Consider the following 57,023-nt stretch of genomic DNA (forward strand, 5'->3'; position numbering starts at 1 on the left):
GTCTATATGCCCTGCAGCATTTACTTCAGAGCGAATGCGCGTTAGGTTCGACACGTCACGACAGTGCTCGCAGCCGTCTGCGAGAAGCATGCGACGCAAGCTGTCGACATTGCGTTATTGCCGAAAAAGCCTTACGCCAGCGCCATCAGCCGGGCCGGCGCGACGCCTTCCATTGAGCGGAGGAATAGCGTTACTTATGCCCAGGTGTCCATCTCCGTCAAGGAAGACTGTCTAAACGCGCAAGAGACGACGCGGCCGAAGCGCGCGTGCGTCGCCGTCCACGCGCTCTACGAGCAATTGGAGGAAACGGCGGTGCTCTGATCAATCCGCCGCAGCGGCCGCAGCAACGAACTGCCTCATACAGGCCGACATACGCTGTCTAAACAGGTGGACATCTCAGGAGACAACCATGGCTGGCGTAGGAAGCGAAAAGGTATCGAGAACGACAAAGTCATCGTATGGAACATCGTGCTCCAACCGGGCGAAGAGACGCCGGTTCATACGCATGAGCACTCGTACATGTGGTACGCAATAGAAGGCGCGCCGCTCCATATCTATGACCAAGGACGGCGCGGACTTAGGCATCTTCGAAGTACCGACGGGCGCCGTGTATTCGCTCAAATGCGAGGGCGGCTATCTCGAAGTGCTGTCGGAACTCGGCAAGGGCGCCCGCGTGCCGGCCACGCACAAGGCGCGCAATGACGGCGCGCGGCCGTATCGCGAAGTGCTCGTCGAATATAAGGACGCCATGCCGGCTAGCTGAAGCAGGCTCAGGGTCTCGGCTGCCTGACTGAACGCGCCGAGATCTGATCCGCTGTTTCGTCAGCGCGTGCCAGGGTCATGAACCGCTTCCGGTACTCAGAAGGCGTCACGCCCACGTGCTTGACGAAGGTGCGCCGCAACACGTCCGCATTCGCGAACCCGCAGTTCGCAGCGAGCTGTTTCGGCGCATCGCCGCGCGTCTCGATGAGATTGCGCGCGGCCGCCACACGCGCAGTTTCCACCCAGACCGCCGGCGTCACGCCCACTTCTGCCTGAAAGAGCCGGGCAAAATGGCGCGGGCTCAAACGGGCATGCGCGGCCATGCTGGCCACGCTATGGTCGAGCTCGGGCCGCGCCGCGACGAGCCGCTGCACTTCCTGCAAGACCGAGCGGCCCGCTGGCTGCGCGCGGCCTTTTCGGCTGAACTGCAATTGTCCGCCGGGGCGCTTGAAGAACATGACGAGCTGACTGGCGACGCGCATCGCGATCTCGCGCCCGAGATCTTCCTCGACGAGCGCGAGCGCCAGATCAAGGCCGGCCGTCACGCCCGCAGCCGTGCGCAGCTTGCCATCCCGCACATAGAGCGCGTCCGGCTCCGCGGTCACTGTCGGATAGCGGCGCGACAACTCGTCGATGCAAGACCAGTGAGTCGTGACGCGCCGCTTCTCCAGCAAGCCTGCTTCGGCAAGAATGAACGCGCCGGTGCATACGGAGCCAAAGCGTTTCGATCGCTTCGCAACCGTCCTGAGCCACTCGCGCAATGTGTTCGAGATCGTCATGCTCGACGCGTGAGGCGCGCCCGCCACGAGCAGCGTATGCAGTGCAACGAAGTCGTCGCCGACTACCTCGTCCGGCAGCAGCCGCGCGCCCGACGAGCTTTTCAAATGCCCTCTCCGAGTGCCGACGATCTTCAGCTCGTACTCGTGGCGCCCCGTCTCGACGTTGGCTTGCGCGAACACGTCGAGCGGTCCGCATACGTCGAGCATCTGCACGCCGGGCACCGCAAGGATGGCAATTGTCTTGGCCATGACAGCATGACTCTCCAGGTCCGAATGTCGCGCGAAATGGCAGGATTCGGCGTTTCACGCGTAACGGTGCCAACGATACCACGCCTGACAATAGTGCTCATCAACCTCAGGAGAACATCATGAGCACTAGCGCGAATACCGTTGCGATTCCGGATAGCCAGCTTGCCCGAGCGATCACGGAGTTCGTCCGCGATACGGAGACGGAGCTTCTTTTCAATCATTCGAGCCGCGTGTATTGCTTCGGCGCGCTTGCCGGCCAGCGGCGCGGCGTGAAGTTCGACGCGGAACTGCTCTACGCCGGCGCCATGTTCCACGACATGGGCCTCATGCCTTCGCACAGCAGCCAGACCGAGCGTTTCGAAGTGGACGGCGCGAACGCCGCGCGCGACTTTCTGAGGCAGCACGGCATCGCACCCGCCGACATCGACCTCGTGTGGACCGCCATCGCGCTTCATACGACACCGGGCGTGCCGCAACATATGCATCCGGTGATCGCGCTCGTCACCGCGGGAGTCGAGATGGACGTGCTCGGTCTCGCTTACCCGGAGTACAGCGAGGCGGAAAGAACCGCTGTCGTCAGTGCGTATCCACGGACCGAGCACTTCAAGGAAGACATCATTCAGGCGTTCTACGACGGCATCAAACACAAGCCTCACACGACGTTCGGGAACGTCAAGGCCGACGTCATCGCGGACAAGGAACCGCGCTTCCGGCCGGGCAACTTCTGCTCGGTGATCCGCCATTCGGCGTGGCGCGGGTAGGCGTCGGGGTTGCGCGAGCGTCAGAGCACGGCGAGCCAGCCGCCGTCGACATAGATGATCTGTCCGTTCACATAGCTCGATGCGGGCGACGCGAGATAGACCGCCGTGCCGACGAGTTCTTCCGGCTTGCCCCAGCGCCCCGACGGGTTGCTGCTCTTGACCCACCGGTCGAAGTCGGCGTTGTCGACAAGCGCCTGATTCATGTCGGTGAGGATATAGCCGGGGCCGATCGCGTTGGCCTGGATATCGAACGGCGCCCACTCGGCGCTCATGGCGCGTGTGAGCATCTTGATGCCGCCCTTGGCAGCCGTATAGGGCGCCACCGTCGCGCGTGCCCCTTCGCTCGTCAATGAGCCGATATTGATGATCTTGCCGCCGCGCTTGCGCTCGATCATGCGCCGCGCCGCTTCTTTCGCGACGATGAACGCGCTCGTCAGATTGGTGTCGATGACGCGTTGCCAGTCGGCGAGCGCGAGTTCGATCATCGGCTTGCGGAATTGAATGCCCGCGTTGTTCACGACGATGTCGACTTCTATGCCTTGCGCGTCCCACGCTGCGAATGCCGCCGCAACGGATGCCTCGTCGGTGACGTCGAAGGCCTGGCCGCATGCGTCGAAGCCTTGCGCGAGCAGCCGGCTCACGGCGGCATCGACAGTCTCGGCCTTCGTCCCGTTGACGATGACGCGCGCGCCAGCCGCCGCGAAGCCCTCCGCGAGCGCATAGCCGATGCCGCGCGCCGAACCCGTGACGAGCGCCGTGCGGCCGCTCAGATCGAACAACTTGTTCATTGCTGTTTCCTTATGATGGACGCACATGCGCCGAGGCGGGTCCGAAAGGCCTGCCATCTTCGCGGCGCTGTAACGATAGCGCTTGCTCGGAGAAAGTATCGCCCCGGCGCGGCGCAGCGCCGCGCGCTCGTCGAACTCTTTCTGCGCACGTTCGATGAGCGGAGCGCGGTGGTCGGCCTCCTACTGCGGACAATAACGGAAGACCGCATGCTGCGTCTGATGAACGAACGGGCTGTCGCACGCCGTGAGTATGGCGCCGTTGAACCCGAGATCCGCGCACGCAGCTGCCCTGCCCCGCGACGGCCCGATGCATCGCATTGAATGCGAATCATCGTCGTGCACCACGCCCGCGCAAACCAGCAGCACGATAGTGCCGTGAGGCCGCCGCACTTGAAGCATGCCTTTGGCGTACAGCGCGTTCATGCTTTGCCGAATAGTAATACGGCTGACTCTATCGCCGGTTGATCGCGCACTTGCCGGTGCGAAGTCGGCATCGAATGCGACCCGTTCCACACATCCCTGCGAACGATCCGGAAGCTAAGGGAGAGCCATACAAGGGAGCAATCAGGCTCGACCCTGCGCCTAAGCGACTCAATCACAGCGGCCGCGAAGAGGAGGCACGTCCGCTGCTAGCAGACTCCGGTTGGCGCGTTGCGCCGCGCAACTACGTGGGCTCCGGAGGACGCTGACACATGAACATCGACCGCGACTTACCAGCCGACGCGTACCGGATCGTCTTCAGGCTGCTGCCGAGCCCTTGTCTGCTGCTCTCGGTCGACGAGGGCTACACGATCCTGGATGCGAACGAGGCGTACCTGCGCGAGACCGTCAGCGAACGCGAGCATCTGGTCGGCCGCCCGGTGTTCGACGCGTTTCCCGACAACCCCGAAGATCAGAAGACGCAGGCAACCAGAATTCTCGGCGAGTCGCTGGAACGCGTGATCCGGCTGCGCCGCACGGATGCAATGGCCTTGCAGCGTTACGACGTGCCGGACAGATCGAGCGATACCGGCGCGTTCATCGTGCGGTACTGGAGTCCGATCAATATTCCGCTCTTGAATCCGGATGGCTCGGTGGGATTCATCATTCATCGCGTCGAGAACGTCACCGACTTCGTGATGGACGTGCACAGCCGAACGACGGCGCTGCAAATTCCGGCAAGCGATCGCGGAAACAAACAGCTCGAGAGCGAATCGGAACTGATCCGTCGAAGCCGGCAGTTATCGAATTCAAATCAGGAACTACGCAGACTGAGCGAAGAGGCGTTCGCGCTCGCGGCCCGGCTGAAGGACGAGAGCATCAGAAAGGACGAGTTCCTCGCGATGCTCGGTCATGAGTTACGCAACCCGCTGGCGGGTCTCGCATCGGCGTTTCAGCTTATCGACAGGACCGATGCGGAGCAAGGCGTGCCGCAGGAAATCGGCTCGCTGATCAACCGCCAGATCGGCACGCTCACGCGTCTCGTGGACGATCTGCTCGATGCGTCGCGTGTTTCGCGTGGCACCATCCGGCTGCATCGTGAGCCGATCGATTTGCGCATGGTCATCGAAACGGCCGCCTACTCGGTGCGAAAAGAATTCGAGGCCAAAGGACATTCTCTCGTCATCGACCTCGCGCCGGGCGATTACGCGATGAACGGCGACGCGACGCGCTTGCAGCAAGTGGTCGCCAACCTGCTCTCGAACGCGGTCAAGTTCACGGACCCGGGCGGCAACATCGGCATGCGTTTGTCCGCGAGCAAGGCGAACGAAGAACGCCGGGCCGTGCTCATCGTCGAGGACAACGGGCGTGGCATTCCGGCGCGCCATCTCGAGTCCATCTTCGAGCTGTTCGCGCAAGTCAATACAACGCTCGACCGCGCCGAGGGAGGTCTCGGCATTGGTCTGAATCTCGCGCGCCGGCTGGTGGAACTGCACGACGGCACGCTCGTGGCGCGGTCCGAGGGCGAGGGCAAAGGCAGTCAGTTCATCGTCGATCTTCCGCTCTTGATGGAAGCGCAGCGGCTCGTTCCGGCGCCCGAGCAGCTGGTCTTTCACGGCGATCAGGACGTCTCCATTCTGCTCGTGGAAGACAACGACGACGTGCGGGCGGCGACTGCCGCAATGCTGGAGTCGCTCGGCTACACGGTCGCGACTGCGTCCGACGGCACGCGCGGCGTGGACGCGATGGTGGCCCAGACGCCGATGGTGGCCATCGTCGATATCGGCTTGCCCGGCATCGACGGATTCGAGGTGGCGCGGCGCGCGAAGGACATGCTCGGAATCAAGCGTCCGCATCTGATCGCGCTGAGCGGCTACAGCGGCCCCGAAGTGAGCGAGCGCGCCATCGAAAGCGGCTTCGACGATGTCTTCGTCAAGCCGATCGATCTCAAATTGCTGCAGCGATCCATTCACAGTGTCATGGCGAAGCACCATGCGGCGAAGTTAGGGTTAGGGGAAGCGAGCACGTGACTCGCTTGCCTTGATTCGAAGGATGCCTAACGACTGCTATCGAGGCAAGCCGATGACCCTGCCCGCATAGACCGCGTCCGTCGCGGCGATCGTCGCCTGTGCCGCAATGTTCGCCGCGATGTCTTCATCGAACGAAGCGGCCTTCGGCGCGCCGCTCGTGTCGATATGCATCAGCATCTGTTCGCAAGCGGACGCCGGCTCAACGCTCTCTCCCTCGAACATCTGCAAATACAGATGTATGCGCTTCCTGTCGTGCGCAATGACGCGCGCATCGACGCGCACGGCCGCGCCTTCTTTCAGTTCGCGCAGATAGCTGACATGCGCCTCCAGCGTGTAGAGCGTGCGATGCCGCGCGCGCCGCGCCGCGTCTCCAAGGCCGATGTCGTCCATGAAAGCATCCGTCGCGAGACTGTAGATCAGCATGTAGAACGCATCGCGCAGATGCCCGTTATAGTCGACCCACTCGGGCCTGACCGTGTCGCGGTAAATCATCTGTCAGTCCTCGATGCCGTGACGCGCCTTGGCCGCTGCGATCGCCTCGATCACGCTGGTGATGCAGTCGTCGCGATACCGTTCCAGATCCTTGGTGCTGCGTCCCTTCGTCTGCTTCGCGGTGCCGTCCACCACGCGGTCGATAAGTTCATCGGTCAGATCGGGCGCGACGAGCTTCGTCCACGGCAGTTGCAGTGCCGGCCCGAACTGCTGCATGAAATGCCGCATGCCCGCTTCGCCGCCCGCGAGCGTGTAGGTCAGAAACGTTCCCATGAACGACCAGCGAATTCCCGCGCCGTAGCGAATGGCGTCGTCGATCTCGCCTGTCGTCGCCACGCCTTCATTCACCAGATGAAGGGCCTCGCGCCACAACGCTTCGAGCAGTCTGTCGGCGATGAAACCGGGCACCTCGGCACGCACGCGTAACGGCCGCATGCCGATTGAAGCATAGAACGTCATGGCGGCGTCGATCGATTCTTCCGATGTGCTGCCGCCGCCCAGCACTTCCACGAGGGGCAGCAGATACACCGGGTTGAACGGATGGCCGACGACGCATCGCTCGGGGCGAACCGCGCTCGCATAGAAGTCGCTCGGCAAGAGTCCCGATGTCGACGACGCAATGATCGCCTCGGGTTTCGCCGCGCGGCTCACGCGTTCATGCAGCGCGAGCTTCAGGTCTTCGCGCTCGGGCGCGCTCTCCTGTATGAAGTCCGCGTTGGCGACGCACTCTTCCACGCTCGACACCACGCGCAGCCGTCCCTGCGAGGCGCCCGCCGCCAGCCCGACGCGCTCCAGCGCGGGCCATGCGTTCGCGACATTCGCGCGGACCACCGCTTCGGCGTTCGGCGCCGGGTCCCACACGGTGACATCGAGACCATGCGCGAGGGCGCGCGAAACCCATCCACTACCGATGACGCCCACGCCCAGCGCGGCGAATTGCTTGACTTGCATCTGCTCGCTCCTTCGGTGCTCACGCGAATTGTTCGACTGCGCGCTTTTCCAGCGGACGCTCGCCGCGCGCCGGCAGGCCCAGTTTTCTGCGCCCTTCGGCGGGCGTCAGCGCGCGGCCCCCCAAGCGTTCGATGATCTCGACGGCCCGCTGCACCAGCGTTCCGTTGCTCGCCGGCACGCCGCGATCCAGCCACAGATTGTCTTCGAGGCCGACGCGCACATGGCCGCCGAGCAGCATCGCCTGCGCGACCATCGGCATCTGCATCCGGCCGATGCCGAAGCCGGCCCAATGCGCGCCGGGCGGCAAGTTGTCGACCATCGCCTTCATCGTGCCCGTGTCGGGCGGCGCGCCCCACGGAATGCCCATGCACAGCTGGAAGAGCGGCGGCGCATCGAGCAGACCCTCTTTGAGCAGTTGATTGGCGAACCACAGGTGGCCCGTATCGAATATTTCGAGTTCGGGCTTCACGCCCAATTCCTGTATCCGCTTCGCGCCCGCTCGCAGTTGCGCGGGCGTCGAAACGTAGATGTAGTCGCCATCGCCGAAGTTGAGCGTGCCGCAATCGAGCGTGCATATCTCGGGCAGCAACTCCTCGACATGCGCAAGACGCGTGAGGCCACCGACCAGATCCGTGCCCTTGCCGAAGCGCATCGGCTCTTCGCCCGGACCGATCTCCAGATCACCGCCCATGCCCGCCGTCAGGTTGATGATGACATCCACGTCCGAAGAACGGATGCGGTCCACCACCTCGCGGTAGAGCGCGGGATCGCGGCTGCCTCGTCCGGTGTGAGGATCGCGCACATGGCAATGCGCGACGGTCGCGCCGGCGCGCGCGGCTTCGATGGCTGCGTCGGCAATCTGCTTGGGCGTCACCGGAATCGCGGGATGCCTGGTGGTCGTGTCGCCCGCTCCGGTGACTGCGCAAGTAACGATGACTTCGTAGTTCATGTCTGTATGGATACCTAAGTACTTCGAAAGACCGGTGAACGCGTCACCGGGGCGGAAATCAGAGGCCGAGATACTGTTTGACGGCGGGCAGACCGTCTTTTCCATCGACAGTCTTTACGCCCGCAAGCCACGAGTCGAGCAGTTGCGGGTTCTCCTTGAGATACGCCTTTGCTGCATCCGCGGGGCGTTCCTTGTTCATTACCCGCTGCATGAGGCGGTTCTCGAGGTCGGTCGTGAAGCGCAGGTTCTTCACGAGCTTGCCGGCGTTCGGGCAGCGCGCGAGAAAGTCCGGGTTGGTCAGCGTATAGACGCGCGCCTCGCCGTAGTTCGGGCCGAACACGTCGTCTCCACCCGCCAGATAATTGATCTTCATCTGAATGTTCATGGGATGCGGCTCCCACGCGAGAAACACCACCGGCTTCTTCTCGCGGATCGCGCGTTCCACTGTGACGAGCATCCCTGCTTCGCTCGATTGAACCAGCTTGAAGCCGCCGAGACCGAACTGGTTCGTGTCGATCATCTTCTGAATCTTGGCGTTCGCGCTGCTGCCCGGTTCTATGCCGTAGATCGTGCCATCGAGCTCGTCCTTGTGCTTCGCGATATCGGCAAAGCTCTTGATGCCCGCGTCGTACGCATAGCTCGGCACAGCGAGCGTCGCCTTGGCGCCCGAGAGATTGGGCGGCTCGATCTTGTCGATGCTCTTGGCATCCAGAAACGGCTGCACCGCCTTTTCCTGCACCGGCCACCAGTAGCCGAGCGACACGTCGATCTGTTTGTTCTTCAGGCCCGCGAGCGAGATGGGCACCGATGCGACCGTGGTGCGCGGCGTATAGCCGAGCCCTTCGAACAGCACGGACGCGAGCGCCGTCGTCGAGGTGATGTCGGTCCAGCCGATGTCGACGAAGCGCACGGTGCGGCAGGTCGCATCGTCATTCGCGTAGGCGACGTGCGCGGCACATGCGGATGCTACGAGAACCGAGAGCAGGCGAATTTTCATGGTGGCGTGACCGTCGAAAGAACGTGTGTAGAAAGTACCGCTGCATTAAACCACCGGAACGCCTCATTGCGACCACGAATTGACCGCGAGCGACGTGCGGGTTTACAGGGACACGCCCGATTGCGCGCGCTTTTTGCACTTGATAGCGTGACGGATCGCTGACTGGTGGCCCTTCATTCGATGCCCGTCCCTCAAGACTTCCACTTCCTGCTGCTGCCGCAGTTCTCGTCGATCGGCTTCATGTCGGCGATCGAGCCGCTGCGCGTGGCGAACCGCTTCAGGGGCGAGCTGTATCGCTGGCACATTGTTTCGGTCGATGGCGGGCCGGTCGTCGCGAGCAACGGCATTTCGCTCAATGCGGAGCGTTCCATCGACGAAGCCGCCGATGCGCGCACGCTCATCGTCGTATCGGGATTCGACCCGCTCGCCGCGTACACGCGCGGCATCGGCGAGTGGCTGCGCAAGCTGGATCGCGCAGGCGCGACGCTCGGCGGCATCGATACGGGGAGTTTCATTCTTGCCGAAGCGGGGCTGCTCGCGGGCAAGCGCGTGACCTTGCACTGGGAGGCGCTGGCGGCATTCGCGGAGCAGTATCCGTCCATCGAAACGAGCCAGGAGATCTTCGAGATCGACGCGCGACGCATCACTTGCGCGGGCGGCACGGCATCCATCGACCTGATGCTCGATCTGATCGCCCGCGATCACGGCGCGGAACTCGCCGCGCAAGTCTCCGAGCAGTTCGTGCTCGGGCGCATCCGTCAGCGCAGCGATCATCAGCGCATGAAGATCGCCGCGCGTTACGGCATTCATAACCGCAAGCTGATTCAGGTGATCGGCGTGATGGAGCAGCACATGGAAGAGCCGCTTGCGCCCGATGCGCTGGCCGAATCCATCGGCGTCACGCGGCGACAGCTGGAGCGCCTATTCTGCTCAGCGCTGAAGGACACGCCGACGCATTTCTATCTCGGCCTGCGTCTCGCGCGCGCCCGCGAACTGCTTCAGCAAACCGACATGTCGATACTCGCGGTCTGTGTCGCATGCGGCTTCGAATCGCCTTCGCATTTTTCGCGGACGTACCGGGCGCGTTTCAACGCGAGCCCGCGAGAGGACCGCAGCGCCGTGCGCGCCGCGATCACCGCCCGGGCTGCGTGACGTTAGAAGGAGTGCCGCATGCCGACGCGCACATCGGCCTGCGTGTTCGACGTCGACGGCGTGAAGCTGTAGCCGATGACCGCGTCGACCGGGCCGGAAGAACGCAGGTAATCGCCGGAGATATAGACGTCGGTGCGCTTCGACAAGAGATAGTGCAGCCCGAGCGATCCCTGGTTCCAGTGATTGCCCTCGAAGCGCGTGTGCTGGTAGCCGCCGTAGAGCGCGATATCCGGCCTGAAGTTATAGGAAGCGCCCGCCTCGTAGACTCGCATGTAGGACGTCACGCCCAGCCCCTTGATGCTCGTCCACGTGAAATTGCCCGACACCATGAGATCGCCGATCGTCCACGCGGCGCCCATTGCCAACGCGCCTTGCTTGTCGGTCGGAAACGCGTTCGTGCTGTAGAGGTCCGTGCGCGCGCCCGTCACGGGATCGATGCTGACGACAGGCTGCCCGAGGAACGTATGCGCGCCGATCATCGCGTACGGATCGAACGCATAGATCCCATTGGGGTTATTCAATTGCGTATAGGCGACGCCGAGGTTAAACGTATTCGCGGCATAGTGCCCGCCCACGCTCCATGCGCTATTGCGATGGAAATTGCCCGCGACGTTGCCGAACGAATACATGCCGCCGAACGTGAAGCCGCCATAGTTGCTCGACAGGAACTTGACCGAGTTCGGCAGCCGGTCGCCGTTCATGCGGTCGAAGTCTCCCTGGTGAATCGCATAGCCGCTCGCCCACGCGGAGATGTTGTACAGATAGACGAACTCTTCGGTCATGTCGAGTTGATTACCGAACGACACCTGGCCCCACTCCTTGCTTGCGAGACCCACGTACGCCTGACGGCCGAACTCCGCGCCGCCGAATGCGTAGCTCCCGTTGCCGAGATGGAAGCCCGACTCCAGCGCAAAGACCGCCTGCAGACCGCCGCCCAGATCTTCCGTTCCGCGAAAGCCGATACGGTTGCCGTAAGAGATGCCGTCGTCGAACTTCACGACATGCGATCCGCCGGTGTTGTTCACATAGGTAATGCCCGCGTCGAGAATGCCGTAGAGCGTCACGCTGCTTTGTGCTTGTGCTTGAAGAGGCGCGATGGACGCGCTTGCTGCGAGGACGAAACCGGTGATGCACGACGCGCGTCGTGCATGGCGTCGTGCGTGGCGTTTTACGGCATTCGGTGTGTTCATCAGCGTGTCCTTTTTATTGTGGATCGACACGTAAAGTAAATTGCCATATACGTGGTGGCTCGACTAATTGCGACGCAAATGTGTTCAGTTGCGACGAGATCGCGCTGCATGCGTCGGCGCAGTGAGTCTGTTACTTCACGCCCAGCGCGCTTTGCACCGCTTCCAGTCCGTTGCCGCCGTTAGCCGTGGTCACGCCTTCGAGCCATGTTTTCAGGAGCGCGGGATTGCGCCTGAGCGCATCGGTTGCAGCCGAATCGATCTTCCGCTTCTTGTCCAGCACATCGGAGATGACGCCGTTCTCCAGATCGACGTTGAACGCCATCTGCCGGAACAGGCGCCCGACGTTCGGGCATTGCTGTTCATAGCCGCTGCGCGAGACCGTGTTCACCGTCGCGCCGCCGAAGTTGGGACCGAGATACTTGTCGCCGCCATCCAGATAGACGAGCTTGAACTTCGTGTTCATCAGATGCGGCTCCCACGCGAGGAAAACGATGAACTTCTTGTCGCGTATCGCGCGCTCGACTTGCGTCAGCATGCCGGTTTCGCTCGATTCCACGACCTTCCAGTCGCCCAGACCGAAGGCTTTGTCGTCCACCATCTTCTTGAGGTTCTGATTGGCCGGCGCGCCCGGCTCGATGCCGTAGATGCGCTTGTCGAACTTGTCGGCGTTCTTCTCCAGGTCCGCGAATGAGTGCACGCCGGCCGCCGCCACATAATCCGGCACGGCGAGCGTGAACTTGGCGTTGGTCAGGTTCGGCCGCATCACGTCGATGGATTTCTCGTCGACGAACGGCTTCACGAGCGGCGCCTGCGCGGGCATCCAGTTGCCCAGAAACACGTCGATCTGCCCTTTCTTCAAGCCCTGATACGTGATCGGCACCGAGAGATTCGCGACGTCCTGCCGATAGCCGAGCGCCTTCAGCACGATGCCGCTCATCGCGTTGGTCGCGTCGATGTCGGTCCAGCCGGGATCGGCCATGCGCACCTGCGTGCAGGACGGCGGATCGGCAGCGAATGCGGCCGACGCCGCGCAGCCGAGCGCGGTATATAAAACTGCCTGAAATAGGACTGTTTTCATCTGCGTTCCTGTCGGTGAGTGCGGTTGATGGTCAAGCGGCTTCAGTGCTCGACGGCGGGAAAGCGCGCCATCGCTTCGAGATCGTCGAGGTCGAGATGATTGCGCATGTAACGCTGGCTCGCATCGACGCGAGGCTGCCAGTCCCACGATTGAATCGCCCCGCGCGTGGTCGACGCGAAATGGAAGTGACGGCGGCGCTGGCTCGCCAGCACGTCGCGATGCAACGCGTCGAGGTCCCAGCGGCGCGCCACTTCCTCGCGAAACGCGGCAACGAGCTCGCGGTGCCGTTCGTCCTCCGCGAGATTGCTGCGCTCGAACGGATCAGCGTCCAGGTCATAAAGCTGGTCGGGATCGACCTTCGTATGAATGAACTTGTACGCCCCGCGCCGGATCATGACGATCGGCGCGATGGCGCCTTCGGCCAGATACTCGCCGATCGCTTCGTCATGACCGCCCGTTCCCGTCAGATGCGGCATGAGGCTGCGTCCGTCGATGGCGTCGGGCCAGTCGTGCGGCTGCGCGTTGCTCGCGAGCTCGACGAGCGTCGGCAGCAGATCGAGATGCGAGACCGAGTCGGCGACGCGATGCGCGTCGAACCGCCCCGGCCGATGCACGATGAGCGGCACGCGGCAGCCGCCTTCGAAGAAGGTCATCTTGTACCAGAGGTTGCGCTGTCCGAGCATCTCGCCGTGGTCGGAGGTGACGATGATCGTGGTGTCGTCCGCGAGTCCGGCCTGTTCCAGCGCTTCCAGAATGGCGCCGAACTGGTCATCGACATACGACACCGCGCCGTAGTACGCGCGCCGCGCGTTGCGGATTTGCTGGTCGGTCGGCGGCGTGCGATCGGCTTCGTACACGTGACGCAGACGCCGCGAATGCGGATCGCTCGCTTCTAGCGAGTCGCGATGAAGCGGCATGTCCACATCCTCATCGCGGTACATGTCCCAGTATTTGCGCGGTATCGCGTACGGATCGTGTGGATGCGTCAGCGACGCCACCATCAGAAAGGGCCGCGCGTCCTTGCCCGCTTGCCGCTCGCGGGCGATGTCGAAGAGCTTCTGGCGAGTGGTGAACGTCACTTCGTCGTCGAAGTCGAGTTGATTGGTGCGCACGCACGGACCCGCATCGATGACGGAACTCATGTTGTGATACCACGATGGGCGCGTGTCGAAGTCGCGCCAGTCGGGCGTCCAGCCGAAATCGGCGGGATAGATATCGGTAGTGAGACGCTCTTCGAAGCCGTGCAACTGATCCGCGCCGCAGAAGTGCATCTTGCCCGACAGGATCGTGCGATAACCCTCGGCGCGCAGATAATGCGCGAAGGTCAGCGTCTCGGACGGAAACTCGGCGGCGTTGTCATAAGCGCCGATCTTCGAGGGCAGCTTTCCCGCCAGCAAGGAGAAACGCGACGGCGCGCACAGCGGACTCGCGCAGTACGCCGATTCGAACACCACGCCGCGGCGCGCGAGCGCGTCGATATGCGGCGTCTTCGTGACGCGATTGCCGTACGCGGCGAGCGCGAACGGCGTGAGTTGATCGGCCATCAAAACAAGGATATTTTGTTTCGCTTCAAGCATGGAGCACGCCTCGAATAGAATCGGATGCCGGAATCCGCGCGCCGGGGGTGTTCGCGCAACGCCACTATTGCCGTCCGATTTTCGTCTGTGAAGACGACATTTCGTTATGCGCTCATAAGGAGCCGTTATGCCGCGACAAGACCGCCTGCCGCCCATGCAGGCGCTGCTGATGTTCGAATCCGCCGCGCGGCTCGCGAGCTTCACGGCCGCTGCGCGCGAACTCGGCTCGACGCAGCCCGCGGTGAGCCAGCGCGTCGTGCAACTGGAAGAAGCGCTCGGGACGGCGCTTTTCGAGCGCGGCCATCGCGGCGTGACGCTCACCGAAGACGGCACGCGCCTCTTCGACGCGGTGCGTCAGGGCCTCGACGTCATCCGCCAGGCCACGGGCGATATCCGCTCGCGCCGTGCCCAGCGCGCGCTCACCTTGTCGACCGACTTCGGCTTCGCCACCTACTGGCTCATGCCGCGCCTGCCGCAATTCAAGGCGCTGATGCCCGATGTCGACGTGAAGATCATCACGTCGCAACAGATGCCGAGTGCGTCCGGCGACGGCGCGGACGTGGCCATCGTGTTCGGCGACATGCACGCCGACTGGGGCGCGCGCCGGGCCGTGAAGCTGTTCCCGGAACGTGTCACGCCCGTATGCAGCCCCACGTTCGCGGCGACGCACGACACGTCCGATCTCTCGCGGCTGCCGCTATTGCACGTCGAGCGCACGCAGCCGGAGCGGTGGCTCTCGTGGCACGCGTGGTTCGACGCGCACGGACAGGCCGCGCCGCCGATGCACGGCGGGCTGACCTTCAACAGCTACGCGCTGGTGGCGCATGCGGCAGTCATGGGTCAGGGCGTCGCGCTCGGCTGGTCGCCGCTCATCGACGAACTGGTCGCTACGGGCCAGCTCGTCGCGTTGAGTGAGACCTCGCTCGTCACCGATCGCGGCTACATGCTGCTTACCCGACGCGAAGAACCACCCGCCGTGCGCGCGTTTCAGGACTGGCTGCTGGACGAGTGCGACGCAATCGTCTGACGCAAACGGCTCGCCTTTCTTCTTGCCGTTTTTGTTGATTGACCGTTCAATATAAAAAAAGTAGCATCTGCCGACGCTCTGGTAAATGCCAAGGGCGGCCGTGCTCTCACAGGTCGATCAACCATGCCCAAGCTTGGAATGCGCGAGCTTCGTCGCGCGCAACTTATCGATGCCACGTTGCTGACCATCGACGAAGTCGGACTCACAGGCGCCACGCTCGCGACCGTGGCGCAGCGCGCGTCGATTTCGACGGGCATCGTGAGCCATTACTTCGGCGATAAGGACGGACTGCTGGAGGCCACCATGCGCCATGTGTTGCGATCCTTATGGCAAGGCACATCGCGCCGGCGCAAGGCCGCGAAGCCCGATGCGCGTTCGAAGCTGCGCGCGGTCGTCGCCGCGAACTTCGACGTCGAGCAAGTCAACGGACCGGTCATGAAGACGTGGCTCGCGTTCTGGTCCGAGAGCATGCACAAGGAACAACTGCGGCGCTTGCAATACGTGAATACGCGTCGTCTTTACTCGAACCTTTGCGCCGATTTCTCGCGCGTGCTGAGCCGCACCGCCGCGCGCCGCGCCGCGACGGGACTCGCGGCGCTGATCGACGGTCTGTGGTTGCGTGGCGCGCTCGCGGGCGAACCGTTCGATACGAAGAGCGCGCTGCGCGTCTCGTACGACTACATCGATCTCATGATCCAGCCACGCGACTGATCCCCACAACGCACTCAGGAGACGCAGGCGATGCCCCTTTTCGACGAGCAACGGCTTTACATCGGCGGCGAATATGTCGATGCGACGAGCGGCGAAACCTTCGAGACGTTCGATCCCGCCACGGGTGAAAGCCTCGCGCGCGTGCAGCAGGCATCGCAGGCCGACATCGACCGGGCGGTGCGGTCAGCGCAGGCCGCGCAGCAGGAATGGGCCGCGTTGACGGCGATGCAACGCTCGCGCATTCTGCGTCGCGCGGTGGACTTGCTACGCGCGCGCAACGACGAACTCGCCGCCCTCGAAACGCGTGATACGGGCAAGCCGATCGCCGAGACGCGCGCCGTGGATATCGTCACGGGCGCGGATGTGATCGAGTATTACGCGGGGCTCGCGACGGCCATAGAAGGCGAGCAGATACCGCTGCGCGAAGCGTCCTTCGTCTATACGCGGCGCGAGCCTATCGGCGTGTGCGCGGGCATCGGCGCGTGGAACTATCCGATACAGATCGCGTGCTGGAAGTCGGGGCCCGCGCTCGCGGCCGGCAACGCGATGATCTTCAAGCCGAGCGAAGTCACGCCCTTGAGTGCGTTGAAGCTCGCGGAAATCTACACGGAAGCGGGCGCGCCGCCGGGCTTGTTCAACGTGGTGCAAGGCGATGCCCGCGTCGGCGCGATGCTAGCGGAGCACGCGGGCATCGACAAGATATCGTTCACCGGCGGCATCGAGACCGGCAAGAAGGTGATGGCGCGCGCGGGCGGTTCCACGCTCAAGGACGTGACGATGGAGCTCGGCGGCAAGTCGCCGCTGATCGTCTTCGCCGACTCGAACCTCGAACGCGCCGCCGATATCGCGATGAGCGCGAACTTCTTCAGCTCGGGCCAGGTATGCACCAACGGCACGCGCGTGTTCGTCGAGCGCGGTGTCGTCGAGCAGTTCGAACGCCTGGTGCAAGAACGCGTGAAGCGCATTCGTATCGGCGCGCCGGAAAGTCCGGATACCAACTTCGGACCGCTTGTGAGCGCCGCGCAGATGCACAAGGTGCTCGGCTACATCGACGAAGGCAAGCGCGAAGGCGCGCGGCTCGTTGCAGGCGGCGAGCGTCTGACCGATGGCGCATTCGCTCGCGGCAATTACGTCGCGCCGACCGTCTTCGCGGATTGCCGCGACGACATGCGCATCGTGCAGGAAGAGATATTCGGACCGGTCATGTGCATTCTCCCCTTCGACGACGAGGCCGAAGTCATCGCCCGCGCGAACGATACGGTCTATGGCCTCGCGGCGGGCGTCGTGACCGAGAACCTGTCGCGCGCGCACCGCGTGGTGCATCGGCTGCATGCGGGCATCTGCTGGATCAATACGTGGGGCGAATCGCCTGCCGAGATGCCTGTTGGCGGATACAAGCAGTCCGGCATCGGTCGCGAGAACGGCATCGTCACCCTGCACGCCTATACGCGCATCAAGTCGGTTCAAGTGGAACTCGGACCGTATCAACCCGTGTTTTGAGGAGCATGCCGATGAGCGCGAAAGAGTTCGACTACATCATCGTCGGCGCGGGTTCGGCGGGCAACGTGCTCGCGTCCCGTCTAACCGAAGACGAAGACGTGACTGTGCTGCTGCTGGAAGCAGGCGGTCCCGATTACCGCTTCGATTTCCGCACGCAGATGCCGGCCGCGCTCGCGTATCCGCTGCAAGGGCGCCGTTATAACTGGGCCTACGAAACGGAGCCTGAGCCGCACATGAACAACCGCCGCATGGAATGCGGACGCGGCAAGGGGCTCGGCGGATCGTCGCTCATCAACGGCATGTGCTATATCCGCGGCAATGCGCTCGATTACGACAACTGGGCGTCGATGCCGGGGCTCGAAAACTGGAGCTACCTCGATTGCCTGCCGTATTTCCGCAAGGCCGAGACGCGCGATATCGGCCCGAACGAATACCACGGTGGGGACGGCCCGGTGCACGTGACGACGAGCAAGCCCGGCAACAATCCGCTCTTCGCCGCGATGGTCGAAGCCGGCGTACAGGCGGGCTATCCGCGCACGGACGATCTCAACGGCTATCAGCAAGAAGGCTTCGGCCCGATGGATCGCACCGTCACGGCGAACGGCCGGCGCGCGAGCACCGCGCGTGGCTATCTCGACCGCGCGAGGCATCGGGCCAATCTCACCATCGTGACGCATGCCGCAACGGACCGCGTGCTCTTTTCGGGCAAGCGCGCAATCGGCGTCGCGTATCTGCATGGCGGGCAGCGCGAGACGGCGCATGTGCGTCGCGAAGTGCTCGTATGCTGCGGTGCGATTGCGTCGCCTCAGTTGTTGCAACGCTCCGGCGTAGGGCCGTCTTCGTGGCTGAAGGAACTGGAGATCCCGTTGGTGCATCACTTGCCGGGCGTCGGCGAGAACCTTCAGGATCATCTGGAGATGTACATGCAGTACGCATGCAAGGAACCGGTGACGCTCTACCCTGCGCTGAAGTGGTGGAACCAGCCGGCTATCGGACTCGAATGGATGGTCAAGGGAACCGGCATCGGCGCGACGAATCATTTCGAAGCGGGCGGCTTCATCCGCACGCGCGACGACGATCTCTGGCCGAACATTCAGTACCACTTCCTGCCCGTCGCGATCAATTACAACGGCTCGAATCCCATCGAGATGCACGGCTTTCAGGCGCACGTCGGCTCCATGCGTTCGCCGAGCCGCGGCCGCGTGAAGCTCAAGTCGCGCGATCCAAACGCGCATCCGAGCATCCTGTTCAACTATATGGCCGATCCGCTGGACTGGCGCGAGTTCCGCGACGGAATCCGCATCACGCGGGACATCATGCGGCAGCCGGCGCTCGCGCGCTATCGCGGAGAAGAGCTGCATCCCGGCGCCGATGCAATGAGCGATAGCGAACTCGATGCCTTCGTGCGCGCGAAGGCGGAAACGGCATATCACCCTTCTTGCTCGTGCAAGATGGGCTATGACGACATGGCGGTCGTCGACGCCGAGGGACGCGTGCATGGCATGACCGGCCTGCGCGTCGTGGACGCATCGATCATGCCGCAGATCACGACGGGGAACCTGAACGCGCCGACCATCATGCTCGCGGAGAAGATCGCGGACCGCATCCGGGGCATCCCGCCGCTTCCTAAAGTCAATACTCCTTATTTTGTTGCTGACAGCGCCAAGAAACGGCAATTCCACGATCAACCCATCCAACTGGAGCAGCGATGAGACACTTCGTAGCCGGATTGACATGCACGTTCGCTATTGCTTTTGCCAGCAGCTTCGCCGTGAATGCGCAGGCGGCAGATCCGGCGAGCTGCCGCACTGTTCGCATGGCCGACATCGGCTGGACCGACATCGCCGCGACGACCGGGCTCACGACCAACGTCTTGCAGGGCTTAGGCTATGCGCCGTCGAAGATGATCGCCTCGGTTCCCATCACGTTCGCCGGCGTGAAGTCGAAACAGATCGACGCCTTTCTCGGCTATTGGTCGCCTTCCATGGACCCGGTCATCGAGCCGTTCGTCAAGTCCGGGTCTGTCAAGGTCGTGAACCCGCCTAACCTGACCGGCGCGAAATATACGTTGGCCGTTCCTGACTATGTTTATCAAGCGGGCATCAAAAGCTTCTCCGATATCGCGAAGAACGCGGACAAGCTGCAATACAAGATCTATGGAATCGAGCCGGGCAACGACGCGAATATTCTCATCGACAAGATGATCAAGGCCAATCAGTACGGTCTCGGCAAGTTCAAGCTCGTGGAATCCAGCGAGGCGGGCATGCTCGTGCAGGTGAACCGGGCGATTCAGAACAAGGAGTGGATCGTTTTCCTCGGCTGGGAACCGCATCCGATGAATGTGCGAATGAAGATCAACTACTTATCGGGCGGTGATGACGTGTTCGGCCCAAACTACGGTGAAGCGAAGGTGTACACGGTGCAGCCGACCGACTACGCGACGCGATGCCCGAACGCGGCGAAGCTCTTTTCGAACCTTCGCTTCAGTACCGCGATGGAGAATCAGATCATGACTCACATCATGGACAAGGAAGACCCGAACAAGGCCACGCTCGATTGGCTGAAGGCCAACCCTTCCATTCTCGACGGCTGGCTCGCGGGCGTGACGACGATCGACGGAAAGCCGGGACTGCCCGCGGTCAAGGCTTATCTGGCGAACCACTGAGACGCGAACAGACTCATCGCCCAGAAGCGGCAGTTCGACTGCGGACTAAAACAATGAGTGCTGCTGGCGATTCGATTCGCCAGCAGCTTGCATTCGACGACCAAGCCCTGAGCAACTCATGACCCATGAAAAGGCGTCGGCCTATGGCGCATTGTTCGTAGCGATACTGCTCGAGATCGGCGCAACGACTTGCCTGCAGAGGTCCGAACAGTTCACCAAGCTCGTCCCGACGTTCGCAATGGCTTGCCTTTATCTGGGCGCGTTCTATTTTCTCTCGATCGTGCTGAAGACGATTCCCGTCGGACTGGCTTACGCCATCTGGAGCGGGCTAGGCATCGTGCTCATTTCGTGCATCAGCATCTTCGTGTTCCATCACAAGCTGGACGCGGCCGCCTTTCTCGGTCTTGCGCTGATCGTAGTGGGCGTCGTCATCATCAATGTCTTTTCGAAGGCGAGCGTGCATTGAGCGTTGGCTATTTGAAATAGCTCAAAGGTCACGCCGCTTTAGCCCCGGCAGCATGCGCGTCAATACCGCATCGCGCACGACCCAGTGATGGAACAACGCGGCGGCCGCATGCGCCGCCGCGAGCACGATGATCGCCCAGCCGATGAACTCGTGCGCTTCGCCGATGTTGTGATGCGCCACTTTGCTGAACGGTTCGAACGGCGGCAGGATCAGAAGGCCGAAGAAGCTCATCGACTCGTCTGCCGACCATCTCAACACGAAGCCCAGCACGGCTTCGGAAACCAGCAACGCATACAGCAGATAGTGCACGCCCTTGGCCGCGAGTTCCGCCCATCCTGACGAGGCAATGGGCGCCTGATGTCCGGGCGACACGCGCCACAGAATGCGCGCGATGATCACCGCCGACAACGTAATGCCGAAGGACATATGCGCGACGATCAAAAGATGCCGTGTCGGCCGGGGCGTGAAACCCCACACCTGAGAGAGAATGAACTGAGCCAGCACGAGAACGGCGGTCAGCCAGTGCAGCGTGATGGACACGCGGTCGTACGAGGTTCTGTCGTCGCCGGCCGCGATTCGCGTTGCCGTCATGGCGGGATTCGAAGGTTGCTTGCGTTGCATCGTTCAATGTTCGGCAAAGAGATAAGGGAAGACTGGCGAGTTCGTCAGACGGCGACGCCCTCGGGATCGCAAGATAACAGATAAGCTGTGAAACTCCCGCGACTGCGCGAATGAGCCTCAGAGTCTGTTACGCCGCTGCTTAAGGCTCGCTTAACGCCGTGGCTGCACGCACGAATGCAAACCATTGCCATTCTTGGTCAGCGCGCACTTGAGGGCTTTTCGCGCCCGCGTCGCGCGCTGGCGATACAGTTGTGCTTCTGATCCGCAGGCACTCCGTCATGGCATCAAAACAAGAATTGAAGCGGTATCGCGCCAATCTTGCCGATGAACTGCACAGCGCGGCACTCTACGAGACGCTCGCGCGCGTCGAAGCGCGAGCCGACCGCAAGCGCATTTTCGCGGAACTCGCGGCCTCTGAAAAGCAGCACGCGCAAGTGTGGGCGGACAAGCTCAGAGCCAATCACGAACGCGCTCGCACGGGACCGGCGCTGAAAACCGCCTTGATGCAGGGGCTGGTTCATGTGTTCGGCGCGCGCTTTGTGCTGCCGACGCTGGCTGCATCCGAGTTCGCGGACCGAAACAAATACGCGGGCAACCCCGATACCGCAACCATGTCAGCCGACGAACACCGTCACGCGAACGTCGTGCAGTCGCTAGCGAATGAGGGTAAGAAAGCCGCGACGAAAGGCGCTGAAATCGCGGATGCGGAGTCGTGGCACCGGGGCGTCTCATCCGGCAACGATCTGCGCGCAGCGGTGCTCGGCGCAAACGACGGTCTCGTGTCCAACTTCTGCCTCATCATGGGCGTGGCCGGCGCGAGCGCGCCCAACCGGGCCATTCTGTTGACTGCGCTGGCGGGCATTATCGCGGGCGCGTGTTCGATGGCGCTCGGCGAGTGGCTATCGGTCACGAACGCGCGTGAACTCGCCCGGACACAAATGCAACGCGAAGCGGACGAACTCGAACACACGCCGGAAGCCGAAGAGCATGAGCTTCGCATGATCTATCGGGCGAAGGGGCTGGATGGCGAGGAAGCAAGCCGCGTCGCGTCACAGATCATGCGCGACAAAGACAAGGCGCTCGATGCGCTCACGCGCGAAGAACTCGGCCTCGACCCGGCCGAACTCGGCGGCAATCCGTGGTCCGCGGCCGCCGTATCGTTCTGCCTGTTCTCGGCGGGAGCCGTGTTTCCCGCGATGCCGTTCCTGTGGTCCTCGGGACGCCCTGCGATCGTTCAATGCATCGCACTGAGCATACTGGCGCTCGCGGCCATCGGCATGTTCACGTCTCTATTCAATGGCCGAAGCACCGTCTTCTCCGCCGCGCGTCAGATCCTGATCGGGCTTGCCGCCGCTGCATTCACATTCGGCGTCGGACATCTACTCGGGGTCTCGGTCTCCTGAAACCTGTCCTCACTGCGCCCTGAGCAACGCGGACACATGCACCGAACGCGTCTCTTCCGCGATATCGAGCGCCGTCTTGCCGCGATCATCGCGCAGATCGCGATTCGCGCCGCGCGCAAGCAGCATCGATGCGGTGGCCGCCTGATCGTAGCCCGCTGCCCACATGAGCGCGGTCAGATGGTTGTGATACGCGGCGTTGACGTCGACACCCGCATCGAGCAGACGCTGCACAATCGCCGTCTGTCCGCGCCCCGCAGCATATTCCATTGCGGTCTTGCCGACGCGATCGGTCGCTGCCGTATCGGCGTGATGCGCGATGAGCAGCGCCGCGATTTCATCGTTGCCGTCGAACGCGACGGCCATCATTGGCGTAATGCCTTGCACGTCGGCCTGATTCACGTTCGCGCCGCGCTCGATCAGCATGCGCGCAAGCGGCGTCATGCCTCGCTTGCATGCGCTGATAAGTGGCGTGTCGCCGATGCGGTTGCGTGAATCGATCTTCGCGCCCTGATCGAGCATCTGCGCGACGGCCTGCGCATCGCCATTGCGCGTCGCGATCAGCAGCCGTTCGTTGAGCGCGTAGACGTCGGTGTCGGCGCGCGCTTGCGGCATGACCGTGAGCGCCGCGCACGCCAGAAGGAAGTTGCCTGTGAATCGCAGCGTCATTGCAGATTGGCGACGTAGTTCGCGAGATTCTCGATATCCGCGTCGGTCAGGTTCTTGGTCACGCTCGTCATGTTGCCTGCATCGTTCGTGCGCTTCTTTTCGCGGAAGTCCTGCAACTGCTTCACGATATACGCATACTGCTGGCCGGCCACGCGCGGTATCTCGTTCTGGCCTTTGAAGCCGCCGAGATGACACATGGTGCAGAGCACTTCGTCGGACTTCTTCTTGCCTGCTTCCACTTTCACCGGGTCCGCCTTGAAGTCGGTTGGCGCGAGCGTCTGCGCGGCAAAGTAGTCGGCGAGATCATGCATGTCTTCCGATGAAAGATTCGCCGCCATCGGCGACATGCGCGGGTCGCTGCGGCGGCCCGCCTTGAAGTCGCGCAGTTGCAGAAAGATATAGCGCGACGACTGCCCCGCGAGCGACGGATAATCGCCGCTCGTCGAATTGCCGTTCTGACCATGACACGCCGCGCACACGGCGGCTTTCGCTGCGCCCGCCTGCGCATCCGCATGCGCGAGACTAGGCAGCGAAAGCGCCACGCACGCGACGATCGCGGCGGTCTTGCACATCCTCGGAAGCATCATCATCGGCAACACGCTCAAGGCAACGCAAACACGAGCAGGCTGTTGCCGCGCTTGAAGTCGAGTTGCGTATTGCCGCCCGCCGCGACCGCGATGTATTGCTTGCCGTTCACCATGTACGACACGGCCGGCGCGTTCACGCCCGCGCCGCACCGAAACTCCCACAGCTTGCGGCCCGTGGAGGCGTCGAACGCGCGGAAAAGACCATTGCCCTCGCCGTTGAACACGAGCCCGCCCGCGGTCGCGAGCACGCCGCCGATCAATGGCTGATCCGTCTTGTATCCCCACGCGATCTTGCCTGTATCGACATTCACCGCGACGAGCCTGCCCCATTGCTGCTCGCCCGGAATGGTCTTGAACGCGCCGCCGAGCCACAGCTTGCCGCCGGGATACGCTGCGTCTTCGACCTGATATGTCATCGGCTGATGCAGGTTCGCCGCATAGGCCATGCGCGTCTGCGGATTGAACGCCATGGGCGACCATTCGACACCGCCGTTCGCGCCGGGCAACATGCGCGCGCCGGTCGGAGTCGGCAGCGTCCACACGCCCTCTTGCGGGATCATCGCTTCGGAAATGCGAATGATGTGTCCGTCGCGGCGATCATGCACGTACACGAAGCCTGTCTTGCCGCCATGAATGATGGCGGGCACCATCTGCCCGTTCTTGTCCTTCACGTCGATGAGAATGGGCGGGCTGACTGCATCCAGATCCCATACGTCATGCGCAATGTACTGGTAGTGCCACTTGTACTTGCCCGTATCGAGATCGATGGCGACGAGCGAATCGGTATAGAGATTGTCGCCGGGACGAATCGCGCCATAGAGGTCGGGCGAGGGATTGCCGGCAACGAAATACACAGTGCGCGTCGCGCGATCCACCGCGGGCGCCATCCACACGCCGCCGCCGAGCGTCTTTTCGAAGTCCCGGCCTTTGTCCGCGAGCGTCTTCTTCTCCGCGTCGATATCGCGCTTCATGTTGCGGCCAACCGCGTCGTTCTCGGCCCAGACACCTTCGCTGCCGGAATCGGGAATCGTGTAGAACGTCCAGAGCAGTTGACCTGAATTCGCGTCGAATGCTTTCACGAAGCCGCGTATGCCGTACTCGCCGCCGTTCGTGCCGATCAGCACTTTGCCGTCCACGACGACGGGCGCCATCGTTTCGGAGTAGCCGTCTTCAGGGTCCGCAATCTGCGACGACCAGACGAGATTGCCCGTCTTCGCGTCGAGCGCGACGAGCTTGGCGTCGAGCGTGCCCATATAGAGCCGGTCGCCCGATATCGCGACGCCGCGATTATTCGGCCCGCAGCAGAAGGTCGTCACCGGTCCCATCTTGTGCTTGTAATGCCAGAACTCCTTGCCGGTGACGGCGTCGATGGCATAGACGTGGTTATACGACGTCGTGAGGAACATGACGCCGTTGGACACGATCGGCGCCGTTTCCATCGACTCCATGACGGCCGTCTGGAAGATGAAAGCGGGCCTCAGCTTCGCCACGTTCGAGCGATTGATCTGACTGGCCGGCGCATAGCGCGTTTCGGAATACGATCCGTTTGAATGCAGCCACGATGCGCTGTCGTTCGCGGCGGCATCGAGCTGCGCTTGCGATATGGGCCGTAACGAAGCAGGAACGGGCGCGGATTCCGTCGTGTTGGTGTTCTGGATCTCGTCCGCCGCGCGGGCGGGAAGCGCTGTCGATGTTCCCCAAGCGCCGATGCAGACTGCTATCGAACCAAGCAAAACGCGGGAATAGCCTGTCATGACGTCTCCCTATTCGTTTTCGTTCTTCGCGTGTGGGTCGGCCGTGTCGGCCGTGAGCGGCCTCATGAATCGCCCGGAACCCGGAGAAAGCATAGGCAATTTAACGAGCTACTTCCAGAACGCGATGATGCGCAAAGCGCGGTGGCGCTCTTTGCGGAGATCGCTGTAAAGACTGGCTATTCGGTTCCCGCTTTTGCTTTTCCGTCACCGGTGCCTTGACTGGTGCCCGGTGTCACCGGCTGCATGCCGCCTGCCGAGCCTTGCGCGGCCGGACGCGCGTTGCCTGCTGAAGTGTCGGCGGTGCCGCCAGGCGTGGCGGGCTGCATGCCGCCTGCTGATCCCTGCCCGCTGACGCGACCGCTCGCCTTGCCCGTATCGACGGAAGACGCTGCATCGCCGGTTCCTGCTGCGTACGCGAGCCCGAAAAACCCCAGCGTAAGCGCGCATAGACACGCCTTCAACAACAGCGGTTTCATTGCAGTCTCCCAGAGTGAGTCGGGGCACGCTTTGACTTGCCGATGCGGTCCATAAAGTCGCAGTGTCGCAATCGGCCGGATCCAGTATGCATCATTGGCGGCGCGTCGAGCATGGTGTTTCCCCGACCCGCAACACGGCGCGCAGCGTGCGGGACGTGTCTGACGAAAGCGCGTCGCGGCGTGTCGTTGCTGTGATGCGCGAGCGCATCGCGTCGTACACTGATCGAATACGCCGACACCGCGAGGACATCATGAGCAAAACGCAGGATGCCAAGAAGGCACAGAAAAAAGCCGCCACCAAAACGCCAAAAGAAAAGAAGCAAGCGAAGAAGCTCAAGAAGGAGGCAGCGAAGCGGCAGTGAGTTCGACGTTGCGTCACCGCTGTGAGAAGGCAATGCGTAACCGCGTTTCGAACGCTCGTTCTTGAAATGGAATGTCTCAACGCTTGCCGATTCTGACCAATCGATAAATCGTAGTCGCTCGCCTCCTCAACACACCTATCGCAGACGTCCATCGCTACGGCGCGTCGAGGGAATGTCTGCACGCTTCAAATTACGTTTGAATGCGCTCGCTGCCGTCAAAAGTCTTTCACGACGCTTCAGCCGGTGACGCGTTCACGCCTTAAGGCTGCCGTGCCGGATATATCACACTGTGACGAATTTTCAACGTTTTGAAAAAGCGCACAACGGGCTGTTCCGATCCTCGCGGTGTGAATCAAGAAGAGAATGGCGCCTCTTCTGTCCAATGCACGAACGGATGAATCCTCGCGCGCCGTGCTCGTCGGTAAATCGCGTTCGGTAGCCCCACGCGCCAACGGCACGTTCGTTGCGTCCAGCTAGACACCAACCCTGTCACCGCGTCATCGCACCGGCGAATCTCGACGTAAGGTGACACCGATCGCATCCTTTTCCCGGAGAATCAAATGACGAGCCCGACGGTGGGTGACTTCCTTGTCGACCGCCTCTACGCCTGGGGCGTGCGCCGCATATACGGCTATCCCGGCGACGGCATCAACGGCGTATTCGGCGCGCTGAACCGCGCCAACGGAAAGATCGAATTCATTCAGGCGCGCCACGAGGAAATGGCCGCCTTCATGGCCTCCGCGCACGCGAAGTTCACGGGCGAACTCGGCGTGTGCATCGCGACTTCGGGACCGGGCGCCTCGCACCTGCTCACCGGTCTCTATGATGCCCGCATGGATCACATGCCCGTGCTCGCCATTTGCGGGCAACAGGCGCGCGCTTCGCTCGGCGGTCACTATCAACAAGAGCTCGATTTGTCCGCGATGTTCAAGGACGTCGCGGGCGCCTTCGTGCAGCAGGCGAGCGTGCCCTCGCAAATCCGACATCTCGTCGATCGCGCGATTCGCACCGCGCTCGGCGAACGCAGGGTGACCGCGCTTATTCTGCCGAACGATTTGCAAGACCTCGATTACGAACCGCCCGGCCGCAAGCACGGCACGGTGCATTCGGGCGTCGGCTATCGCGCGCCGAAGACGGTGCCTTACGCCGACGATCTGCAACGCGCCGCCGATGTCCTCAACGCGGGCAAGAAGGTCGCGATCCTTGTCGGCGCAGGCGCGCTGCAAGCCACGGACGAAGTCATCGCCGTCGCCGAAAAGCTCGGCGCGGGGGTTGCGAAGGCGCTGCTCGGCAAGGCCGCGCTGCCCGACGATCTTCCCTTCGTGACCGGCTCCATCGGTCTGCTCGGCACGGAGCCGAGCTACAAGATGATGACCGAATGCGACACGCTGCTCATGATTGGCTCGGGCTTTCCGTACTCGGAGTTCCTGCCGAAGGAAGGCGCGGCGCGCGGCGTGCAGATCGACCTGAAGGCGGACATGCTTTCCATCCGCTATCCGATGGAAGTCAATCTCGTCGGCGATAGCGCCGAAACGCTGCGCGCGCTCTTGCCCATGCTGCAACAGAAGGCGGATCGCGCATGGCGCGAAGGCATCGAAGGCTGGATGGCCGATTGGTGGAAAAAGCTCGAAAAGCGCGCGCTGGAGCCGGCGACGACAGGCGTGAATCCGCAGCGCACGGTGTGGGAACTGTCGCCGCGCGTGCCGGCCAACGCCATCGTCACAAGTGATTCGGGGTCCTGTGCAAATTGGTATGCGCGCGATTTGAAGGTCAAGCGCGGCATGATGTGCTCGCTGTCTGGCGGCCTCGCTTCGATGGGCGCGGCGGTGCCGTATGCGATCGCGGCGAAGTTCGCGCATCCGGAGCGGCCCGTGATCGCGCTCGTCGGCGATGGCGCCATGCAGATGAACAACATGGCCGAGCTCATCACGGTCGCGAAGTACTGGAAGCAGTGGTCCGATCCGCGCTGGATCTGCATGGTGCTCAACAACGAAGACCTGAATCAGGTCACGTGGGAACAACGCGTGATGAACGGCGACCCGAAGTTCGAAGCATCGCAGAACATTCCGTCCGTGCCCTATCACCGCTTCGCGGAGTTGATCGGCTTGCGCGGCTTTTATGTGGACGACGCCGAGCGCATGGCCGCCGTGTGGGACGACGCACTGGCATCGGACCGGCCTGTCGTGATCGAAGTGAAGGCGGACCCGAACATCGCGCCGCTGCCGCCGCACATCACGCTGCAACAGGCGAAGGCATTCGCCACGACGCTCTTCGAAGGCGATCCGAACGAACGCAGCATCATCGTCGATACGGCGAAGCAGGTGTTGGGCGCGGTGCTGCCGGGGCACAAGGACGAGTAGACGGGGCCGCGCCATGCATCTCACCAAACGCGAAGCGCCGATCGAAGCCGTTCGAGCACGCGCCTATACGATCCCGACCGATCGTCCTGAAGCAGACGGCACCTATGCGTGGAACTCGACGACGCTCGTCGTCGCCGAGGTCAGCGCTGCGGGCAAGACGGGCATCGGCTACACGTATAACGATGCGAGCGCGGCGAAGCTGGCAGAAGCGACGCTCGCGCCGACGCTCATCGGCGAAGACGCGTGGAATGTCGATGCGCTCTGGTTGCGCATGCAGCAGCGCGTGCGCAACATCGGGCGTTCGGGGCTCGCGGCCAGCGCCATCTCCGCGCTGGACTGCGCGCTTTGGGATGTGAAGGCGCGCCTGCTCGACATGCCGCTCGCGCGTTTGCTCGGGGCCATGCGCGATCGCGTTCCCATCTACGGCAGCGGCGGGTTCACGACCTACACGGACGATGAGATTCGCGGGCAACTCGGCGGCTGGGTGCACGAAGACGGATGCCGCTGGGTGAAGATCAAGATCGGCACGGAGCCTTCGCGCGACCCGCATCGCGTGGCGGTGGCACGTGAAGCCATCGGAGATGCAGCGGGCCTTTTCGTCGATGCGAACGGCGCATTCGATCGCAAGCAGGCGCTTTTCTTTGCCGAGCAGTTCGCGCAATACGGCGTGGAATGGTTCGAAGAGCCGGTGTCATCGGACGATATCACGGGCCTCGCGTTGCTGAGAGACGCGCTTCCCGCGCACATGGAACTGGCTGCGGGCGAATACGGCTACACGCTCGACGACTTCCGCGCGCTGCTCGCGCAACACGCCGTCGATGTGCTGCAAGCCGATCTCACGCGCTGCGGGGGCGTCACGGGCTTCTTGCGCGTGGCCGCGCTATGCGATGCCTTTCATGTGCCGCTGTCCGCGCATTGCGCGCCCGCGCTGCATCTGCACGCGGCCTGCGCCGCGCCGCGCTTGCGGCATCAGGAATGGTTTCACGATCACGTTCGCATCGAGTCGATGCTGTTCGACGGCGCGCCGCGCGCCCACGAAGGCGCCATTGCGCCGGACTGGTCGCGGCCGGGCTGCGGGCTCGATTTCAGGCATGCGGACGCGCACCGGTATGCGGTTTAGAACGAACGGCATTCGACATCAAATGACGCAAACCAGAATGATCGACATCGCCATCGGCTGCGGCGTCGCGGCGGCGGGACTTGCCATCGCGCGGCTCGGCGGTCGCGAAATGCATCGCTCGAAAAAGCAGACGCACATCGACACGGCGCGCACGTTCAACCATAGCTCGGCGCTGCTCGCCCTTTCCGTCCTCGCGGATAGCGCGATGGAGCACTATCGCGGCTCCTTCGACAACCCGGCCATGTACACGCCGCTCGTCGTCTCGACGCTTTCGCTGCTCGCCGGACTGCACGGTGGATCCGACCGCGAGCCAGCACGGCATCCCGTGCGCGATTCGGTGTATATCGGCGCGGCGCTCGCGGGCATCGCGGGGACCGGGTTCCATCTGTACAACATCACGAAGCGTCCCGGCGGATGGAGCTGGCACAACCTCTTCTATGCCGCGCCCATCGGCGCGCCCACGGCGCTTCTGCTTTCCGGCGCGCTCGGCGCGGTGTCCGAACGATTGCGCGACGAGCCCGCGCACGAGCCGCGTCTTTTCGGCATGCCGGCCGGACAGGCGCTCGCGCTCGTCACGAGCGCGGGGCTCGTCGGCACGCTCGGCGAAGTCGCGCTGCTGCATTTTCGCGGCTCGTTCCAGAACCCGGTCATGTATGCGCCGATCGTCATTCCGCCGGTCGCCTCCGCCCTGCTTCTCAATACCGCGCTCGCCGCGCCGCGCGAACGCCCGCTCACGCGGCTATGGCTGCGCATCACGACGGCGCTCGGCTTCATCGGCGTCGGCTTTCATGCACGCGGCGTCGCGCGCAATCGCGGCGGCTGGCGCAACTGGAGTCAGAACCTGTTCAACGGGCCGCCGCTGCCCGCGCCGCCGAGTTTCTCCGCGCTCGCGCTCGCGGGGCTCGCCGCGCTTCGACTGCGGGAGACCGAAAAATGACCACGCTGCCCCGCTATCCCGCCTACGACGTGATGAACAAGCGCGACACGCCCTCGTGGGACGACGTGACGCGCCAGGTCATCGACAAGCGGCTCGCCACGCCGCACGGCCCGCGATTCTTCGATGCCGTCGAATGGCGCGCGCTCTGTGCGTTGTGCGCGTGCATCGTGCCGCAGGACCGCGAGCGGCCCGCTGTGCCGGTGGCTTCGCTCGTCGATGCGCGCTTGGCCGAGAACACCGGCGACGGCTATCGCGACGCGCGCCTGCCGCCGATGCGCGATGCCTGGCGCATCGGCCTGCATGCGCTCGATGCCGAAAGCCGCGCGCGCCATGAACTGCCGTTCGCGAGCATCGACGATGACGCGCAACACGCGCTGATCGACGACATGCAGCACGGCAAGCTCGACCGCGCCGAGTGGCAAGGCATGCCGCCCGCTGTCTTCTTCGCGGATCGCGTGCTGCACGACATCTGCGGGATGTATTACGCGCATCCGCACGCATGGAGCGAGATCGGCTTCGGCGGGCCGGCCAATCCACGCGGCTACGTGCGCATGGTGGCCAACCGCCGCGATCCGTGGGAAGCCGCCGAAGCAAAGCCCGGCCACGAAGACGATGCACGCAAGGAGAACGCCCGTGTCCGCTGAATCGCCGAAGGACGCCGAGCACTTTCCGCGCGGCAAAAACGGGCGCGCGCCCGACGTATTCCACTCCGGCGCATGGGTTCCGATGCGCGAATATCCGCAAGACGAAGCGGTCGATTTCGCGATCGTCGGCACGGGCGCGGGCGGCGGCACGCTCGCATGTCGTCTCGCGGAGAAAGGCTTCAAAGTAGTCGCGTTCGATGCCGGCGCGTGGTGGCGTCCGCTCGAAGAATTCGCATCCGACGAGACGCATCAGGGCAAGCTCTTCTGGACCGACGACCGCATCTGCGACGGCGAAAACCCGCTCAAGCTCGGCAACAACAACAGCGGCAAGGCGGTTGGCGGCAGCACCGTCCACTTCGCCATGGTGTCGCTGCGCTTTCGGCCGGAGTGGTTCAAGTCGCGCACGCTGCTCGGCTACGGCGCGGACTGGCCGGTGGACTGGCGCGAGATGTGGCACTACTACGCGCAGGTGGAAGACGCGCTGAAGATCGCGGGACCGGTGAACTATCCGTGGGGACCGAAACGTCCGCGCTATCCGTATCGGCCGCACGAACTGAACGCAGCCGGGCTCGTGCTCGCGCGCGGCTGCGAGGCGCTCGGCATCGACTGGTCGCCTACGCCGCTCGCCACCGTGTCCGCGCCGCGCGGCGAGGCGCATCCGTGCGTGTATCGCGGCTTCTGCGTGTCGGGTTGCGCCACCAACGCGAAGCAGAGCGCGCTCGTCACGTGGATACCGCGGGCCGTGCGCGCAGGCGCGGAGATTCGCGACCTCGCGATGGTCGGGCGTATCGTGATGGGCGACGACGGACGCGCGACCGGCGTCGAATACATGCGCGAAGGACAATGGCAGTTCCAGCGCGCGCGCAACGTCGTGGTGGCGGGCTATGCGATCGAAACGCCGCGCCTGCTCTTGATGTCCGCCACGGACCGTTATCCCGATGGTCTCGCGAACAGCTCCGGCCTCGTCGGCAAGAACCTCATGGTGCAGATGAATCAGGCCGTCTGGGGAACGATGGAAGAAGAAGTGCGCTGGTACAAGGGCCCGCCTTCGCTTGCGCTCACCGAGCACTGGAATTACGAGGACAAGGGCAAGGACTTTTTCGGCGGCTATTGCTACATGAGTCAGGGCCCGTTGCCCGTCGCGTGGGCGTCGGTGCAGAACGGGCGTGGGCTCTGGGGCCAACAGTTGCTCGACGAAATGCAGAAGTACAACCATCAAGCGGGGTTGAAGATCGTCGGCGAGACCATGCCGCAAGAGCGCAACCGCGTGACGCTCGCCGATGAAAAAGACCAGTACGGTTTGCCGGTCGCGCGCGTGACCTATTCGCTGTGCGATAACGACAAGCGCCTCGTCGCGCATTCGCTCGACTTCATGAGTGTCGCGCTCGAAGCGGCCGGCGCGCGCGATGTCTGGCGCGAAACGGACGACACGTGCCATCTGAACGGCACCGCGCGCATGGGCAACGATCCCGCGACGAGCGTCGTCAACGCGGACTGCCGAAGCTGGGACATCGACAATCTCTGGATATGCGACGGCTCGGTGTTTCCGACAGTCGGCGGCGTGAACCCGTCGTTGACGATACAGGCCATCGCCATGCGCACCGCCGACAGGATCGAGGCGCTTGCGGCACGCGGCGAACTGTAGACGACAATGGATCTGCTCAAGGACATCTTCGGCACGCAGGGACACGTCACGGTGCTACAGGAATGCGCCCGGGCGGCGATCGTGTTTTGCTGGGGATTGTTTCTCGTGCGAGTCGCCGGGCGCAGAATCTTCGGACGATGGGCGGCGCTCGACATCGTGGTGGCGATCATCGTCGGGTCCAACTTGAGCCGGGCCGTCACCGGAAACGCGCCGCTCACCGGCACGCTCGTCGCAACGGCGTTCATGATCGCGGCGCACTGGGTGGTCGCCCATCTTGCCTCGCGCTACCGGCTGTGGACGTTCATTGCGGAGGGCAGTCCCATTACGTTGTTCTGGCAGGGCAAGCCATGCGAAAAAGCACTCATGCGATACGGCGTGTCCGAGAATGACATCAACGAGGCGCTGAGCGAGAACGGCGTCGACGACGTGAAAGACGTGCAGAAAATCACGCTCGAACCCAGCGGAAAGATCAGCGTGTCGAAGCAGAAAACGAAGTAGTAGAAGACGAATGCGAACGGCTTGCGCGGACCGCGATGCGGAACGACGCTTGCTTATGTCACGACGTGATATTGGTCCCCCCAGGAGCGCGCAGATGAGCAAAGAAGCCAAGAACCCATCGTATCCTTTCGCTTCTGGCGGGTGGGGATCGATGAAAGCGGTCGCCACGATCCTCATGCAGGAGAAAGTGCCGATCAAGGACAGCGCGATCCTGCTCAAGCAGAACAAGCCCGACGGCTTCATGTGCGTGAGCTGCTCATGGGCGAAGCCCGCGGATCCGCATACGTTCGAATTCTGCGAAAGCGGCGCGAAGGCCACTGCCTGGGATACGACCGCCAAGCGAATGACGCCCGAGTTCTTCGAACTGCACACCGTTAAGCAATTGCTCAACTGGCACGATCACGATCTCGAAGAAGCAGGACGTCTGACCGCGCCCATGCGCTACGACGCAGCCACGGACAAGTACACGGAAGTCACCTGGCAGCAGGCGTTCGACGAGATCGGCAAGGAGCTGAACGCGCTGGACCCGGAGACCGTCGTCTTCTACGCGTCAGGGCGCGCCTCGCTCGAAACTGCATACATGTACCAGCTTTTCGCGCGCATGTACGGCTGCAACAATTTGCCGGATAGCTCGAACATGTGTCACGAGAGTTCGAGCGTCGGTCTGAAGGAAGCGATCGGTGTCGGCGTCGGGACCATCACGCTCGAAGACTTCGAGAAGACGGATCTCATGTTCTTCTTCGGCCAGAACGTCGGCACGAATAGCCCGCGCATGCTGCACCAGTTGCAGGACGCGCGCAAACGCGGCGTGCCGATCATCACGTTCAATCCGCTTCGCGAGCCGGGTCTCGTCTCCTTCGCGAATCCTCAGTCGCCCGTGGAGATGCTGACGCCCAAGGAAACGCAGATCAGCACGCAATATCATCAGTTGAAGACCGGCGGCGATACGGCTGCCATTCTCGGCATCTGCAAGGCAGTGATCGAGGCCGATGACCGCGCACAGGCCGAAGGCACGGAACGCGTGCTCGATGTCGCGTTCATCGAGGAACACACGACCGGCTTCGAAGAATTCGCGGCCTGCGCGCGTCAGACCGAATGGAGCGAAATCGAACGAATCAGCGGACTGCCGCGCTCCGCGCTGCTCGAAGCGGCCAATGAGTACATGAAAGCGAAGGCCGTGATGGCGCACTACGGCATGGGCCTCACGCAGCACAGGCTCGGCGTGCAGAACGTACGCATGCTATGCAACCTCCTCTTTCTGCGCGGCAACGTCGGTAAGCCGGGTGCTGGGCCTTCGCCGATACGCGGCCACTCCAACGTGCAGGGGCAGCGTACGGTCGGCATCACGGAGAAGCCTGAACTTGCGCCGCTCGATCAGCTCGCGAAGCAGTTCTCGTTCGAGCCGCCGCGAAAGAAAGGCATGAATACCGTCGAAGCATTCGAGGCGATGGTGAAGGGCAAAGTGAAGGCGGTCTTCAATCTCGGCGGCAATCTCGTGCGTTCGGTGCCGGACCGGTTGCAGACGGAGCCCGCGTGGTCGAACCTGCGCCTCACGATCAACGTGGCCACGAAGCTCAACCGCAGTCACCTCGTGCATGGCGAGATATCGTATGTGCTGCCGTGCCTGAGCCGTATCGAGTTTCATCGCACGCGACTGGGCGATCAGGCGGTCTCGATGGAAGACAGCACGGGCTGCATGCACGGCTCGAAGGGCGTGACCGAACCGGCAAGCGAGAAAGCGCGAGCCGAGCAATTCATCGTCGCGGGCATCGCGAAGGCGACGCTCGGCTCGCGTTCGACAGTCGATTGGGACGCGTGGAGCGACGACTATTCGCTCGTCCGAAACGAGATTGCGACGACGTATCCCGAGACGTTCCATGACTTCAACGAACGCATGTGGGAGCCGGGCGGCTTTCATCGGCCGCTACCCGCTTGCGAACGCGTGTGGCAAACGAAGTCGGGCAAAGCGGAATTCATGACGCCGAACTCGCTCGTCGAGGACCCTGACATGCCCGAGAAGGCGCCGGAGGCATTGCGGCTCATGACCTTGCGCAGCGACAGCCAGTTCAACACGACCATCTATAACCTCGACGACCGGTTCAGAGGCGTGAAGGATTCCCGCATGGTTATCCTGATGAACGAGGCCGACATCACGAAGCATCATCTGAAGGAAGGCCAGGAAATCACCTTGCAGACCATTGCAGACGACGGCATCGACCGCCGGCTGTCGGGGCTGAAGATCAAGGCGTATGCGATTCCCGAAGGCTGCATCGGCGGCTATTACCCGGAATGCAATGTGTTGCTGCCGCTCTGGCATTACGCCGAGGAAAGCAAGGTGCCGGGCGCGAAGTCGATTCCGGTGCGTATTGTTTGAATCAGGTTTGATTCAGGCGTCGCTGATCTGAGCGGCCCGCGTGCGTCACCGCGCACGCAGGCCGCTTCTCATTGATGGATCTTCGAGCGAAGGCGCTCGACCTCGCGGTCCGAGACCGGCGCCGCGTGATTGCCCCATGTCCCACGAACGAAGCTGACGACCTGAGCGATCTGAGCGCTCGTCAGTTGGCCATGAAAGCCCGGCATCTTTTGCGGCGCAGGCCCTGTGTCCGTCTCCGGGCTCTTGCTGCCCTCGATCACGATGCGCATGACCGATGTCGGATCTTCCGCCAGCACGAGCGGGTTGCCGGCGAGCGCTGCCACCTTGCCCGGCTGACCTTTGCCGTCCGCCTGATGACAGCGCGCGCAGAACGATAGATAGACGCCCGCGCCCGGACGCTCCGCTTCGCCGGTCTGAATGCTGCGCGCCGTCTGTACCTTCGCATGCTCGTTGTTGGCGTAACTGCCGTAGGTCTGCTGAGGAGGCAGTGACTTCAGATAAGTTGCGATCGCATGCAGGTCGGCATCGGTCATGTACTGCGTGCTGTCCCCGATGACCGGCGCCATGGCCCCGAAAGCAATCGCGCCTGCGCCGTGACCTGTACGCAGGAAATCGACGATGTCCTGCGCAGTCCAGCGCCCTAATCCGCTGCCCGGATCGCCGGTTAGGTTGGGTGCAAGCCAGTGATCGTTGACGCCGCTCGTGAGATACCACGGCGACTTCTCACTGTAGCCGAGCTCGTTATAAGCAGGACCGCGCGGCGTATGGCACGCGCCGCAATGCCCCAATCCCTGCACCAGGTACGCGCCGCGATTCCATTGTGCGCTGCGCTTCGGATCGGGCTCGTACTGGTCGCGATTCCCAAATGCCCAGCTCCAGAACAACATGCCCCATCGCTGATTGAACGGAAAAGGCAGATGCGTTTCCGGCGCGCGCTTCGCGCTCGGCTTCACGCCGTGCATCAGATAAGCATAGAGCGCGGTCACGTCGTCATCCGTCATGTTGGCGAGCGACGGATACGGCATGGCCGGATAAAGCCGCTTGCCGTCGCGGCGCTTTCCATAGCGAATCGCGTCCGAGAACTCCTTCAACGTATAGCGTCCGATACCGAAGACCGGGTCCGGCGTGATGTTGCTCGAATAGATCGGGCCGAAGGGAGAGTTCACCGGCATGCCCCCTGCAAGCGGCGTGTGATCGGCCGCGTCGTGACACGCGCTGCAATCGCCCGCTTTCGCGAGATATTCGCCGCGAGCGATCAATTGCGGCGAGCTGGTCATCGGCGACTGCGCCGTGACGTTGTCGGGAAGATTGTCGTTCGCCCGGCCACTGCATGCGCCCAGGGTGGCGAGCACGACTGACATCAGTGCAGCGGCGATGTGATTTTTCAAACTCGTCGCGTTCATTTCAATGCCATTGATTGCAGGAATCGAGGAACACTTCGGCCAGAATGGTGAAGACCAGCGCGAGGACGAAGAGACAGCCGATCAACGCACTGCACAGCGCAATGAAGCGCTTGCGGGCCAACTGTTCTTCGAAGCGCGAAGGCTTATCCGACGAAGAAGCGCTCGCTTTGGCCTGCTGCTCTTTCTTCTGCAAGAAGCGAAAGCCGTAGACCGCCATGCTCGCGCAGACAAGCGACACGATCACAGCCGCAGCCGAGGTACCGTACAGCCACGCATGAAAATGCCTGAAAACCGGCTCCGCACGGCGAATCGACTCGGCATAGCAGGCCTGCGCCGAGATCGTCTCGGAGATCATCACCTGCAGCAGCCACGCGCCTGGCGAGAGGAAAAAGCCCGCGCACGCGCAGACGACGAGACGTCGCTTTTCTTCTTTCGTGAGATGCTGCTCGGGCAGCGCGGACGTTTGCATCAGTGACCCCGCATCCAGAAAGGCGTCACGTAGAGCGACGTGAAGATGAAGAGCCACACTACGTCGACGAAGTGCCAGTACAGGCCGCCGATACGCATCGGTGCATTGCGTTCCTCGTCGAAATAGCCGAGCGCGATCCACACGGCAAGCAACACGAGAATCACGATGCCGACCATGACGTGCGCCATGTGAAAGCCGGTGATCGTGAAATACAGCGAGCCATAGAGATGCGCCGTGATGCCGTAGGGATGGTCGTGCCATTCCTTCAACTGCATGCCGGAGAACACGCAGCCGAGGGCAATGGCGCCGAGCATCCACGCGAATGCCGGCCAGCGCTTGCCCTTCTTCAGCGTTCGCTCCGACATCCACGCCAGCACGCTACTCATGATAAGCACGCCGGTACTCATTGCGCCGGTGCCGATCTTCGGCATGCCCTCGGGCGGCCACGGCAACGTGGTTTGCGACTGCGAATAGAAATAGCAGAAGATGAGATAGCCGAAGAGACTCGCTTCGGTGGCGACCAGCGCGAGCACGCCCCACCATCCGCCCGAATGCTCGCCCGTGCTTCCGACTGGCAGCACGTCCTTCTTTTTCGCGGCCTGCGCCGGAATGGTTTCTTCGGGCGTAGGCGGTTCACGTTGCCCGAGCGAGCGGCGCGGCCACATCCACGCCACCAGTGTCGCACCGCACCCCGCGACCATGAGAGCAGTGAACCACGGCGAGCGCAGCAGCAGCGCGGCGAAACAGAGCGCAGCGAAAAGAGCCAGCAGGAATGGCGACCATGCGTCCTCCGGCATCTTGAGTATCGCGTCGGGCTTGCCGTTGAACGGATGCACGCCGAGCGCCTCGCGTCCCTGATGCAGCAGATAACCGGACTTCAGGCTCGACTGCCGCCCTTTGGGTTGCAAGCGATCTTCCCACATAGGATGCCGCGACTCGACAATCGGCAGCACCGCGAAGTTGTAGGCCGCGGGCGGCGAGTCAGTCGACCATTCGAGGCCCGGCGCATCCCAGGGGTTCTGCGGCGCCTTCTTTCCTCGCTTCGCCGAGACGAGTGCATTGACTAAAAAGATGCCGATGCCAATTGCGAAGATGAACGAGCCGATCGTCGTAATGAGATTGGAGGTATCCCATCCCATGCCTTCCGGATACGTATAGATGCGTCGCGGCATGCCGAGCAGCCCCGATATATGCATCGGGAAGAAGCCGACATTGAAGCCGACGAGAATGATCCAGAACGCGATCTTGCCCCACCGCTCGCTCATCAGACGCCCGGTGAATTTCGGAAACCAATAAGTAATGCCGCCGAATACCGGGAATACGTTGATGCCGAGCAGCACGTAATGAAGATGCGCGACGACGAAGTAAGTGTCAGTGAGTTGCCAGTCGAGCGGCACCGCTGCGGTCATCACGCCCGAGACGCCGCCTATCACGAACATCAGCACGAAGCTCGCGAAATAGAGGAACGGCGTGGAGAACACGGGGCGCCCCGTCCAGATCGTCGCGATCCACGCGAAGACGGCGACCGCGCTCGGAATCGTAATGAGCACGCTCGCTGCGCCGAAAAAGGCGAGCGCAAGCGGCGGAATGCCGGTCGCGAACATGTGATGAATCCAGACTTCGAATCCGATGATCATCGTCGCGACCGTCGACATGGCTACTGCCGCGTAACCGACGAGCGGACGCCGACAAAACGTGGGCAATGCATCCGAGACGATGCCCATCGCAGGCAGCACCACGACATACACCCACGGATGCGCGAACATCCAGAAAAGGTGCTGCCAGAGCAGCGGCCTGCCGTCGCTCGCGACGTCGAAGAAATGCGTGCCGATGTTGCGGTCCATCCATAACAGAAAGAACGCGAGACTCACGGACGGCACGGCAAAGAGGTTCGCGAAGGAAATGGTCAGCGTGCCCCATACGATGATCGGCAGCCGGTCCACCGACATGCCCACCGCGCGCATGCGAAAGAGCGTGACCACGAAATTCACGGCGCCAACGGTCGTCGAAATGCCGAGCAACACCATGCCGAGCGAATAGACGTCGATGTTTATTCCACGGCTGTATTCGAGCGACGAAAGCGGCACATAGTTGAACCAGCCCGCATTCGGCGCTTCGCCGAGCGGAAAGCTGCAATACAGAAAAATGCCGGCAAAAAGAAAGATCCAATACGAAAGCGCGTTCAGACGCGGGAACGCCATGTCGCGCGAGCCCAGCATGAGCGGCCAAAGAAAATTCGCGAAGCCGCTCAGCACCGGCAGCGCGTAGAGAAAGATCATCGTGATGCCGTGCATCGTGAACAGCTCCGCGAACTGTCCCGGCGTGACGAGCGTCTCGTTCGGCCGCGCGAGTTGCAAGCGCATGATGAGCGCCTCGACGCCGCCCAACAGCAGAAACACGAACGCGGTCACGATATAGCGCAGGCCGATCTTCTTGTGATCGACTGTCGTGATGAAGCCGCGCCATCCCGATTCGCCTTCCCATAGATCGAGCAGCCGCTTCTCGGCTTCCGATCCTTTCGGGACGCTGCCGAACTCCGGCTCGCGTCTGAACGCGACGCGGTGCGAGTGCCCGGCGCTTCGATCCCCTGTCACGGCCATCGTCTTGTCCTTACCTGAGAGTAGCGAGGTATGCCGACAGCTCGCCTGATTCAACGGGCGAAAGCTTCATGTCGGGCATGAGCGTGCCGGGCTTGATTTCCTGCGCATGCTGAATCCAGTCCATCAGATTCTCCGGCGTATTGACGACCGTGCCCGCCGCCAATAGCCGGCGCGACAGCACATGCGTGAGATCGGGCGCCTGCACGCCGGCCGCGTTGCTTCCACGCACCGCGTGGCAGCCCGCGCAGCGTTCCTCGAAGAGCTTCCTGCCGTGCACGGCCTGCGTCGTGGCCGGCGCGGCTACCGTGCGCTGCTGCGCGGCGTACCATCGGTCATAGTCGGCTTGCGGCTGCGCATAGACTTCGAATGCCATGTGAGCATGTTGCACGCCGCAGTACTGCGTGCACTGGCCGCGAAAAATGCCGGGCTTGTCGGCCTGTATCCACTGACGGTTGGTGTTGCCGGGTATGGTCTGCGTCTTGCCGGACAATTGCGGCACCCAGAACGCATGAATGACGTCTGCACTCTTTAGCAGCACGAGCACCGGCACGCCCACCGGAATATGCAGTTCGTTGGCGGTCGTGAAGGCGCTCGGGCCCTGTCCGTAGTCCACTTTCCACCACCAGTCGTAGGCGGTGACCGTGACAGTAAGAGCCGGCGTTCTGGGCGGATCGGCGACCTCGGCCAGCACCGTCAGCATGTAGATGGCGATGCCGAACAACGCCACAGTCGATATGGCCGTGCCGACATAGATAAAACTCAGGCCGCCACCCTTGCCGAGCGCACGGTGATCTTCTTTCTTGCGATGACGGAAGGTCGCTATCAGCAGCATCACCGCGATGATGATGCAGACAAGACTGCATATGGCCGTCAGCACCCAGTCCAGATGCAGGACGGGATGCGCCGCCGGTCCCCTGCTGTGGAGGAAATAGGCAAGCGGCGTCGGTCCGCTCGTGAGTGAATCGGATGTGTCGGGCGCTGCCTCGTTCGCAGATGCCGTGATCTGACGAAGCGAGACCGCGAGCGCCAGCCCCGTTCGCAAGATAGATACGAAAAACCGACGCACACAGATCACATCTTCTCCTTGATGCCTCGCCGGATGAGCCAGTAGTTGACCGGGTATGTCGTCAGGAAGCCCGCCACCATCGCAAGTTGCATGCGCACCCAGTACGCTGAGTCAGTCGGCTCGAGCGGCGTGGCAGGCTTCGCGAAAGCGATCATCACGCCGAACATGCCCACCTCGTACGCAACGAGAGAAAGCGTGTCCGCCTTGACTGCCGCAATCACGCCATCGCGAAAGCCAAGGCCTCGCATCGGCGCGATCGAGAAATACTGGAAAGCCACGCCGATCAGGTAAGCCAGCACGAACGCCAGCGCGAGCCGCCCGATCAGTTCCGAGCCCGCGATGCTGAAGGCAAGCAGAAAGGCGAGCCATTCCCCAATGAAATCTCCCAACGCGCAACCTGCGCCGCAATGCGTCGCGCCCAGAAATGTGGCTTGCCACATCGGCGCTTCGCGCTGCTTTGCGCCGGGCGTCGCGCGCCCGAACGCGAAATAGAAAACCAAGCCTATTGGGCCCCAGTACAGCATCGTCAACGGCCATACCACGGACATGATCGCCATCGGTTGCCGATGTCCGAGCATTGCTATGTCGACCACCACTGCACATGCGGAAAGCACCGATAACGCCAGCCATGCCGTTGGCATCACGACCGACCAGTGTGCCGGCATCTCGGTTCTCCTGCGGTGTTCACGGTCGACCTGCTCGCGCTCGCACGCCTTTGAAAGCTGATCGAGAAAAGGGACTCATCTGGGGGCTTGCACCAAGCAAGCCGCATTCCGGGTGATCTTCCGCGCACGCGGCCCGGGCGATCCGTCATACGCCAGAGACCGCATCGAGCATCGATTTGTATCACATTGTGCTTTTTTCATGCCGATTGCAAATTGTTCCTGAGCGCCGCCCCGCGCGACTTCAGGCCGCTAGCATGCCCGGATGCATCTGCTACCATGAATGGCACGTCCGGCCGAAACGCAATGCATTTACCGACCCACCGAACCGAAGATCCGTGCGCAGAAAATGAAGCAACCGAATAACCGCGGGACCAAGGGCCTGCCGAGCAAGACGGATCTCGAATCGCTTTCGAATTTCCGCTATCAGCTCCGCAAGTTCCTTCGCTACTCCGAAGAAATCACTCACGCGGCCGGCATCACGCCTCTCCAGTATCAACTCCTTTTGCATGTTCGCGGCATGCCGGGACGAACGTGGGCGAGTGTCGGTGAACTGGCCGAACGCCTTCAGGCCGCGCCCAACGGGACGGCCGCACTCGTAAGCCGGTGCGAGCGCGCAGGACTCGTCGTCCGAAAGCCGGGAGAGAGTGATCGGCGCCAAGTGGAAGTGCATTTAACGCCCAAAGGCGAGCGATGCTTGTTGAAGCTCGCTGCAATGCATCTCACCGAGATGCAAACCTTCGGCTGGCTGGCAAACAGTGTTTGATGCTTCCATGGCGTCGTCTGCGCATGAGCGACTCCGCCCACGATAAAACGGCATCGCGTGACCTATTGGCACGGCTGCTGCTCTGAGGCGTTCGACTGTCGTTCTTCCAACCGTTGTTCCTGACATCGCCCTATGCGTCGACGAGGAGGCTCCGAATGCCAAAGGTAGTCGTAATCACAGGCGCGGGTGCCGGCGTAGGTCGCGCGACCGTAGATGAATTTGCGCGGCAAGGCTACGACGTCGCCCTTCTCTCACGCGACGCCGAGCGGCTGGAGCGGGCGGCATCGCAAGTCCGCGAGACCTACGGCGTGCGCGCGCTGCCCATTCCGACGGATGTAGCGGATGCGCAGGCGGTTGAGCGCGCGGCATCGCATGTCGAAGAGACACTGGGACCGATCGAAGTTTGGGTGAACGTCGCGATGGCGACCGCATTCGCGCCGGTCTCCGAACTCACTGCAGAAGAGATCGAGCGCGGCACGAAGGTCACCTATCTCGGGCAGGTCCACGGCATGATGGCCGCCCTCGCGCGCATGCGCACGCGCAATCGCGGCGCCATCGTGAATGTCGGCTCCGCGTTGGGCTACCGCTCGGTGCCGCTGCAGTCCGTATATTGCGGCGCGAAGTTCGCCATTCGCGGCTTCACGGACTCGCTTCGCTCCGAGATCATTCATGACCGGCTGAAGATCCATCTCACGATGGTCGCGCTGCCCGCTCTGAACACGCCTCAGTTCGACTGGGCGCTCAACAAAATGGGGAAGCGCGCGCGACCGGTCGCGCCGATTTTCGAACCGGAGGTCGCCGCGCGCGCCATCTACTTCGCCGCGACTCACCGCCGGCGCGAGGTGTGGGTGGGATTTTCGAGCGTCAAGGCAATTCTTGCAAATCGCATCGCGCCTAATCTGATCGACCGCTATCTGGCGCGCAGCGGTTATAGCGGGCAGCTTACCGACGAACCGCTCCCGCATGACGCGCCGAGCAATCTGTTCGAGCCTGTTCCCGGCGATTACAGCGCCCACGGGCGCTTCGACGACGAATCGCGGCAACGCAGCGTCGAATTGTTCACCGATCGTCACCGCGCGTTGTTGTGGGGACTGGCGGGCATCGGCACCGTCAGTTTATTCGGACTTCTATCTAAACGATGGAGCGGGCGGCGGTGAGCCGGCCCATCGAAGACTATGCGCTGCTGGGCGACGGCCAGACCGCAGCGCTCCTGAGCCGCGATGGCTCCATCGACTGGCTATGCTGGCCACGCTTCGACGACGACGCGTGCTTCGCCGCGCTGCTCGGCACGGCCGACAACGGATGCTGGTCGCTTGCGCCTGCGGGCAGCATAGAGCATAGAGCGCGACGCTATCAGGAAGACACGCTCATCATGGAGACAGACTTCGAACTGCGCGACGGCGCCGTTCGCCTGATCGACTTCATGCCTGTGGGCGAAGCATCGAGTTCCATGGTGCGCATGGTCGTGGGCCTGCGCGGCGTCGTGCAGATGAACATGAACCTCTGCCTGCGCTTTAACTATGGCGCGCTGCGTCCGTGGAGCGATTGCGTCGACGGCGCGTTTCATTCGTGCATAGGACCTGACCGCGTCGTGCTGCGAGCGGACATCGCGCTGACGATGGACAAAGGCACCGCGCAGGCGTCATTTGCCGTGCATGCCGGCGAATCCGTCACCTTCGCGTTGAGCTATGGCGCGCCGAACGAGACGCCGCCCCCGCCCGTGGACGCGCAAGCCGCATTGCGACGCACGCAGCAGTTCTGGCGCGACTGGATAGACCGCTTCGATAACGGCAGAACGGCCTGGCCGGAAGCCGTCAGGCGCTCGCTGCTGACGCTCAGGGCGCTCACGCACGGCCGCACCGGCGCGATCGTCGCCGCGCCCACGACGTCACTGCCCGAGGCGCCGGGCGGCCGGATGAATTGGGACTACCGTTACGGGTGGCTGCGCGATACGAGCTTCGCCATGGTCGCCTTGCTGAACGCGGGCTTCAACGACGAAGCGAGTGCATGGCGCGACTGGCTGCTGCGTTCGATCGGCGCGTCGCCGGAGCATATCCGCATCATGTATCGCGTCGATGGCGGGCGTCACCTGTCCGAATGGAACGTGGACTGGCTGCCGGGCCACCGCTATGCACTGCCCGTGCGCGTGGGCAACGCTGCGGCGCATCAGCATCAGGTCGATGTCCTCGGCGAGATCATCGACTGTCTCGACGTAGGCCGGCGCGGCGGGCTCAAGCCTGCGAGCAGCGAGAACTTCGTCGAGACGCGCATCGTCGAGCATCTGGAACAGGTCTGGAATACGCCGGGCTCGGGTATCTGGGAGTCTCGATCCACGCCGCGCCACTACACCTATTCACGCGTCATGGTATGGGTAGCGCTCGATCGCTTCGTGAAGAACCGGTCGGGCGACGCCGCGTGCGCCGCGCTCGTCGAACGCGTTGCCTTGCTGCGAGAGACGGTCCGCGAGGAGGTCTGTCGCGAGGGATGGAACGAAGGCATGGGCAGTTTTACGCAATACTACGGCGCGGACGGACTGGACGCCAGCCTGCTGTTGATGCCGCTCGTCGGCTTTCTGCCCGCCGACGAGCCGCGCATGGCATCGACCATTGAAACAATACGCCGCGAATTGAGCGAGAACGGACTCATCCGACGCCGCAAGAAGCGGCCCGAAGGTCCGAACGAAGGCACCTTTCTCGCGTGCTCGTGCTGGATGGCCGACTGCCTGCAAATGCAGGGACGCACTGACGAGGCCCGGCAGCAGTTCGAACGCGTGCTTGCCGTGGCCAACGACCTCGGCCTGCTCTCGGAGCAATACAACGCGGAGCGCCGCGAGCTGGCCGGCAACTTTCCGCAGACGCTCACGCATCTCGCTGTCATCAACACCGCGCTCGGGCTATGTGGGCCAACGATACAGCGGGGAGGCGGCTGATCAGGACGCACCGTCCTGGAGCATGAGCGTGCGCCAGTATCGTTAGTGGTCCAAGCCGAATTCGTCTTTGCAGCATTACGCTTCGTCAGATCAAACGGCCGCCATTCGCGCCGCCAAAGGGTAAGCGCGCATTGACATGCAAGACGCTATTTACCCAATTCATTCCTTCGACGATTACCGCCGCGCCGCCTCCAACTACTTAGCCATCCGTAATTCAGCTAACGAATAGGCATCCGGTTTAACTTACCGATTCAGCGCGTCGCCTTTGTGTGGAATCACACACATACAAAACGATTAGGGATACGACGGTTTTTCCAATGCCCTAATGTCTCCTTGCGGCGACCCGACGCCGTCCGTGGACAGAGGAGCACACATGAAAACGTCGCTGAAAGAGATCGGCGCTGCATTGCGCGCGTTGCTTGTCATGCTGGTCCTGGCACCTGCGCTGTCTTTCGCGCAGAGCACGCTGACCGCGCGATCCTTCACCGATGTAGACGACACCGCCGATGCCGCCGCCGGCAATTCGGCCGTATCCACAGCCGGAAGTCTCGCCTCGCTGTTGCAGCGGCTGCAATGCGCCTCGGGGCTGAATCCGTCAGGCAACTCGGCGACCGTCTCGCTCACGGCGAAGATGACGTCCTATAAGATCTACAACCCATCCACGAACGTATTCGATACCGTCAACATGCGTTCGTACAACGGCTGTCCATCGGGCCCGACCATCAGCATCAAGCCGGGCGCCACGCTGAAGTTGAACTTCACGAACAATCTTCCGCTGAATCCGAACGACGCGACCTGCCCCAGCCAGCCCGATCACGTCACGCCGCATTGCTTCAACAACACGAACATCCACACGCACGGGCTGCACGTATCGCCGTCCGGTAATGCCGACAACGTGCTGATCACCGTGCCGCCGAGCGGCGGAAAGTCCACGAGCGACAGCACGCATCACTACGTCTACGAGATTCCGTCGAACCATCCGTCGGGCACCTTCTGGTATCACTCGCATCTGCACGGGTCCACCGCCATCGACGTGGCGAGCGGCATGGCGGGCGTGCTTATCGTGCGTGGCTCGCGTCAGGCGCGCGCCGGCGTCGCGAACGGCAGCGCGGACATCGATACGATCCTCAAACGCAGGACATTCGGCTTGCCGCTGACCGAGCATGTCATGCTCTTCCAGCAGATCGAATACGCATGCTTTAGCGATGCAACTTCCACCGTGCCGCTGCTCGACTCGACCACGGGCGAGTGGATCTGCCCATCGGGCAAAGTAGGCGAGATCCGGGGGTATAACAATCAGTTAGGGTTCGTTCCCGATACGCGGACGGGGGCGCCCGCCGGCGCGGTGAATTCGTCGTGGATCATCTCTGGACGCTATACGCAGATCAACGGCGTGGTGCAGCCCATCTTTCCGAGCGCGATCGGCTTCGTGCCGGCCGGCGACATCCGGCGTCTGCGCATGGTGCACGGCGGCAACCGCGACACCATCAACGTGAAGATCGTGCGGGCGAACCTGTCGGCGCTCGGCCTCGCCGATTCACAATCGCTCAGCACCGCGCAGGTGAACACGGCGACCAACGCCGCGACGTCCGCACTGGCGAACGACCGCACGAAGTCTTCGCAAGTCGTCACGCTCGACGCGCTGTGCAGCGGCGAGACGGTGAAGCAACTGGAGTTCGCGGAAGACGGCATCACCATGCAGACGATGGTGGAGAAAGACGTCAACTCGATGAACCCGGGTTATCGAAGCGACGTGCTGGTGGCGTTCCCGTCGCCTGGCTTGTACTGCATCCTCGACGAAGCGGCATCTGCTTCCGCCACTATCAACTTCCGCGCTGGCGCAAGCAAGGTCAAGGACCGCCGGCTGTTGTCGTTCGCACGAGTGGGCCCCGGCATGAACATTCCCAATACGACCGTGGGCAGCCATTCGAAGTACTGGCAGTTCATCCGCGATCAACTGGTGGCCGCCAATCCTTCGCTCGCGCAACCCGCGAGGTCCGATCTCCAGTCGCTCAGCCTGCGCGCTTTCGCGCCGACCGTGCCCGTCGACGGCCCCATCAAGCAGACGGTCAATCAGCAATTCCAGATCAATCTGCCGACGGGACCGAATCAGCCGCTGACTTTTCAGATCGAAGGCGCGTCGTATGATCCGTCCGTTATACGCGTGACCGGCACGCTGGGCACCGTTGATCAGTGGAACGTGTCCGCCTCAAACTTCGCGACGCACGTGTTCCATATCCATACGAACCCGTTCAAGATCATGGACATCAAGAACGCGGCGAATCATTCGATCTTCGACGGTTCGGGCAACTGCACGCAGGAGGAACTGGCAACCGGCGACACGGAGTACTGCAACCTGCAAGGCGTGATACGCGACACGCTCTTCATCAAGGCGGGTTACACGCTGCAAATGCGCACGGCTTATGAGGACTTCACCGGCGAATTCGTGATGCACTGCCATATCCTCGATCACGAAGACCGCGGCATGATGGAGAACGTGGCCGTGGTATCGCCGACGACTGCATGGCTGCAGCGCTTGACGTCACCGGTCACGGCGATGAAGGCGAGCACGACCCGATGGCTCGCCCGGCTTCGCGGAGAGGACGAAACGAAGCTCGCGCTTGCGGCATCGTTATGTTCTGCTAAGGACTTTGGGAGAGGTCAGTAACGGCGCACACATCGCGGTCAAGCCTGCGCGCGACGCAGCATGCCTTTGAACGACCACTTGTTGAGCGCGAGAAACGCGAGCAGCGTCGCCCCGAAGATGCACTGCCGCCCTGCTTCGCCGATCTGCAGCGCGGTCAAGAGACTCGTGAGCGCGGTGAGCAGCAGCGCGGCCATCGCCACCGCGATGTAGTCGCCGCGTCCGCCTGCGAGCGACACGCCGCCGATCACCGCGACGACCACGCTCGGCAGCACATACGTGGTGCCGAGCCCGAGAAACGCCTGACCGACATAGCCGACCAGCAGCACGCCCGTCAGGGCCGCGATGACGCCGCTCGCCGTATAGACCGCGATGCGAATGGCACGCACGCGCGTCCCGGCGATGGCCGCCGCCGTCGGGTTCGCGCCGCTCGCGAGTAGCCGTCGCCCCCACGCGGAATGATCGAGGAAGCGCCACACGAGCGCGCCGGCCACGAGCCAGATCAGCGCGACGGTCGGCACGCCCGCGAGCGCTCTGCCGGAAAGCGCCGCGAGCGCCGGACTCGCCGCCGTGTTCACATGCATCACCGATGACCACACGATCAGGCCGCCATCCACGAGACTCGCCATCGCGAGCGTCATGACGAGCGGTGGTATCCGCAAGAGCGTGATGCCGACGCCGTTCACCGCGCCCACCAGCGCGCCGCTCGCCGCAGCAACGGCAAAGGCCGCGCCCAGACCCGGCGACGCGGGCCCGAGCAGCGCCGCGCCGAGCATGCCGCCGAGCGTGGCCGCCGCGCCGACCGACAGGTCCAGCCCCTGTTCGCCCGCGATCATCACGAGCGATTGCGCGATGCCGAAAAGACCGAGAAACGTCGCGATCTTCAATTGATTGGCGACCTGCCCCGGACTCGCGAAACCCGGCACCGCGAACTGCCCGCCGACGAGCACGATGATCGCGAGCGCGAGCAGGAAGAGGCGGCGCGATTGCGTATTCATCATCAAGCTCTCCTTTTCGCGCCGACGAACGTGAAGCCGAGCGCGATCACGATCACCGCGCCCTTGAACACTTCCTGATAGTTGCTCGGAATGCCCGCGAAGTAGACGACGTTGCCGATCAGCGCGAGCACGAGCGAGCCGCAGATCGCGCCGAGCATGGCGCCGCGGCCGCCCGCGAGCGAGATGCCGCCGATCACCACGGCCGCCACCGAGTTCAGCGTGTACGGCAGGCCGAGGCGCGCATCGCCGGATGCAGTCTGCGCCGAGAGGCACACCGCCGCCGCGAATACGAACAGCCACGCGAGCATGTAGCCGAGCAGCTTGACGAGCCGCACGTCGACGCCGACCTTGAACATGGCGTCGGCGTTGCTGCCGGTTGCAATCAGCCGCCGCCCGAAACGGTGCCGTTGCAGCACGGCCCAGATCACGACAGCCGCAAGCACGGGCAGCGCCGCGACCGGCACCACGCCGATGCGCGCCGCGAACCATTCGCCGAGCGCCTCCGGAACGGTGCCGCCCGGCTGCGGCATCAAGAGCAGCGCGCAGCCGAACCACACCGCGCCTGTCGCAAAGGTGGCGATGAGCGCGCTCTGCTTCGCATAGCCGACGAGAAAGCCGTTGCACGCACCGGCCGCGAGCGCGGCGACCAATGCAGCGAGACACGTCGCGCCCGTGCCCCAGCCCATGAGACCGGGCGCGGCGGCGAGCACGCAATTGACGAGCGAAATGCCCGCGCCCACCGACAAATCCAGCTCGCCCATCAACACGACGACCGCCTGCGCCATGCAGACGAGAATCACCGGCGCGGCGTTCTGCATATTGCTCGCGAGCGAATCGAGCGTCATAAAGTCGGGCTGAAGCCATGCATTGCACACGATCACGGCCAACAGCATGACGAGCGCCGGCAATGCGCTCGCGGCGCGCGCAAGCGTCGCCTTCAGCCCCGCGCCGGTGCGTTTCATCGGCACGGCTTTCGTGCCGGGAAGCCCTTCGCTCAAGTGCGCTTTCATGCCGCGCTCCGGCCAAAGAGCGCGCTGGTCACGCGCGATTCGTTCATCTCATCTCCTTCGAGCAGCGCGACGATCCGGCCTTCGTACATGACGACGAGCCGGTCGCACACCGCAAGCAATTCTTCGGTGTCCGAAGCATGAACGAGCACCGCGGTTCCTGCCGCCGCGAGCGCGCCGATCGCTTCGTATATGTCCTTGCGGGCGATGACATCCACGCCCTTGGTCGGATCGCTGAGAAGCAGCACATCGACCTGCCGGTTCAGCCAGCGGCCGATGACGACCTTCTGCTGATTGCCGCCCGACAGATCGCGCACCGGCTGCCGCGCGTCGGTTGTCTTGATGCGCAGGCGCTTCACGACGTCGTCGACGAAGCGGCGAATCGGCGCGCGATGCAGCCGCCACGGGCTTTGCGCGAAGTTCACGCCGACCTGCGCGAGGTTGAACTCGACCGAATGATCGAGCCACAAGCCCTGACGATGCCGGTCGTTCGGCACGAGGCAGACGCCCGCCGCGATCATCTGGCGTGGCGAGCGCGGTTCGACCGTCTTCGGGCCGTCCGGTCCTGCGAGCGTCACCGTGCCGCCGTCCGGCACGCGGAAGCCGGCAAGCGCGTCGAGCAGTTCTTCCTGGCCGTGGCCCTGCAAGCCCGCGATGCCGAGAATCTCGCCACGCTTCAACTCGAGATCGACGCCGCGCAGCCGCGCGCCCGCTCGCAGGCCGCGCACCGTCATCGCGACGGATGCGCCGTTGCGCGACACGCGGTTCGTTTGCGCCGTTTCGTGCGCGTCATCGTGCAGATGCGCGGCCGCCGCGCCGCCCGCCACGCCGCCCATCAGTTCGAGCACGCGGGGCTCATCCAAGTGGCCGCGCACCGGCAACTCGCCGACCGCGCGGCCGTTGCACAGCACCATCACGCGATCGCATAGCGACTCGATCTCAGCCATGCGATGCGAGATGAACACGACCGCCGTGCCCCGCGCCGTCAGGCCGCGCACGGCGCGCATCAGGCTATCGACTTCGGCTGCGGCGAGCGCGGCGGTCGGCTCGTCGAGAATCAGCACGCGGGGCGCGAGCGCGAGCGCCCGCGCGATCTCGACTAGTTGCTGATCCGCCGCGGTCAGGCTGCCCGCAGCGGCATCGACGTTCCAGCCCGGCCGCAGGCTTTCGAGCAATTGCAGCGCGCGATCGCGCGTGCGCGGCTGATTCAGAAAGCGCGCCGCGCGGCATAGCTCCGCGCCCAGAAACACGTTCTCCCAGACCGGCAAGTCGGGCGCGAGCCCCGGATGCTGATGCGCGATCGCGATGCCCGCCGCCCGCGCCGCTTTCGGCGAGCCCACGGCGAGCGGCGCGCCGTCGAGTTCGATGGTACCGTGGTCCGGCATCCTGTCGCCCGCGAGAATGCTGGAGAGCGTCGATTTTCCCGAGCCGTTCGCGCCGAGCAAGCCAAGCACTTCGCCCGCTTCGAGCGTCAGGCTCGCGTCGTCGAGCGCCAGCACGCCGTCGTAGCGTTTCGTGAGCCCCTTCGCGATCAATAAGGACATGGCGCCGCCGTCACTGCGCGAACAGCGCGTCGAGCTCGGCTTCGGAGAGCCATTGCCCGAGGAAGTAGCTGTCCGGCTTGCCGTTCATCGACGCGAGCGTGGCATCGAGCGTGTCGCTCGTCACCGTCTTCGTGATCGGGAAGTAGTACGTGTTGTCCGGCAGCGCTTTGAGCTTGCGGCCCTGCGCAAGACGCACCGCAATGCCGAGCGCCGTGCGGCTGATATCGGGCGGATTCACCTGCACGAAGACCTTCATCGGATTGCCCGCGTCGCGCTGCTTCTTCCATTCGGTGAGAAAGCCCTTCTGCGCCTCGCCGGTCATGACCGGCACGCGGCGGTTTGCGTTCTCGAAGGCGCGCAGCACGCCGAGCGCCATCGCGTCTTCAGTGAACACGGCGTCGATTTTCGGCTGCGCGGCGATGACCGTCGCCATCACGGACTGCGCCTTCGCCTCGTCCCATTCGCCGTAGCCGGACCATACGACCTTGATGCCGGGATACTTCGCGAACGTATCGAGCGCGGCTTTCTTGCGCGCTTCGGCCGCCGGGTGTCCGGGAATGCCGTCGAGCACCACGACGTTGCCCGTGCCGTGCAGTTGCTCCGCGATCCATTCGGCGTAGCGCTGGCCCCACTTGTAGTGATCGACCGTCACGTTGGTCGCATAGCGGTTCGACACGGCCTGATCGAACGAGACGACCGGAATCTTGCTGCGCTCCGCTTCGTTGATGACGCCGTTGAGTGCGGTCGCGGAGTTGGCATCGACCATGATCGCGCCGACTTTCTGGCGGATCATGTTGCGCATGTCCTGTATCTGCTGGCCGGTGTTCGCGCCCGACTGCTGGATGACCAGCTTGTCGGCCATGCCCTTCGCCTTATAGGTCTCGAACTGCTGGTTCGCGCCGTCGATCATCTGGTTGCGCCATTCGGTGCCGAAGTAACCGTTGGATAGCCCGATGGTCGGCGCGGCGGCGAACGCCGATGCGCACGCGAGGCTGGTCGCCAGCGCGGCGAGCAAAGTGCGCGGTGTCATGTGGTCGTCTCCTGATTTTTTCGTAAGCGAAGGCGCCGGCCGCAAGGAACGGCCGGCGCCATGCAACGCGTCTGCGAGCGTTCAGTGCACCGGCGCGGGCGCCGCTTGCTCGACGCCTGCATCGGCCGGCAGCGGCGTGCCGATATGCAGTTCCCCGCGCGGCGGCAGCGAGTCGTGCGTCGTCTTGAAGATGTCGCCGTCTTTCATCACGAGCGTGATCTTCTTCGGGTCCTGCAAGATGGTCAGGTCCGCGAGCGGATTGCCGTCCACGAGGATGATGTCGGCGAGATAGCCTTCGCGAATCTGGCCGAGCTCGTCGGGCATCATCATCAGTTCGCCGCCGTAGCGCGTCGCGGAAACGAGCACTTCGATCGGCGTCATGCCGATGTAATCGACGAAGTACTGAAGGTCGCGCGCGTTGGTGCCGTGCGGCATCCATGCGAAGCCGTAATCGCCGCCCGGCAGAACGCGGATGCCGCGCTTGTGCATCTTGCGCAGCGTTTCGGCGGCGGTCTCCAGCTCGCGCTTGTAGCCCATCTTCGTCGCCATTTCCTCCGTGATGCCCCACTTCTCCGCGTGATACAGCGTGCTGATGAGCCAGCCGATGCCCGGCGCGACGAAGTGCTTCTCCTTGTTGTCTTCGAGCATGTCGAGCGCTTCTTCGTCGGCGAAGCTCGCGTGGAAGATCAGTTCGAGCCCGTGCCGCACGCACTGCTTGACCGATTCGCTCGACCGCGCATGCGCCGCCACGCGCTTGCCGGCGCGCTTCGCTTCGGCCGCGAGCATCGCGATTTCTTCTTCCGAGAACGGCGACGATTCCGCCGAAATGCCGGCGATGTACTCACCCGAGAGATTGATCTTCAGGTGATCGACGCCGTACTTGACGAACATGCGCGTGGTCGCGCGCATCTCTTCCGGACCGCTCACGACCGCGCCGAAGTTCAGCTCCTTGAAGGGCATGTGCGGCAGCGTGTTGTCGGCGAGGCCGCCGAGAATCGTGATTTCCTGACTGCCCGCGAGATAGCGCGGCCCCGGAAACTCGCCGGCATTCACGGCATTGCGCAGCACCACATCGAGCCGCGGCTTCGCGGCGGCCGCGCCGAGCGCGGACGTCCAGCCCATTTCGAGGTAACGCTTCGCCACGCGCACGCACCACAGCATGTGCTCCTCCGGCGGCATGAACTGGATGGCGGACAGCGACGGCTGGTCATTCCACGAGAAATGCGTATGCGCTTCGGTCATGCCGGGCATCAGAAACGCGCCGCGGCCGTCGATGCGCCGCGCGTCGGGCGCGCTGATCGGCGCTTCCTCGCGCGCCACGCGCACGATGCGGCGGCCATCCACGAGCACCTGGCCCTTGAACGGCTGCGCGCCGCTGCCATCGAAAACGGATACGTTGTCGAACAGGATCGAACTCATGTCTGTCTCCTCCACGCGGACCCGGCGCATTCGCGCGCGGGCCGCCGGTTGATTACGGTCTGACCTGGTTGGTGTTCTTCCGGCGCCGGTCGCGGCCGTCTGTGCGGCGCTTCTTCGACGCGGCGTGCCGGCTCGTTCAGTTCTTCACTGCGCCGCCTCGTAGAAGCGCTTGAGTTCCGCCGTCGATTCGGCGGGCTTCTCGAACGTCGTCCAGTGGCCGCAGCCGTTCAGCACGACGACCTTCGCGCCTTTGATGCGCTCGCCCATCGCCTTGACGGCATCCGGCTTGCCGACGCCGTCCTGATCGCCGGTGACGAGCAGCGTCGGCACTTCGATGCGCTCGATCTCGGCGGCCTGCGCGCCCGCGAGCGCCTCGCAACTTTGCGCGTAGCCTTCGGGCGACTGCCGCATCACGCTTTCGCGCACGAGCGCGAGCGTCACCGGTCGCTGCGACTTCGTCTCGTCGCTGGTCGCGCCCTTCACGATGGCATCGGCGATTTCCTGCACGCCCGGCACGCCCTTCTCGCGCGCGATTCCGGCGCGCTGGCGCATGCCTTCGCGGCCCGCATCCGGCGGCGCGACGAGCGGCCCGAAGAGCGCGAGGCTCTTCACCAGTTCCGGATGCTTCACGGCGAGATGCTGCGCGACGATGGTGCCCATCGAATGCGCGACGACATCGGCCTGCGTGACTTGCAGTTCGCGCAGGACCGAGGCGATCGTGTCCACGTACAGATCGATCGACAGCTTCTGCTCCGGCAACGGCGAACGCGCGCTGCCCGGCAGATCGATGCGAATGACCTTCTTGCCCTCGAATGCCGGCAGCACCGGCGTCCAGTTGTTCGACGATCCGCCGAGACCGTGAATGCACACGACCGGCGCGCCTACGCCTTCGGTTTCGATGAATACGCCTTGCACTTGCGTCGTTGCCATGTTCACGCCACCTCGTTTTCAAGAATGCCGATGCCCGGAATCTCCATGCGCACGACGTCGCCGCTTTGCAGGAATTTCGGAGGATTGAAGCCGATGCCCACGCCCGCGGGCGTGCCCGTCGCGATGACGTCGCCCGGCTGAAGCTCCATGCCGGCCGAAAGCGTCTCGATGATCGTCGGGATATCGAAGATCAAAAGCTTCGAGTTCGATTCCTGACGCAGCTCGCCGTTGATCCAGCAACGCACGTCGATGTTCTCGGCGTCGATCTCGTCGGCCGTGACGAGAAACGGACCCATCGGGCAGAAGCCGTCGAGCGACTTGCCGATGAACCATTGGCGATGCAGCTTTTGCAGATCGCGCGCGGTCACGTCGTTGATGATCGTGTAGCCGAAGACGTGGTTCATCGCGTCGGCCTTCTTGATGCCGCGCCCGGCCTTGCCGATCACGACGCCGATCTCCACTTCGTAGTCCATCTGCTGCGTCACGTCGGCGTGGCGCGGAATGCGCTCGCCGGTCGCGATGATCGTCGAGACGGGCTTGGTAAACACGACCGGCGCTTCCGGAATGTGCTCGCCCGCCTGCGCGCTCTTGTCGAAGCCCGACTTGCTGAACTCTTCGGCGTGATCGTGATAGTTCTTGCCGACACAGAACACGTTGCGGCGCGGCTGGTCGATTGGCGCGAGCACTTGCGCCGAGGCGAGCGGCCTGCCTTCGCCGCGCGGCTTGAGCGTTTCGCGCAGGTCGGCGAACTGTTGGACCAATTGGACCATGTCGCCGCAGAAGCCGTCGCAAAGCTCGGAAACCGGCCAGTACTTGCCGCCTTCCGAATCCACGACAGCGACTGTTTTCGCGCCATCTACCCGCAAAGTTGCTAATTTCATGGTGGGCCTTTAATCTAGACTTGTCGGTGAATCTGGAGCCACTCTAGGACCAAAAAAGGACAAAGAGAACTAGGGTTAACCAATCATCGATACCAATTGGTCTATTAGGATGAGCAGGAAAAGTCATGAGCAGCGTCGACGAAATCAGGCTGACAGTCAGGTCCAAAGGAGCGCGCGAACTCGCCCACTATCTCGAAGAGGCGATTCGCAGCGGCCGGCTGGGCGTGGGCGTGCGTCTACCGCCGGAGCGCGAGTTGAGCGAAGAGTTCGGCGCGTCGCGCGGCGCGGTGCGCCGGGTGCTCGCGGATCTCAAGGAACGCGGGCTCATTCGCCAGGCAGTCGGCAGCGGCACGTTCGTGATGCCGGGCGGGATGTCGGCAAGCCCCGTGGCACCGCTAACGCCGCTAACGCCGCTAACGCCGCCCGAGCCGCAAGCGGAGCCAAAGAACGGCGTCGTGCAGACGAGCCCTGCCGAACTGATGGAAGCGCGGCTTTTGATCGAACCGCTGATGCCCGGCTTGATCGTGCGCTATGCGACGGTCGCCGACTTCACGCACATGACCGAGTGCATCGAGCGTTCGGAAGCGGCGGCAAGCATCGAAGAATTCGAACACTGGGATGGCGAGTTGCATCGCGCGTTCGCGGTGGCGACGCATAACAGCTTCTTTCTGCGCGTGCTGGAAT

General features: G+C 63.1%; 51 protein-coding genes (1 of these 51 only partly in view). 25 read left to right on the plus strand and 26 right to left on the minus strand.

Translation table 11 applies throughout. From position 1 onward, the window contains the following. Positions 1 to 63 precede the first annotated feature (63 nt). Both JYK05_RS21025 and JYK05_RS26445 read left to right on the plus strand, forming a co-directional pair. Entirely contained in the window at positions 64 to 321 is a 258-nt protein-coding gene (locus tag JYK05_RS21025; protein WP_206470420.1) for a hypothetical protein, read from the plus strand. Positions 322 to 556: 235 nt separating this feature from the next. After that, positions 557 to 763 carry a hypothetical protein gene (locus tag JYK05_RS26445; protein ID WP_241270073.1) on the plus strand — a complete coding sequence of 69 codons (207 nt, stop codon included), beginning with the start codon at positions 557 to 559 and terminating at the stop codon, positions 761 to 763. Positions 764 to 770: 7 nt separating this feature from the next. Here JYK05_RS26445 and JYK05_RS21035 read toward each other — a convergent pair whose 3' ends face one another. Beyond that, complete coding sequence (locus tag JYK05_RS21035; RefSeq protein WP_206470421.1) at positions 771 to 1,790, minus strand: GlxA family transcriptional regulator; 1,020 nt, start codon at positions 1,788 to 1,790, stop codon at positions 771 to 773. A 119-nt stretch (positions 1,791 to 1,909) separates the two neighbouring features. Between JYK05_RS21035 and JYK05_RS21040 the strand changes: the two genes are divergently transcribed. Further along, positions 1,910 to 2,551 carry an HD domain-containing protein gene (locus JYK05_RS21040; RefSeq protein ID WP_206470422.1) on the plus strand — a complete coding sequence of 214 codons (642 nt, stop codon included), beginning with the start codon at positions 1,910 to 1,912 and terminating at the stop codon, positions 2,549 to 2,551. Positions 2,552 to 2,571: 20 nt separating this feature from the next. On the opposite strand, the gene JYK05_RS21045 is transcribed toward JYK05_RS21040, so the two are convergent. Then, entirely contained in the window at positions 2,572 to 3,339 is a 768-nt protein-coding gene (locus JYK05_RS21045) for an SDR family oxidoreductase (protein WP_206470423.1), read from the minus strand. A 692-nt stretch (positions 3,340 to 4,031) separates the two neighbouring features. Between JYK05_RS21045 and JYK05_RS21050 the strand changes: the two genes are divergently transcribed. Next, positions 4,032 to 5,789: an ATP-binding protein gene (locus JYK05_RS21050; RefSeq protein WP_206470424.1), complete on the plus strand. Its 1,758-nt coding sequence runs from the start codon at positions 4,032 to 4,034 to the stop codon at positions 5,787 to 5,789. Between the two features lie 36 nt (positions 5,790 to 5,825). On the opposite strand, the gene JYK05_RS21055 is transcribed toward JYK05_RS21050, so the two are convergent. The 4 genes from JYK05_RS21055 to JYK05_RS21070 are packed head-to-tail and all read right to left on the minus strand — an operon-like array spanning position 5,826 to position 9,178. Beyond that, positions 5,826 to 6,281: a thioesterase family protein gene (locus JYK05_RS21055; protein WP_206470425.1), complete on the minus strand. Its 456-nt coding sequence runs from the start codon at positions 6,279 to 6,281 to the stop codon at positions 5,826 to 5,828. Positions 6,282 to 6,284: 3 nt separating this feature from the next. After that, positions 6,285 to 7,232, minus strand: coding sequence for an L-carnitine dehydrogenase (locus JYK05_RS21060; RefSeq protein WP_206470426.1), 948 nt, complete (start codon positions 7,230 to 7,232; stop codon positions 6,285 to 6,287). A gap of 19 nt (positions 7,233 to 7,251) precedes the next feature. Continuing rightward, positions 7,252 to 8,181 (minus strand): 3-keto-5-aminohexanoate cleavage protein, encoded by a 930-nt coding sequence (locus tag JYK05_RS21065; protein WP_206470427.1) that lies wholly within the window; start codon positions 8,179 to 8,181, stop codon positions 7,252 to 7,254. A 58-nt stretch (positions 8,182 to 8,239) separates the two neighbouring features. Beyond that, on the minus strand, positions 8,240 to 9,178 hold the full coding sequence (locus JYK05_RS21070) for a choline ABC transporter substrate-binding protein (RefSeq protein WP_206470428.1): 939 nt from the start codon (positions 9,176 to 9,178) through the stop codon (positions 8,240 to 8,242). A 180-nt stretch (positions 9,179 to 9,358) separates the two neighbouring features. Here JYK05_RS21070 and JYK05_RS21075 point away from each other — a divergent pair, with 180 nt between their 5' ends. Beyond that, complete coding sequence (locus JYK05_RS21075) at positions 9,359 to 10,330, plus strand: GlxA family transcriptional regulator (RefSeq protein ID WP_206470429.1); 972 nt, start codon at positions 9,359 to 9,361, stop codon at positions 10,328 to 10,330. Between the two features lie 2 nt (positions 10,331 to 10,332). Here the strand turns inward: JYK05_RS21075 and JYK05_RS21080 are convergent, their stop codons facing one another. The 3 genes from JYK05_RS21080 to betC all read right to left on the minus strand — a co-directional run bounded on the left by JYK05_RS21080 (position 10,333) and on the right by betC (position 14,175). After that, entirely contained in the window at positions 10,333 to 11,520 is a 1,188-nt protein-coding gene (locus JYK05_RS21080; RefSeq protein ID WP_206470430.1) for a porin, read from the minus strand. Between the two features lie 130 nt (positions 11,521 to 11,650). Next, entirely contained in the window at positions 11,651 to 12,598 is a 948-nt protein-coding gene (locus tag JYK05_RS21085; protein ID WP_206470431.1) for a choline ABC transporter substrate-binding protein, read from the minus strand. A gap of 41 nt (positions 12,599 to 12,639) precedes the next feature. After that, the gene (betC, locus tag JYK05_RS21090; RefSeq protein WP_175943447.1) at positions 12,640 to 14,175 is read right to left on the minus strand and encodes a choline-sulfatase; all 1,536 of its coding nucleotides are present in this window, start codon (positions 14,173 to 14,175) and stop codon (positions 12,640 to 12,642) included. Positions 14,176 to 14,302: 127 nt separating this feature from the next. Here betC and JYK05_RS21095 point away from each other — a divergent pair, with 127 nt between their 5' ends. The 6 genes from JYK05_RS21095 to JYK05_RS21120 all read left to right on the plus strand — a co-directional run bounded on the left by JYK05_RS21095 (position 14,303) and on the right by JYK05_RS21120 (position 20,544). Next, complete coding sequence (locus JYK05_RS21095) at positions 14,303 to 15,202, plus strand: LysR family transcriptional regulator (protein ID WP_206470432.1); 900 nt, start codon at positions 14,303 to 14,305, stop codon at positions 15,200 to 15,202. A 123-nt stretch (positions 15,203 to 15,325) separates the two neighbouring features. Next, the gene (gene betI / locus JYK05_RS21100) at positions 15,326 to 15,913 is read left to right on the plus strand and encodes a transcriptional regulator BetI (RefSeq protein WP_206470433.1); all 588 of its coding nucleotides are present in this window, start codon (positions 15,326 to 15,328) and stop codon (positions 15,911 to 15,913) included. A gap of 30 nt (positions 15,914 to 15,943) precedes the next feature. Then, complete coding sequence (betB, locus tag JYK05_RS21105; RefSeq protein ID WP_206470434.1) at positions 15,944 to 17,413, plus strand: betaine-aldehyde dehydrogenase; 1,470 nt, start codon at positions 15,944 to 15,946, stop codon at positions 17,411 to 17,413. An 11-nt stretch (positions 17,414 to 17,424) separates the two neighbouring features. After that, complete coding sequence (gene betA / locus JYK05_RS21110; RefSeq protein WP_206470435.1) at positions 17,425 to 19,125, plus strand: choline dehydrogenase; 1,701 nt, start codon at positions 17,425 to 17,427, stop codon at positions 19,123 to 19,125. Next, entirely contained in the window at positions 19,122 to 20,078 is a 957-nt protein-coding gene (locus tag JYK05_RS21115) for a choline ABC transporter substrate-binding protein (RefSeq protein ID WP_206470436.1), read from the plus strand. The genes betA and JYK05_RS21115 overlap by 4 nt, the downstream gene beginning before the upstream one ends. Positions 20,079 to 20,196: 118 nt before the next feature. Then, the gene (locus JYK05_RS21120; RefSeq protein WP_206470437.1) at positions 20,197 to 20,544 is read left to right on the plus strand and encodes a multidrug efflux SMR transporter; all 348 of its coding nucleotides are present in this window, start codon (positions 20,197 to 20,199) and stop codon (positions 20,542 to 20,544) included. A gap of 21 nt (positions 20,545 to 20,565) precedes the next feature. Here the strand turns inward: JYK05_RS21120 and JYK05_RS21125 are convergent, their stop codons facing one another. Beyond that, a complete protein-coding gene (locus tag JYK05_RS21125) occupies positions 20,566 to 21,135 on the minus strand; it encodes a cytochrome b (RefSeq protein ID WP_241270075.1) in 570 nt (189 codons plus the stop codon). Positions 21,136 to 21,443: 308 nt separating this feature from the next. Between JYK05_RS21125 and JYK05_RS21130 the strand changes: the two genes are divergently transcribed. Further along, positions 21,444 to 22,568 carry a VIT1/CCC1 transporter family protein gene (locus tag JYK05_RS21130; protein ID WP_206470439.1) on the plus strand — a complete coding sequence of 375 codons (1,125 nt, stop codon included), beginning with the start codon at positions 21,444 to 21,446 and terminating at the stop codon, positions 22,566 to 22,568. Positions 22,569 to 22,577: 9 nt separating this feature from the next. On the opposite strand, the gene JYK05_RS21135 is transcribed toward JYK05_RS21130, so the two are convergent. From JYK05_RS21135 to JYK05_RS21150, 4 genes are all read right to left on the minus strand, one after another. Continuing rightward, positions 22,578 to 23,234, minus strand: coding sequence for an ankyrin repeat domain-containing protein (locus JYK05_RS21135; RefSeq protein WP_206470440.1), 657 nt, complete (start codon positions 23,232 to 23,234; stop codon positions 22,578 to 22,580). Next, positions 23,231 to 23,824 carry a cytochrome c gene (locus JYK05_RS21140; RefSeq protein ID WP_206470441.1) on the minus strand — a complete coding sequence of 198 codons (594 nt, stop codon included), beginning with the start codon at positions 23,822 to 23,824 and terminating at the stop codon, positions 23,231 to 23,233. The genes JYK05_RS21135 and JYK05_RS21140 overlap by 4 nt, the downstream gene beginning before the upstream one ends. Positions 23,825 to 23,835: 11 nt before the next feature. Next, complete coding sequence (locus tag JYK05_RS21145) at positions 23,836 to 25,575, minus strand: PQQ-binding-like beta-propeller repeat protein (RefSeq protein WP_206470442.1); 1,740 nt, start codon at positions 25,573 to 25,575, stop codon at positions 23,836 to 23,838. Between the two features lie 176 nt (positions 25,576 to 25,751). After that, the gene (locus JYK05_RS21150; RefSeq protein ID WP_206470443.1) at positions 25,752 to 26,051 is read right to left on the minus strand and encodes a hypothetical protein; all 300 of its coding nucleotides are present in this window, start codon (positions 26,049 to 26,051) and stop codon (positions 25,752 to 25,754) included. A gap of 86 nt (positions 26,052 to 26,137) precedes the next feature. Here JYK05_RS21150 and JYK05_RS21155 point away from each other — a divergent pair, with 86 nt between their 5' ends. The 8 genes from JYK05_RS21155 to JYK05_RS21190 all read left to right on the plus strand — a co-directional run bounded on the left by JYK05_RS21155 (position 26,138) and on the right by JYK05_RS21190 (position 35,991). Continuing rightward, a complete protein-coding gene (locus tag JYK05_RS21155; RefSeq protein WP_206470538.1) occupies positions 26,138 to 26,413 on the plus strand; it encodes a hypothetical protein in 276 nt (91 codons plus the stop codon). A gap of 560 nt (positions 26,414 to 26,973) precedes the next feature. Next, positions 26,974 to 28,773 carry a thiamine pyrophosphate-requiring protein gene (locus JYK05_RS21160; RefSeq protein ID WP_206470444.1) on the plus strand — a complete coding sequence of 600 codons (1,800 nt, stop codon included), beginning with the start codon at positions 26,974 to 26,976 and terminating at the stop codon, positions 28,771 to 28,773. Positions 28,774 to 28,786: 13 nt separating this feature from the next. Then, positions 28,787 to 29,893, plus strand: a complete 1,107-nt coding sequence (locus JYK05_RS21165) for an enolase C-terminal domain-like protein (RefSeq protein ID WP_206470445.1) — start codon at positions 28,787 to 28,789, stop codon at positions 29,891 to 29,893. Between the two features lie 22 nt (positions 29,894 to 29,915). Next, entirely contained in the window at positions 29,916 to 30,830 is a 915-nt protein-coding gene (locus JYK05_RS21170) for a hypothetical protein (protein WP_175943474.1), read from the plus strand. Next, positions 30,827 to 31,474, plus strand: a complete 648-nt coding sequence (locus tag JYK05_RS21175) for a gluconate 2-dehydrogenase subunit 3 family protein (protein WP_175943476.1) — start codon at positions 30,827 to 30,829, stop codon at positions 31,472 to 31,474. Before JYK05_RS21170 ends, JYK05_RS21175 begins: the two co-directional genes overlap by 4 nt. Next, positions 31,443 to 33,119, plus strand: coding sequence for a GMC family oxidoreductase (locus tag JYK05_RS21180; protein WP_175943478.1), 1,677 nt, complete (start codon positions 31,443 to 31,445; stop codon positions 33,117 to 33,119). The genes JYK05_RS21175 and JYK05_RS21180 overlap by 32 nt, the downstream gene beginning before the upstream one ends. Before the next feature lie 6 nt (positions 33,120 to 33,125). Further along, positions 33,126 to 33,617 carry a DUF421 domain-containing protein gene (locus JYK05_RS21185; RefSeq protein ID WP_175943480.1) on the plus strand — a complete coding sequence of 164 codons (492 nt, stop codon included), beginning with the start codon at positions 33,126 to 33,128 and terminating at the stop codon, positions 33,615 to 33,617. Between the two features lie 94 nt (positions 33,618 to 33,711). Then, positions 33,712 to 35,991 carry an FdhF/YdeP family oxidoreductase gene (locus JYK05_RS21190; protein WP_175943482.1) on the plus strand — a complete coding sequence of 760 codons (2,280 nt, stop codon included), beginning with the start codon at positions 33,712 to 33,714 and terminating at the stop codon, positions 35,989 to 35,991. Positions 35,992 to 36,059: 68 nt separating this feature from the next. Here the strand turns inward: JYK05_RS21190 and JYK05_RS21195 are convergent, their stop codons facing one another. From JYK05_RS21195 to JYK05_RS21215, 5 genes are all read right to left on the minus strand, one after another. Further along, complete coding sequence (locus tag JYK05_RS21195) at positions 36,060 to 37,268, minus strand: cytochrome c (protein WP_371826474.1); 1,209 nt, start codon at positions 37,266 to 37,268, stop codon at positions 36,060 to 36,062. 127 nt (positions 37,269 to 37,395) lie between these two features. Beyond that, positions 37,396 to 37,863, minus strand: coding sequence for a hypothetical protein (locus tag JYK05_RS21200; RefSeq protein ID WP_175943486.1), 468 nt, complete (start codon positions 37,861 to 37,863; stop codon positions 37,396 to 37,398). Continuing rightward, on the minus strand, positions 37,863 to 40,463 hold the full coding sequence (gene ctaD, locus JYK05_RS21205; RefSeq protein WP_206470447.1) for a cytochrome c oxidase subunit I: 2,601 nt from the start codon (positions 40,461 to 40,463) through the stop codon (positions 37,863 to 37,865). Before ctaD ends, JYK05_RS21200 begins: the two co-directional genes overlap by 1 nt. A gap of 10 nt (positions 40,464 to 40,473) precedes the next feature. Further along, positions 40,474 to 41,508, minus strand: coding sequence for a cytochrome c oxidase subunit II (coxB, locus tag JYK05_RS21210; RefSeq protein ID WP_371826475.1), 1,035 nt, complete (start codon positions 41,506 to 41,508; stop codon positions 40,474 to 40,476). A gap of 26 nt (positions 41,509 to 41,534) precedes the next feature. Continuing rightward, entirely contained in the window at positions 41,535 to 42,194 is a 660-nt protein-coding gene (locus JYK05_RS21215; protein WP_175943491.1) for a DUF4396 domain-containing protein, read from the minus strand. Between the two features lie 346 nt (positions 42,195 to 42,540). On the opposite strand from JYK05_RS21215, the gene JYK05_RS21220 reads away from it, so the two are divergent. From JYK05_RS21220 to JYK05_RS21235, 4 genes are all read left to right on the plus strand, one after another. After that, positions 42,541 to 42,957: a MarR family winged helix-turn-helix transcriptional regulator gene (locus tag JYK05_RS21220; RefSeq protein WP_175943997.1), complete on the plus strand. Its 417-nt coding sequence runs from the start codon at positions 42,541 to 42,543 to the stop codon at positions 42,955 to 42,957. Positions 42,958 to 43,112: 155 nt separating this feature from the next. Further along, positions 43,113 to 44,114, plus strand: coding sequence for an SDR family oxidoreductase (locus tag JYK05_RS21225; protein ID WP_206470448.1), 1,002 nt, complete (start codon positions 43,113 to 43,115; stop codon positions 44,112 to 44,114). Next, positions 44,111 to 45,886 (plus strand): glycoside hydrolase family 15 protein, encoded by a 1,776-nt coding sequence (locus tag JYK05_RS21230; protein ID WP_206470449.1) that lies wholly within the window; start codon positions 44,111 to 44,113, stop codon positions 45,884 to 45,886. The genes JYK05_RS21225 and JYK05_RS21230 overlap by 4 nt, the downstream gene beginning before the upstream one ends. Before the next feature lie 373 nt (positions 45,887 to 46,259). Continuing rightward, positions 46,260 to 48,554 carry a multicopper oxidase family protein gene (locus JYK05_RS21235; protein WP_241270077.1) on the plus strand — a complete coding sequence of 765 codons (2,295 nt, stop codon included), beginning with the start codon at positions 46,260 to 46,262 and terminating at the stop codon, positions 48,552 to 48,554. Positions 48,555 to 48,571: 17 nt separating this feature from the next. On the opposite strand, the gene JYK05_RS21240 is transcribed toward JYK05_RS21235, so the two are convergent. The 7 genes from JYK05_RS21240 to JYK05_RS21270 form a co-directional block, all read right to left on the minus strand. Beyond that, complete coding sequence (locus tag JYK05_RS21240; protein ID WP_175943497.1) at positions 48,572 to 49,531, minus strand: ABC transporter permease; 960 nt, start codon at positions 49,529 to 49,531, stop codon at positions 48,572 to 48,574. Continuing rightward, positions 49,531 to 50,538 (minus strand): ABC transporter permease, encoded by a 1,008-nt coding sequence (locus JYK05_RS21245; protein ID WP_206470450.1) that lies wholly within the window; start codon positions 50,536 to 50,538, stop codon positions 49,531 to 49,533. Before JYK05_RS21245 ends, JYK05_RS21240 begins: the two co-directional genes overlap by 1 nt. Next, complete coding sequence (locus JYK05_RS21250; RefSeq protein WP_206470451.1) at positions 50,535 to 52,079, minus strand: sugar ABC transporter ATP-binding protein; 1,545 nt, start codon at positions 52,077 to 52,079, stop codon at positions 50,535 to 50,537. The genes JYK05_RS21245 and JYK05_RS21250 overlap by 4 nt, the downstream gene beginning before the upstream one ends. Positions 52,080 to 52,089: 10 nt before the next feature. Then, entirely contained in the window at positions 52,090 to 53,109 is a 1,020-nt protein-coding gene (locus tag JYK05_RS21255; RefSeq protein WP_206470452.1) for an ABC transporter substrate-binding protein, read from the minus strand. Between the two features lie 81 nt (positions 53,110 to 53,190). Continuing rightward, entirely contained in the window at positions 53,191 to 54,528 is a 1,338-nt protein-coding gene (locus JYK05_RS21260) for an amidohydrolase family protein (protein WP_206470453.1), read from the minus strand. Between the two features lie 144 nt (positions 54,529 to 54,672). Next, the gene (locus JYK05_RS21265; protein ID WP_206470454.1) at positions 54,673 to 55,458 is read right to left on the minus strand and encodes an alpha/beta fold hydrolase; all 786 of its coding nucleotides are present in this window, start codon (positions 55,456 to 55,458) and stop codon (positions 54,673 to 54,675) included. 2 nt (positions 55,459 to 55,460) lie between these two features. Continuing rightward, positions 55,461 to 56,339, minus strand: coding sequence for a fumarylacetoacetate hydrolase family protein (locus tag JYK05_RS21270; RefSeq protein WP_206470455.1), 879 nt, complete (start codon positions 56,337 to 56,339; stop codon positions 55,461 to 55,463). Between the two features lie 125 nt (positions 56,340 to 56,464). On the opposite strand from JYK05_RS21270, the gene JYK05_RS21275 reads away from it, so the two are divergent. Beyond that, positions 56,465 to 57,023, plus strand: partial view of a FadR/GntR family transcriptional regulator gene (locus tag JYK05_RS21275; RefSeq protein WP_206470456.1) — the 5' portion only. 194 nt of this gene lie beyond the right edge of the window; only the first 559 of its 753 coding nucleotides appear in the window; it begins with the start codon at positions 56,465 to 56,467; its stop codon lies beyond the right edge, outside the window.

The organism is Caballeronia sp. M1242 (genome assembly GCF_017220215.1).
Classification (GTDB): Bacteria; Pseudomonadota; Gammaproteobacteria; order Burkholderiales; family Burkholderiaceae; genus Caballeronia.

What these genes read in the sequence shown, in the direction of transcription:
- JYK05_RS26445 (WP_241270073.1), top strand. Translation starts at nt 557, where the DNA reads ATGACCAAGGACGGCGCGGACTTAGGCATCTTCGAAGTACCGACGGGC.
- JYK05_RS21035 (WP_206470421.1), bottom strand. Translation starts at nt 1,790, where the DNA reads ATGGCCAAGACAATTGCCATCCTTGCGGTGCCCGGCGTGCAGATGCTC.
- JYK05_RS21040 (WP_206470422.1), top strand. Translation starts at nt 1,910, where the DNA reads ATGAGCACTAGCGCGAATACCGTTGCGATTCCGGATAGCCAGCTTGCC.
- JYK05_RS21045 (WP_206470423.1), bottom strand. Translation starts at nt 3,339, where the DNA reads ATGAACAAGTTGTTCGATCTGAGCGGCCGCACGGCGCTCGTCACGGGT.
- JYK05_RS21050 (WP_206470424.1), top strand. Translation starts at nt 4,032, where the DNA reads ATGAACATCGACCGCGACTTACCAGCCGACGCGTACCGGATCGTCTTC.
- JYK05_RS21055 (WP_206470425.1), bottom strand. Translation starts at nt 6,281, where the DNA reads ATGATTTACCGCGACACGGTCAGGCCCGAGTGGGTCGACTATAACGGG.
- JYK05_RS21060 (WP_206470426.1), bottom strand. Translation starts at nt 7,232, where the DNA reads ATGCAAGTCAAGCAATTCGCCGCGCTGGGCGTGGGCGTCATCGGTAGT.
- JYK05_RS21065 (WP_206470427.1), bottom strand. Translation starts at nt 8,181, where the DNA reads ATGAACTACGAAGTCATCGTTACTTGCGCAGTCACCGGAGCGGGCGAC.
- JYK05_RS21070 (WP_206470428.1), bottom strand. Translation starts at nt 9,178, where the DNA reads ATGAAAATTCGCCTGCTCTCGGTTCTCGTAGCATCCGCATGTGCCGCG.
- JYK05_RS21075 (WP_206470429.1), top strand. Translation starts at nt 9,359, where the DNA reads ATGCCCGTCCCTCAAGACTTCCACTTCCTGCTGCTGCCGCAGTTCTCG.
- JYK05_RS21080 (WP_206470430.1), bottom strand. Translation starts at nt 11,520, where the DNA reads ATGAACACACCGAATGCCGTAAAACGCCACGCACGACGCCATGCACGA.
- JYK05_RS21085 (WP_206470431.1), bottom strand. Translation starts at nt 12,598, where the DNA reads ATGAAAACAGTCCTATTTCAGGCAGTTTTATATACCGCGCTCGGCTGC.
- betC (WP_175943447.1), bottom strand. Translation starts at nt 14,175, where the DNA reads ATGCTTGAAGCGAAACAAAATATCCTTGTTTTGATGGCCGATCAACTC.
- JYK05_RS21095 (WP_206470432.1), top strand. Translation starts at nt 14,303, where the DNA reads ATGCCGCGACAAGACCGCCTGCCGCCCATGCAGGCGCTGCTGATGTTC.
- betI (WP_206470433.1), top strand. Translation starts at nt 15,326, where the DNA reads ATGCCCAAGCTTGGAATGCGCGAGCTTCGTCGCGCGCAACTTATCGAT.
- betB (WP_206470434.1), top strand. Translation starts at nt 15,944, where the DNA reads ATGCCCCTTTTCGACGAGCAACGGCTTTACATCGGCGGCGAATATGTC.
- betA (WP_206470435.1), top strand. Translation starts at nt 17,425, where the DNA reads ATGAGCGCGAAAGAGTTCGACTACATCATCGTCGGCGCGGGTTCGGCG.
- JYK05_RS21115 (WP_206470436.1), top strand. Translation starts at nt 19,122, where the DNA reads ATGAGACACTTCGTAGCCGGATTGACATGCACGTTCGCTATTGCTTTT.
- JYK05_RS21120 (WP_206470437.1), top strand. Translation starts at nt 20,197, where the DNA reads ATGACCCATGAAAAGGCGTCGGCCTATGGCGCATTGTTCGTAGCGATA.
- JYK05_RS21125 (WP_241270075.1), bottom strand. Translation starts at nt 21,135, where the DNA reads ATGACGGCAACGCGAATCGCGGCCGGCGACGACAGAACCTCGTACGAC.
- JYK05_RS21130 (WP_206470439.1), top strand. Translation starts at nt 21,444, where the DNA reads ATGGCATCAAAACAAGAATTGAAGCGGTATCGCGCCAATCTTGCCGAT.
- JYK05_RS21135 (WP_206470440.1), bottom strand. Translation starts at nt 23,234, where the DNA reads ATGACGCTGCGATTCACAGGCAACTTCCTTCTGGCGTGCGCGGCGCTC.
- JYK05_RS21140 (WP_206470441.1), bottom strand. Translation starts at nt 23,824, where the DNA reads ATGATGATGCTTCCGAGGATGTGCAAGACCGCCGCGATCGTCGCGTGC.
- JYK05_RS21145 (WP_206470442.1), bottom strand. Translation starts at nt 25,575, where the DNA reads ATGACAGGCTATTCCCGCGTTTTGCTTGGTTCGATAGCAGTCTGCATC.
- JYK05_RS21150 (WP_206470443.1), bottom strand. Translation starts at nt 26,051, where the DNA reads ATGAAACCGCTGTTGTTGAAGGCGTGTCTATGCGCGCTTACGCTGGGG.
- JYK05_RS21155 (WP_206470538.1), top strand. Translation starts at nt 26,138, where the DNA reads ATGCATCATTGGCGGCGCGTCGAGCATGGTGTTTCCCCGACCCGCAAC.
- JYK05_RS21160 (WP_206470444.1), top strand. Translation starts at nt 26,974, where the DNA reads ATGACGAGCCCGACGGTGGGTGACTTCCTTGTCGACCGCCTCTACGCC.
- JYK05_RS21165 (WP_206470445.1), top strand. Translation starts at nt 28,787, where the DNA reads ATGCATCTCACCAAACGCGAAGCGCCGATCGAAGCCGTTCGAGCACGC.
- JYK05_RS21170 (WP_175943474.1), top strand. Translation starts at nt 29,916, where the DNA reads ATGACGCAAACCAGAATGATCGACATCGCCATCGGCTGCGGCGTCGCG.
- JYK05_RS21175 (WP_175943476.1), top strand. Translation starts at nt 30,827, where the DNA reads ATGACCACGCTGCCCCGCTATCCCGCCTACGACGTGATGAACAAGCGC.
- JYK05_RS21180 (WP_175943478.1), top strand. Translation starts at nt 31,443, where the DNA reads ATGCACGCAAGGAGAACGCCCGTGTCCGCTGAATCGCCGAAGGACGCC.
- JYK05_RS21185 (WP_175943480.1), top strand. Translation starts at nt 33,126, where the DNA reads ATGGATCTGCTCAAGGACATCTTCGGCACGCAGGGACACGTCACGGTG.
- JYK05_RS21190 (WP_175943482.1), top strand. Translation starts at nt 33,712, where the DNA reads ATGAGCAAAGAAGCCAAGAACCCATCGTATCCTTTCGCTTCTGGCGGG.
- JYK05_RS21195 (WP_371826474.1), bottom strand. Translation starts at nt 37,268, where the DNA reads ATGACCAGCTCGCCGCAATTGATCGCTCGCGGCGAATATCTCGCGAAA.
- JYK05_RS21200 (WP_175943486.1), bottom strand. Translation starts at nt 37,863, where the DNA reads ATGCAAACGTCCGCGCTGCCCGAGCAGCATCTCACGAAAGAAGAAAAG.
- ctaD (WP_206470447.1), bottom strand. Translation starts at nt 40,463, where the DNA reads ATGGCCGTGACAGGGGATCGAAGCGCCGGGCACTCGCACCGCGTCGCG.
- JYK05_RS21215 (WP_175943491.1), bottom strand. Translation starts at nt 42,194, where the DNA reads ATGCCGGCACACTGGTCGGTCGTGATGCCAACGGCATGGCTGGCGTTA.
- JYK05_RS21220 (WP_175943997.1), top strand. Translation starts at nt 42,541, where the DNA reads ATGAAGCAACCGAATAACCGCGGGACCAAGGGCCTGCCGAGCAAGACG.
- JYK05_RS21225 (WP_206470448.1), top strand. Translation starts at nt 43,113, where the DNA reads ATGCCAAAGGTAGTCGTAATCACAGGCGCGGGTGCCGGCGTAGGTCGC.
- JYK05_RS21235 (WP_241270077.1), top strand. Translation starts at nt 46,260, where the DNA reads ATGAAAACGTCGCTGAAAGAGATCGGCGCTGCATTGCGCGCGTTGCTT.
- JYK05_RS21240 (WP_175943497.1), bottom strand. Translation starts at nt 49,531, where the DNA reads ATGATGAATACGCAATCGCGCCGCCTCTTCCTGCTCGCGCTCGCGATC.
- JYK05_RS21245 (WP_206470450.1), bottom strand. Translation starts at nt 50,538, where the DNA reads ATGAAAGCGCACTTGAGCGAAGGGCTTCCCGGCACGAAAGCCGTGCCG.
- JYK05_RS21250 (WP_206470451.1), bottom strand. Translation starts at nt 52,079, where the DNA reads ATGTCCTTATTGATCGCGAAGGGGCTCACGAAACGCTACGACGGCGTG.
- JYK05_RS21255 (WP_206470452.1), bottom strand. Translation starts at nt 53,109, where the DNA reads ATGACACCGCGCACTTTGCTCGCCGCGCTGGCGACCAGCCTCGCGTGC.
- JYK05_RS21260 (WP_206470453.1), bottom strand. Translation starts at nt 54,528, where the DNA reads ATGAGTTCGATCCTGTTCGACAACGTATCCGTTTTCGATGGCAGCGGC.
- JYK05_RS21265 (WP_206470454.1), bottom strand. Translation starts at nt 55,458, where the DNA reads ATGGCAACGACGCAAGTGCAAGGCGTATTCATCGAAACCGAAGGCGTA.
- JYK05_RS21270 (WP_206470455.1), bottom strand. Translation starts at nt 56,339, where the DNA reads ATGAAATTAGCAACTTTGCGGGTAGATGGCGCGAAAACAGTCGCTGTC.